This is a genomic window from Streptomyces actuosus (assembly GCF_016921115.1).
GTDB classification, from domain to species: domain Bacteria; phylum Actinomycetota; class Actinomycetes; order Streptomycetales; family Streptomycetaceae; genus Streptomyces; species Streptomyces actuosus_A.
This window is the reverse complement of the sequence record NZ_JAFFZS010000002.1, coordinates 397,423-454,256: the sequence shown is the minus strand read 5'-3', so window position 1 is coordinate 454,256 and position 56,834 is coordinate 397,423. Positions and strand designations below refer to the sequence as shown.

The following is a 56,834-nucleotide window of genomic DNA, read 5'->3' as shown; positions in this document are numbered from 1 at the left end:
AGACGACGTACTTCGGCATCGCCTTGTAGTCGGCGAACTCCGCCATGTCCGGCCAGACCGGGCTGAACGCCTGGTAGCTGACGCGGCCCAGCAGCATCGCGGTGGCCTCCTGCTGCTCCCGGCCCTTGATCTCGAAGGCCTCGGGGAGGAACTCGGTGTGCTTGAAGGTCCACCCCGAGTTGCGGTAGCCGGGCTCGCCGCCCGGTGCCTCCACGACACCGTCGAGGGAGACGAAGGCGGTGCTGATCAGAGTGCGCATCTCGGGTACCTCGGTATCTCGTTGGTGACTGCACGACGGGGTTCCGGTGGTGCGGGTGGCCCCTGCCCACGCGGCTGCCGTGCTCCGCTGACGTATCCGACTGCGGAGCACGGGGAAACTCATCGGTCGCGTGCGCCCGAGCGGGAAGCGATCATCGCAGACCCCCGGCCGCTCCCACCCCCGAGGCGGGGCGTGGTGCGCGGGGCACCGGGCCGGCTCCGGATCGGGCGGCGGCCACGAGCCCGCACGGCGCCCGGGCAGAACCCTCCGGGCGCCCCGCTCGCCGACAGGCCGATCCTGCGGTGGTTCCCCGTCGTTCGGCCGTCTGCGGTGCGCCGTCGGCGGATCCTTCGGCCGCTCCGCGCTGCGGGGGCACCCGCCCAGGGCCCGGGCCGCCGCGTTCGGCGCGGTGGGGCCGGCGGCCTTCCGGCCGCGGACCCGCGACCGGGCGCGCGGCGAACGGCACGGGCACCCGCCCGGGCCTCGGCGGCCGGTGAGCGGCATGACTCCGTGCGCCGGGGGACCGGTACGCCCTCGGGTCCGGGCGGGGTGCCGGTGCCCCGCCCGCGAGGTGCGGCGGGCAGCCGTCCCCGGCGTCCCGGCGGGTCCCGGCCGGGTCACTCCTGCGCGGCCGGTTCCCCGAGGTGTTCGGCCAGCTGGAACAGGGCGGGCAGCGCGTGCGTGATGGCCGCCCGCGAGCCCTCGTCGAGGGCGGCGAGCGCGGCGTCGATACGGTGCTCGTGGGCGACGGTCCAGGCGGCGAGCTTCTCCCGGCCGGCCTCGGTCAGGGTGACGACGGAGGCCCGGCGGTCGGCGGAGTCGACGTCCCGCGCCACCAGCCCGGCGTTGATCATCTGCCCGATCAGTCCGCTGACGGTGCTCGGGGCCAGGCGCCGGCGGGCGGCCAGATCGCTGACCCGGGCGGGCGAGTACTCGCCCAGCACCTGCAGCAGTTCCACCTGCGCCATGGGAAGGGTCTCCCACGGGTAGTCGGTGCGGATCGAGGAACGCAGCGCACGACGCAGCCGGGTCACCGCCTCGGTGAGCAGACGGGCCTCCGGCTGGTCCGCGGCGGGACCGGCGGGAACCTCGGTGCGGGACTGCGCAGACATGGACTCAGCGTAGTGCGGCCCTCCCCCGCACGGTCCGACCGTCCGCAGCCCGGACACGGCCCTCCCGGCAGGGTCGCGAACTCCCGGCGCCCCGGCCGGCGGGACCACGTCAGCCGCCCACCCGGCACTCGCCCCATCACCTTCCGGGCCCGCAGCACCGCGGCGCTTCCGGCACCCCGCGCCCCCGGCACCCGGTCCTGCGGGCCTACGCGGCGGACCGCTCCCCGTTCGTGCTCAGCCATGCCGAGGCGACCGCCACCGCCGACGCCGCGACGAGCACGGCCGCCGCCCACCGGGCCCCGGCCTGCGCCCCGCCGCCCACCAGGTGCAGCGCCAACGTGACCAGAGCGACGCCGAGCGCCGTGCCGAGGCCGCGGCTCATGTTCACCAGCCCGCCCCCGGTACCGGAGGAGCGCGCCGGGATCGCCCCCATGATCATGGCGTTGTTGGCCGGGGTGAAGGTGCCCAGCCCGAGCCCCGTCAGGACCAGCACCGGGACCAGCCCGCCGGCCGTCAGGGGCACGACCAGCAGCGCGGTCGTGGCCAGCGTGAACACGCCGGCCCCCACCAGGCAGCGCCCGCGGTCCGGGAGCCCGCGCGGCAGCAGCCGGTCGCCGCCGGTCGCCGCCAGCGCGAACCCGGCGGGCAGCGCAGTGAGGACGAGTCCGGCGGTCAGCTCCCCGGATCCCCGCGCCGTGAGGACGACCGGCACCAGCACCAGCGGCCCGAACAGCACGAGGTATCCGCTCAGCGCCCCCAGGAGCCCGAACGCCACCGCCCGGCGCCGCAACAGGGCCAGGTCCAGCAGCGGGGCGGCGGCCCGCCGCTGGCGCCGGACGAAGGCCCGTCCCGTCCCGGCCGCCACCGCGAACAGCAGGACCGCGCCCCAGCCGGGCACGGCCAGCCCGGAGGCGGCCGACACACCCATCAGGGCACTCGTCGTCGCCGTCGCGAGGAGCACCGGACCGGCCCGGTCGAAGCGTGCCACCGCCGTGCGCGCCCGGGTGCGCGGCAGCAGATAGTGCCCGGAGACCAGCGCGACCAGACCGACGGGCACGTTCACCCAGAACACCCAGCGCCAGCCCAGAGTCGACACCAGGGCCCCGCCCACGGTCGGCCCCAGCGCCAGACCGAGTGCCTGGGCAGCGGCCTGGACGCCCAGCGCGCTGCGCATCCGCTCGCGCGGGGCACTGGTGGTCACCAGCGCCACGCTGTTGGCCTGCATCATGGCCGCCCCGGCCGCCTGGACCACCCGGAACACGACGAGTGCGAGCAGGGACGGGGCGAGACCGCAGGCCGCGGAGGCCAGGGTGAACACGGCGAACCCGTACAGGTACAGCAGCTTGCGGCCGTACGCGTCGGCCAGCCGTCCCGCGGGCACCAACAGGGCGACCAGCGCGAGCAGGTACGCCAGCGACACCCACTCCACCGCCGCCGGCGAGGTGTGGAACTCGGCGCCCAGGCTGCCGTAGGTCAGCGTCACGATGCTGGCGTCCAGCTGACCCATGAAGGCGCCGAAGCAGACCGTCCCCACGGCGAGCCACCAGCTGCCGGGCCGCGACCGTATCCCCTCGGGCCGGGGCCGTTCCGCGGTCAGCAGCCGGGTCCAGCGCCTGCGGGACGCGGGGGGAGTCACAGGGGTGGCCATGCCTCCACGTTATATCGGTCACCGAAATATTTTGCCAGCGTCCTATCTCGGGGCCCCGCTGCCCCACCCGCGCGGCGAGGCTGCACTTCCCGCCCCGCTGGGCGAGGCTGCGTTGTCCGCCTCACGCGACGGCGGTGGGCCGGCCGGCCGCAGGCGGGGAGTGCCGGAGCGGTAGGAGTGGCCGAGCTCCGGGCCGAGGCCGAAGTAGTGGCGGAAGTTGTAGACGAGCGGGCTCCAGGCCGCCGGCTCGATGTGGTCGGTCCCGGGGACGACGATGCGCGGGTCGGCGTGCACCGTGCGCACCTGCGCCTCGACGATCACGAACGCGCCGCAGGCGTCGGGCCGGATCCGTTCGGCCCGCGCCTCCAGTTGCAGGGGGCAGCCGTCGACCCGCGGCGGACGGACCGTGTGGGAGGGGCGGCTGCTCAGGCCCGCCGCGCCGAACTTGTCCGGCTCGAAACGGCAGCCCGCGTGCTTGGTCGCGGGGACGGGGTGGCGGCCGGTGAGCGGGGCGAGACGCTCGACCGCCCGCCACTGGCTCGGGGCGGCGACGTTGACCACCAACTCCGGGCGGGCCGCGAGGTTCTGCGCCGTCCGCCCGTCCGGGCCCAGGCCGAGCACGACCGTACGTCCCAGGGCCCACGCGGAGGAGATCGGCGCCAGGTTGGGCGAGCCGTCCGGGTTCTCGGTGGACAGGAGGACCACCGGGGTGCCGAAGTACAGCACGCTCGGCGCCACGGTGACCCACGGGTCGGTGCCGGATCCCGTCCGGACGTCGGGCTCGTCGAGGGGGTCGGTGCCGGAACCGGTCCGGTCGAGGGGCTCATCGGTCTGCATGCCGGAACGGTAGGAGCGGGGCGTTTCGGCGGAGACCGAAACGTCCCGCGACGCGGCCGCCGGGGGCGGAGCGCCCGGTGCGCACCGACGGGGGCTCGACATCGTCGGACGGCCGTCGGGCCGCGCGCGTTCCCGCGGACCGCGGTTCCCTCCCGCCGGCGAGGCTCCGCGCCGCGGTCGGATCGACCTGCGCAAGGCGGCAGACCGCGGGTGAGAACGGGTTCCGCCGCGGGCGCGATGCGCGGCGGAACCGGTCGGGCACCCGGGTGCGGAGCTCTCGCGTGAGCCGGCTCACACCCTGGGGAAAGTTGCGCGACCTTTAAACTGTCCGGGTGACGACGACCGACGTGACGGGCTGGGAGACCGCGGTTCTCGACGGCGGACCGGCGAGCGGACTGCACATGAAGGTCTCCGGCCGCCCCCGGGTGATCCAGGTGACGTACCCGTGCCGGATCGAGGGGGCACCGCCCGGGGTGCGTGCGGACGGGGTCCACGTCTACCGCCGCGACTACGGCGTGACGGACGAGCCGCTCCGGTACGGCTTCGACATAGCAAGCCCGTGAGGTCCGGGCCGCGTCCCGGCACACGCGATGCCCGTCGGGCCCGTGCCGCCTCGTGCGACGACTACAACCTTTGGGTGCGCTCAGCCGTCCCCTCCACAAGTGCAGGACGGACGAGAGCGCCTCGATGACCACGACCAGCGAACAACCCACAGCTTCCCGGCACCGGCGGCGGGCCGACCCGCCCCGCCGCGGCGGATCCCGCGGCGGCGGGGCGGGCGGCGAACGCAAGCGCCGCCCGCTGCGGACGGCGCTGCTCGTCGCGCTCGCGCTGGTCGTGCTCGGCACGGCCGGGCTGGGCTGGATCTACCTGAAGCTGAACGGGGACATCACCACCTTCGACGGCGACGGGCTGTCCAAGAACCGCCCCGAGGCCGGCTCGTCCAAGGGCGAGAACGTCCTCGTCATCGGGTCGGACGCGCGCAACGACGGCAACAGCGCCCTCGGCGGCGGCGACAAGACCGACATCGGGCGCTCCGACACCGCGTTCCTGATGCATGTCTACGCGGATCACAAACACGCCGTGGCGGTCTCCTTCCCCCGCGACTCCCTGGTCGACGTTCCCCCGTGCAAGCTGCCCGACGGCACGTGGACCAAGGAGCAGCACCACGCCATGTTCAACTCGGCCTTCGCCGTGGGGGAGACCGAGAAGGGCAACCCGGCCTGCACCCAGAACACGGTCGAGGCGATCACCGGCATGCGGGTGGACCACACGATCGTCGTGGACTTCAAGGGCTTCGCGGCGCTGACCGACGTCGTCGGCGGGGTGGACGTGTGCCTGCCGAACGACGTGTACCAGCGGGACCTCAACCCCAAGCGCGCCACGCGGGGCGACATCATCTTCCACAAGGGCGAGCAGAACGTCTCCGGGCAGAAGGCCCTGGACTACGTCCGCCTGCGGCACGGCATCGGCGACGGTTCCGACATAGGGCGGATCAAGCGCCAGCAGGCCTTCGTCGGCAGTCTGATCAAGCAGATCAAGAGCGAGGGCCTGACCACCACCAAGCTGCTGCCCCTCGCCGAGGCCGCGACCGGTTCGATGACCGTCGACCCGGGGCTGGGCACGGCGGACAAGCTGATCTCCTTCGCGCTGTCGCTGAAGGACGTCGACCTGCACAACACCAAGTTCGTCACCATCCCGTGGCGGTACGAGGGCGAGCGCGTCGCCGTCGTCGAACCGGACGCCTCCGAGCTGTGGGCGGCCCTGAGGGCCGACCGCACCGTCGACGGCACCGACGCCAGCGGCGCCGCGGGGAAGGCCTCGCCCTCCCCCGCCGCCTCGCCGGCCCCCGGCGCCACGGTCTCCGGCGACGGCATCGCGGTCGCCGTCTACAACGGCACCGCCGAGGGCGGCCTGGCGTCGGACGCGGCCTCGCTGCTCACCTCCCACGGCTTCACGGTCACCGGCACCGGGAACGCGCGCAGCCAGGACCACGCCACGACCGTGATCCAGTACGGGCCGGGCAAGGAGTCCGAGGCCCGGACCGTCGCCGGGCTCTTCCCCGGAGCCGAGCTCCAGTCGATCGGCGCCGCGCGGGTCAACGTGGTGGTGGGGCAGTCGTACACCGCGTCCTCCGGTGCCTCACCGGTGCCCACCGCCGTGCCGTCGTCGGTCGCGGACCACGCCCGTTCCGCCGACGACGACGTGTGCTCCAACCTCTCGTACGGCTGACGGGGACCGGTCGGGGCCGGCACCGGGTCGGGTCCGGGGCCGGTCCCGGAGCGAGGCGGGTACGGGCTCGGCGCGCGTCACGGGCGTACGCGAGGTCGGGCCGGAACACACGGCTGCGGGGTGGGGCCGATCGGGACGGCAGCGGCTCGCCCGGCGCCCCGCCCCGAGCGGTCCGGTCAGCCACCGGCCGCGCGCAGCGGTTTCGCCGGGTCCTCGGGCACGCGGGCGGTCAGTTGCCCGACCATCACCCGCACCACGGTCACCATGTCGGGGTCGTGGACGAAGTAGATCTGCCGCCTGCCCTCCCGCCGGGAACCGACCAGACCGGCCAGCTTCAGTTTCGCCAGGTGCTGGCTGACCGCCGGCAGCGCGCCGCCGACCCGGTCGGCGAGCCTGCTGACGTCGCTCTCGCCCTGGGCCAGCGCCCACATGATGTGCAGCCGGGCCGGGGAGGCGAGCAGTCCGAACGCGGCGGCTGCCTGGGCCAGGACCTCCGCGGACGGGTCCCGGTCGCCACCGACGTGCTCCGCCACAGTGCTCTCCCGATCCACCCGGATCCCAGCCGACGCCCCCGCGGCCACCCAGTGTAGGTGCCGGCCGGTCGCACGGCACCGGGCCGTTCGGCCCCTCGACCCGGCCGGAACGGCGCCCGGCACCCGGTGGCGACTGCGCCGCGCGACCGCCGCAGGGCGGTCTCAGAGGTCGAACTCGTGCGGCGGCAGTTCCAGCGCGAAGCAGGCATCCCGCACCACGGCCCGCTCGGTGGCGTCGAAGTCGCCGTCCGCGCCGCCGATGACGATGCCGATCTGGATGACGGCGCGGGCCTCCGCGGGCTTCTTCTTCGCCTTGGCGACCTCCTGGAGCACGCTGACCCGGCCGAAGTCGAAGTCGGCGGTCAGCTTGTTCAGGTTGTCCTCGAAGCGGCGCTGGAGGTCGTCGGCGGGGAAGTTCTGCAGCACCTCGTTGCTGAAGATGAGCTGTGCGACCCGCTGCCGCTCGGACGGGTCGATCTTCCCGTCGGCGGCCGCGACGAGCGCGCACATGGCCATGCTGGCGTCGCGGAACGCGCCGCTCTTCAAGTCGTTCTTCTTCGCCACCAGCTGCGTCTGCATCTGCGACGCCGAATCCTTGATGCGGTCCCACAGGGCCATGCCGACTCCCATCGCTTCGGGGCAGCCAGGTCGCGCACACGGGCGGGCCGGGCGGCCGGTTCACTTCCACCCTGCTGCGCCGGGCAACAGGATCACCGGGTCCACCTCGGGTGGACCCACCACGATCAACGTCCCACGGAACCGCACCGTTCCCGCGGACCGGCGCACCCACCCGCAGCCGGAGCGGGGCATCACCCCCGGCCGGACCAGCGCACCCACCCCCGCCGGACCGGCCCGTCGTCCCCGGTGCAAGCGAACGCATCGTCCCCGGCCCGAGCGGCGCATCGTCCCCGGCCCGAGCGGCCGGGAAGTCGCCGGTCGCGCCCCGGCCGGCCGGGGCCGCGGGGCACTGCGACGTCCGGCGCAGCCACCGGTCCTCAGGACCGGTGAAGCGGGTGAAGCCGTGAGGCACCCCTCGCCGTGCGGGGCATGGATGGAGATCCCCGGCCGGACACCGCCGAGCCGGTGAACGCGACGCCTGGAGGCGAGTGATGAACGAACGTCCCGAACCGGCCGAACCGGCCGACGCCACACCGCACAGAGTTCCGGTCCTCATCGTCGGCGGTTCCCTGGTCGGCCTGTCGACCTCGCTGTTCCTCGGCCGGCTGGGCGTACCGCACCTGCTGGTCGAACGCCACGCGGGAACCTCCCACCACCCCCGCGGACGCGGCAACAACGTCCGCACGATGGAGCTGTTCAGGGTGGCCGGGACCGAGCCGGCGATCCACCGGGCCGCCGCCACCCTCGCCGACAACCACGGCATTCTCCAGGCACCCACCCTCGTCGGCGACGCGGGCGAGTGGCTGTTCCGGGAGATCGACCCGGGCGGCGGCCTGGCCCGCTTCAGCCCGAGCTCCTGGTGCCTGTGCAGCCAGAACGACCTGGAGCCGGTCCTGCTCGACCGGGCCGTCGCCCTCGGCGGCGATCTGCGCTACTCCACCGAGCTGCTCTCCTTCGAGACGCACCCGTCCGGTGTCACCGCGGTGGTCAAGAGCCGGAAGACCGGCGAGCACACCACCGTCCACGCCGACTACCTGGTGGCCGCCGACGGCCCGCGCAGCCCCGTCCGGGAGCAGCTCGGCATCGGCCAGAGCGGCCCGGGCGAGCTGTTCCACAACGTCAGCGTCACCTTCCGGTCCCGAGGGCTCGCCGACGTCGTGGGCGACCGCCGGTTCATCGTCTGCTACCTGACCGGCCCCGGCGCCGACGGCGCGCTGCTGCCCGTGGACAACCGGGAGAACTGGGTCTTCCACGCCCCCTGGCACCCCGAACAGGGCGAGACCCTGGAGGAGTTCACCGACGAGCGGTGCGCGGAGCACATCCGCCGCGCGGTGGGCGTCGCGGACCTCGACGTGCAGATCACGGGCAGGGCCCCCTGGCACGCCGCCCAGCGCGTGGCACGCAGCTACGGCTCCGGCCGGGTGTTCCTGGCCGGCGACTCCGCGCACGAGATGTCTCCCACCGGCGCCTTCGGCTCCAACACCGGCATCCAGGACGCCCACAACCTCGCCTGGAAGCTGGCCGCGGTGCTCGGCGGCTGGGCCGGCAAGGGGCTGCTGGAGACGTACGACGCCGAACGCAGACCGGTGGCCGAGGCGACCAGCGCCCGCGCCGCCGCCCGGTCGGCCGAGCACAGCCACCCCGGGTTCGCCCCGCCGCCCGGCGCCGGCAGCGGTCCACAGCGCGGCATCCTCAACGTGGCCCTCGGCTACCGCTATCCGCGCGGCGCCGTCGTCGGCGCCGATCCCGCGGCGCCGGTGGTGCCCGAGCGCCTCGACCTCACCGGTGAACCCGGCAGCCGGGCACCCCACCTGTGGGTGCGTCACCAGGGCGGCCGACTGTCCACGCTCGACCTGTACGAGCGCTCCCTGGTACTGCTCAGCGACGCCGACGAGGGACGGGGATGGCACCGGGCCGCCCTGCGCCTGGCCGAGGAACTGTCGGTGCCGCTCGCCTCGCACCGCTTCGGTGCCGGCGCCGACGGCGGGCTGGTGCCCGAGGACGGCATGGACTGGGCCGAGTGCCACGGGACGACCCGGACGGGTGCCGTGCTCGTCCGCCCGGACGGGTTCGTCGCCTGGCGGTCGCCGGCCGCGGATCCGGAACGTCACCGGGACCGGGCCCCCGACCACGGGCGGGACCGGGACCGGGCCCCGGACCGGGCCGGGCAGCGGATCTCGGACGCGGACGCGGATTCGACGCTGCGTCAGGTCCTGACCACCCTTCTGGACCTGTCCTGAACGGCATGGCGCGAGGCGGGCCGTCACCCGCCTGAGCGCCCCGAGTGGTGGCGCGCGCGAGGCTGCCTGACGGTGGTTCACATCAGGGCCGGGTCATCTCAGCTGACGAAGAACCAGCTGCCCGGCCTTGGTGGAAGGAACCTCAGATGCGCTCTGCTCGCATGATCCTGGCCACGGCGGCGGCTTCTGCCGTCCTCACCCTCGGCGCCCCCGGCGCCTGGGCGGCAGGAGGCGACTGGAACCACGACGACTCCTCCTCCAGCAGCGACTCGTCGCAGGGCAAGGAGCACGGCAAGGAACACAAGAAGGACGGCGACCACCCGCACGGCGGCATGCACACCGGCGGCGGCGCCCTGACCTCCATCACCGCCGACAACTGGGGCAAGGAACACAAGAAGGACGGCGACCACCCGCACGGCGGCATGCACACCGGCGGCGGCGCCCTGACCTCCATCACCGCCGACGACCGGGGCAAGGAACACAAGAAGGACGGCGACCACCCGCACGGCGGCATGCACACCGGCGGCGGCGCCCTGACCTCCATCACCGCCGACGACCGGGGCACGGCCCGCGACCCGAAGCACGACCCGGAGACCTACAAGGACAAGGGCGACTCGGGCCGCGACGACAGCTCCTGGGGCAAGGAGGAGCACGACAACCCGCACGGCGGGATGCACACCGGCGGCGGCGCGCTGGCCTCACCGTCGGTGACCGCGGGCGGGCTGGCCGTCCTGGGCGTCGCCGGCGCCGGCCTGTTCGTCGCCCGCCGCAAGAGGACCGCAGCGGGCGTGGCCTGACCATGTCCTCCGACATAGCCGCCGGGGCCGCCACGAGCGCCGCGTGGCGGCCCGGCCGGTATCCGCAGTCCCCCTCCCCCGGCCTCTCCGGGCCTCTCCGAGTGCCCGCCCCTCCCCGGGCCCCTCGTACTTCCCCCGGGCGCCCTCCCCGGGCGCCTCCTCCGCTGCCGCGTCCGAATGAGGTGGTTCTCGATGGCAGCCCCCGCTTCCTCCGATGCCGGCGGTGATCAGGTGCCGTCCGAGCGTCGTTCCCGCATGAGCCTGACCATGGTGTGTGCGGCGGGCCTGCTGGTCCTGACGGCCGTCCGGCTCGGCGGCCACGAGCCCTCGCCCGCCGTCACCGACAGCGCGCCCCGGCCTCCGGCCGCCGGGCAGAACGCGGTCCCCTACGCCGGCACCGTCAGCCGGATGCCCCGTTCGACGCCCGTGCGCCTGATCATCCCGAAGATCTCGGTGGACGCCCCCTTCACCACCCTCGCCCTCGGCGCCGACGGTCACCTCCAGCCGCCACCGGCCCACGACACGAACCTGGTCGGCTGGTACGGCGCGGGCGCGTCCCCCGGCGAGCGGGGCACGGCGATCATCGCGGGGCACGTCGACACCACCACGTCGGCCGCCGTGTTCGCCAACCTCAACGAGCTCCGCAAGGGCGACGTCTTCCGCATCGAGCGGGCGGACGGCCGCACGGCGTCCTTCGTCGTCGACGACGCGGAGACCTTCGCCAAGAACGACTTCCCCGACGAGCGGGTGTACGCCGACAGCGACCAGGCTCAGGTCCGCCTCATCACCTGTGCGGGCGCATACGACCACACAGCCAAGGACTACACGGAGAACCTGGTGGTCTTCGCCCACCTCCTGTGACACGCCGTCTCCGCAGTCACCCGCGCAGTTCCCACGAGTCGCGCGCTTCCGGGGACGGGCACAGGATCGAGCCACGCAGCCGTCCGCAGCCGACCGCAGTCGACTGGGCATCGCGACCGTCGTGGCGCGCGCCCGTCGCTGCCGCCGCCCGCTCCGCGGCCGGCGTCCCTCCCCCGCGAAGGAGATGTCCGCAGGATGACCACCACGTCCTCAGCCCCCGCAGACCTGCTGACCCGCCAGGTGTCGCAGCGCGTCTCGCAGTCCGTCTTCGACGGCTCCCGCCTCCGTGTCGTCCTCCTCGTGGACGTCTACGACGGGGCACAGCAGCAGTTCCTGGAGGCCTACGAACAGCTGTGCAACCAGGTCGCGTCGGTCCCCGGGCACGTCAGCGACCAGCTGTGCCAGTCGATCGAGAACCCCTCCCAATGGCTCATCACCAGCGAGTGGGAGAGCGCCCCGCCGTTCCTCGCCTGGGTGAACAGCGAGGAGCACGTGCAGATGGTGGAGCCGCTGCACAGCTGTGTCAGGGACACCAGGTCGCTGCGGTTCAACGTCGTCCGGGAGACCGGCGGCCCGGCCGCGGACGCCGCCGCCGGCGACCGCCGGCTCCAGGCGGCGCCGCGGATCGGCGACGGCGTGATCCGCCACGCCCTCACCTTCACCGTGAAGCCCGGCAGCGAGAAGACCGTCGCCAAGATCCTCGCCGACTACGCCTCCCCCGAGCCGAAGGTCGACGACACCACCCGGCTGTGCCGCACCTCCCTGTTCATGCACGGCAACCGGGTGGTCCGCGCCATCGAGGTCCGCGGCGACCTGCTGGCAGCGCTGCGCCACGTCGCCCGGCAGCCCGAGGTGCGGGCCGTGGAGGAGGCCATCAACCCCTACCTGGAGCACGACCGGGACCTCGACGACCCGGAGTCCGCGCGGGTGTTCTTCACCCGGGCCGCGCTGCCCGCCGTCCACCACGTCACGGCGGAGCAGGACGACCCGCGGGCCGAGCGGCACGCCCTGTACTACCCGGCCCGGCCCGAACAGGGCATGCGGCTGGCCGAGCTGCTGGCCCAGCACGACGCGGCGGCAGCGGAGGACACGCACAGCCCCGTCCTGCGCAGCACGATCTTCCAGCGCGACGACGTCGTGGTGCGGCTGATCGACGTGCGCGGCGGCCTGAACGCCGCCGGCCCCGCGCCGGCCCTCGGCCCTCTCGACCCCGCGCAGGCGGCGGAGCTGACGACCCTCCTGGACGACGCCGGCCCGTCGGCGGCGCAGGACGGCGACATCACCCGGCGGCTGCTCGACCTCGCCCGCATGACCCCCGTCACCGACCGCCGCTCTCCCGACGCCTGACCGGGCGCCGGGACTCCACCCCCACGGGCGGGGGCGGCCAAGGACCCACGTCGACACAGCACACGATCGGAGCAACGTCGTGATCACATCCCGTCCCAGAATCGTGGATCTCAGCGAGGTCGAGCCCAACACGCGGCGCGGCGGCGACCTGCGCGCCCTGCTCACTCCCGCCACGGTCGGCTCCACCAGCGGCTTCATGGGGGTGGCCATCATCCAGCCGGGCGACCGCATCGGTGAGCACTACCACCCGCACTCCGAGGAGTTCGTGTACGTCGTCTGCGGGCAGCTGGAGGTGGACCTCGACGGCGAGCCGCACCCGCTGCAGCCCGAGCAGGGGCTGATGATCCCCGCCCACATGCGGCACCGCTTCCGCAATACCGGCAAGGTGGAGTCGCGCATCGTCTTCCACCTCGGCCCGCTGGCCCCGACGCCGCCCGAGGGCCACGTCGACACGGAGGAGACCGGTCCCCTGCCGGTGACCGGCTCATGACCCGGCGTGTGGCGGTCACCGGCATAGGCGTGGTCGCGCCCGGCGGCATCGGTGTGCCCGCGTTCTGGGACCTGCTGGCGAACGGGCGCACCGCGACCCGCGGGATCACCTTCTTCGACCCGGCCGGGCTCCGGTCGCGGATCGCCGCCGAGTGCGACTTCGATCCTGCCGCCCACGGGCTGGACGAGCAGGACACCGCCCGATGCGACCGCTACATCCAGTTCGCCCTGGCCGCGGGCGAGGAGGCGGTCCGGGACTCCGGCCTCGACCTCGCCCGCGAGGACCCCTGGCGCGTCGGGGTGAGCCTGGGCACCGCGGTCGGCGGCACCACCCGGCTGGAGCACGACTACGTGCTGGTCAGCCACGGCGGACAGCGCTGGGACGTGGACCACGCCCGGGCCGACCCGCACCTGCACCGCGCGTTCGCCCCGAGCACGCTCGCCTCCGCGGTGGCGGAGCGCTTCGGGGCGGGCGGCCCGGTGCAGACCGTCTCCACGGGCTGCACCTCGGGTCTGGACGCGGTCGGCTACGCCTTCCACACCGTCGCCGAGGGCCGCGCCGACATCTGCGTGGCCGGTGCCTCCGACTCCCCGATCTCCCCGATCACCATGGCCTGCTTCGACGCGATCAAGGCCACCTCACCGAACAACGACGACCCCGCGCACGCCTCGCGCCCCTTCGACGCGGGCCGCGACGGGTTCGTCATGGGAGAGGGCGGCGCGGTCCTGGTCCTGGAGGAACTGGAGCACGCCCGTGCCCGCGGCGCGCACGTGTACTGCGAGCTCGGCGGCTACGCCACCTTCGGCAACGCGTACCACATGACCGGTCTGACCCGGGAGGGCGTGGAGATGGCCCGCGCCATCGAGACCGCCCTCGACGGCGCCCGGCTCGACCCCACGGCCGTCGACTACGTCAACGCGCACGGGTCGGGCACCCAGCAGAACGACCGGCACGAGACCGCCGCCGTCAAACGGGCCCTGGGCCCGCACGCCTACGACACGCCCATGAGCTCCATCAAGTCGATGGTGGGGCACTCCCTCGGCGCGATCGGCGCGATCGAGGTCGTCGCCTGCGTGCTGGCCCTCACCCACCAGGTGGTCCCGCCCACCGCGAACTACGAGACACCGGACCCCGAGTGCGACCTGGACTACGTGCCGCGCACCGCACGTGAGCGGAAGCTGGACACCGTGCTCTCCGTGGGGAGCGGGTTCGGCGGGTTCCAGTCCGCGGTGGTCCTGACCCGGCCCAGGGAGAGGACACGATGAGCGAACCGCATCCGCGGCGCGCCGCCGTCACCGGCATCGGTGTGGTGGCGCCCAACGGAACCAGCACCGAGTCCTTCTGGAAGTCCACCCAGGAAGGCGTCAGCGTCCTCGACCGGATCACCCGCGAGGGCTGCACCGACATGCCGCTCAGGGTGGCCGGCGAGGTCCGCCGGTTCGATGCGCCGGAGGCGGTCGAGGAACGCATCCTCGTCCAGACCGACCGGTTCACGCACTTCGCGCTGGCCACCGCCGACAGCGCGCTGGAGGACGCCCGGCTGGGCCGGGCGGACACGGGTGAGGACCCGTTCTCCGTGGGCGTGGTCACGGCGGCCGGCTCCGGCGGCGGCGAGTTCGGGCAGCGGGAGCTGGAGCAGCTGTGGGGCAAGGGCAGCCGCTACGTGGGCCCCTATCAGTCCATCGCCTGGTTCTACGCCGCCAGCACCGGCCAGATCTCCATCCGCCGCGGCTTCAAGGGCCCCTGCTCGGTGGTCGCCGCCGACGAGGCCGGCGGTCTGGACGCCCTCGCGCACGCGGCGCGGGCGGTGCGGCGCGGCACCGACGTGCTCGTCGCCGGGGCGACCGAGGCACCGCTCGCGCCGTACTCGATGGCCTGCCAGCTCGGCTACGACGAACTCAGCACCGAACCCGACCCGAACCGCGCCTACCGCCCCTTCACCGGCGCGGCGTGCGGATTCGTGCCGGCGGAGGGCGGCGCCGTACTCGTCGTGGAGGAGGAGACCGCGGCGCGGGAGCGGGGGGCGCGTGTGCGGGCGGTCCTCGCCGGGCACGCGGCCACCTTCACCGGAGCCTCCCGCTGGAAGGAGTCCCGTCAGGGGCTGGCCCGGGCCATCGCAGCCGCCCTCCAGGAAGCCGGCTGCGCCCCGGGGGAGGTCGACGCGGTCTTCGCCGACGCCCTCGGTGTGCCGGAGGCGGACCGGGCCGAGGCGCTGGCGATCGCCGACGCCCTCGGCGCCCACGGCGGGAAGGTGCCGGTCACCGCCCCCAAGACCGGCATCGGCCGCGGCTACTGCGCGGCGTCCGTGCTGGACACCGCGGCGGCGGTGCTGGCGATGGAGCACGGGCTGATCCCGCCCACCCCGAACGTCTTCGACGTCTGCCACGACCTCGACCTCGTGACCGGCCGGGCCCGGCCCGCGGATCTGCGCACGGTGCTGGTCCTCAGCCGGGGGCTCATGGGGTCGAACGCCGCACTCGTGCTGCGGCGCGGCGCCGACGCGTCGTGAGGCGGCGCCGCACGGCCCGACGCCCCGTCAGGGGCGTCGCCCTCACCGATCCATCCGACCCACCCGATCCACCCCACCCCCACAGGAGGGAAACCGCATGAGTGACCGCATCACCGTCGAGGAGCTGTCCGAGCTCATGAAGAAGGCCGCCGGGGTCACCGTCGCGCCCGAGGAGCTCCAGCAGCACTACGACACCGGCTTCGACGTCCTCGGCATCGACTCGCTGGGGCTGCTCGGCGTCGTCGGCGAACTGGAGAAGCGGTACGGCACCCCGCTGCCGCCGGACGCGGAGCGCTGCCGGACGCCGCGGCAGTTCCTCGACCTGGTCAACGGCTCGGCCGTGGCGGGGGCGTGACATGACCGGACACACGCAGAACGAGATCACCATCGGCGCCCCGCTGGACCTGGTCTGGGACATGACCAACGACGTGGCCAACTGGCCTCAGCTGTTCAGCGAGTACGCCTCGGTCGACATCCTGTCCGAGGAGGGGGGCAAAACCACCTTCCGGCTGACGATGCACCCCGACGACAACGGCACCGTGTGGAGCTGGGTCTCGGAGCGGGAGGCCGACCGGGACACGCTGACCGTGCGGGCGCGCCGCGTCGAGACCGGGCCCTTCGCGTACATGAACATCCGGTGGCAGTACGGCGAGGTGCCCGGGGGCACCCGGATGGTGTGGACGCAGGACTTCTCGATGAAGCCGGACGCACCGGTCGACGACTCCTGGATGACCGACAACATCAACCGGAACTCCAAGGTGCAGATGGCCCTGATCCGGGACCGGATCGAGAAGGCGGCGGCCGAGCAGGGCCTCACGCCGGGCCTGGCCGACTGAGCCGCGCGAAGGGACAGCCCATGCACCACACCCTGATCGTCGCCCGCATGGCTCCGGGGTCGGCCCCCGACATCGCGAAGGTCTTCGAGGACTCCGACCGGGGGGAACTGCCCCACCTCGTCGGGGTCTCCCGGCGCAGCCTCTTCCAGTTCGATGACGTGTACCTGCATCTCATCGAGTCCGTGGAGGACCCCGCGCCGGCCATCGCCCGCGCGGCCGGACACCCGGAGTTCCGGGACGTCAGCGAGCGGCTGGCGGCCTACGTCAGCGCGTACGACCCCGCGACCTGGCGGTCCCCGAAGGACGCGATGGCGCACTGCTTCTACCGCTGGGAAAGCGGTCCGACCGCCTGACCGGGGCGTCCGGCCCACCGGCCGCCGGACCCGCCACCACGGCGGGTGCGGCGGCCGGTGGCGTGCGACAGCCGGTGGGTGCGTGGCTCATCCGGGGACCGTGCAGTCGAACGCGTGCAGGTAGGGGTTGACCGGGCCGACGGCGTCGATGACCAGGCCCGCGCCGGTCAGCCGGCCGGACATGCTCTCGGTGGTGTGCTTGGCCCCACCGACGTTGAGCAGGAGCAGCAGGTCCATGGCGGTGCTGAACCGCATCGACGGTGTGTCGTCGACGAGGTTCTCGATGACGACGACGCGCGTGCCGGGTCCGCCTGCCTCGATGACGTTGCGCAGGGTGCGGGCGGTGCTGTCGTCGTCCCACTCCAGGATGTTCTTGATGACGTAGACGTCGGCCCGCACCGGGACGGCCTCCCGGCAGTCGCCGGGCAGGATGCGCACCCGGTCGGCCAGGGCGCCGCCCGGCCGCAGCCGCGGGTCGGCGTTGTCCACCACGCGCGGCAGGTCCAGCAGGGCGCCCTGCATCGACGGGTACTTCTCCAGCAGGCTGGCCAGCACATGGCCCTGCCCGCCGCCGATGTCGGCGACCGAGGTGCTGCCGGTCAGGTCGAGGAACGCGGCGACGTCACGCGCGGACTGCACGCTGGACGTGGTCATGGCGCGGTTGAAGACGTCGGCCGATTCGGGGGCGTCCTCGTTGAGCCAGGGGAAGAACTCCTTGCCGTACAGGTCCTCGATGACGTTCCGGCCGGTGCGCACGGCTTCGTCCAGGCGGGGCCAGGCGTCCCAGGTCCACGGCTCGGTGCACCACAGGCAGATGTCGCGCAGGCTGTGCGGGTCGTCCGCGCGCAGCAGCCGGGACATGTCGGTGTGCGCGAACGTCCCGTCCGGTCGCTCGGCGAAGACGCCGTGGCTGGACAGGGCCCGCAGCAGGCGGCGCAGCGGCCGGGGTTCGGTCCGCACCGCGGCGGCGAGGTCCTCCACCGTCATGGGGGTGTCGCCGAGGGCGTCGGCGACGCCGAGCCTGGCGGCGGCGCGCAGGGCGGCGGCGCAGGCCGCCGCGAACACGAGCTCCCGCATCCGCATGGCCGGCGGCGGGGTGGCGGCCTGCCCCGCGGGCGCGGCCGTCCTCTCGGGGGTGGTGGTCATGTCCCGTCCTTCCTCAGCACAGTCCTGCGGGCAGGGAGGCCTTGCAGGTGTTGTCCTCGAAGGTGTTGCTCCGGCCGGGGTCGGTGTCGACCAGGTCGGCAGGCACGTTGCCGGCGAGCCTGTTGCCGATGACGCGGTTGTCGTCGTTGGTGGCACCCACGAAGCTCTTGAACAGGACGATGCCGCCGGACAGCGGGGAGGTGCCGGCGTTGTCGCGGATCTCGTTGCGGGTGATCAGGGTCTGCTCGGCACCGGTGAGGACGACGCCGGTGCCCTGGAGGGCGGGCAGCCGGTCGGTTCTGGGGCAGGACTTGTTGTTCCGCACGATGTGGTTGCCGCGGACGGTGATGTCGCCGGCTTTGGGGGTGTTCTCGTCGCCGACGACGAACATCCCGGCGCAGTTGGCGGTGATGTGGTTGCCCGCGACGGTGACGTTCCGCAACCGCCGGACGGTGACGCCGATGCGGTTGCCCTCCAGACGGTTGCGCTCGACCACCGTGCCGCGGGTGTCCTCGGCGCCTTCCTCGGACTTGACGGTGTTCGCCAGGAACAGGCCGGCGTCGCCGTTGTCCCGGGCGGTGTTGTCGCGGAGGGTGGCGCGGACGGAGTGCTCCAGGGCGATGCCCCAGACGCCGTTCCTCGCGGCGGTCGTGTTCCGCACGGTCAGGCGGTCGGTCGCCATGGCGAACACCCCGCTCCCGGGGAAGCCGGTGACCGTCAGGTCGGCGACGGTGACGCCCCGGACGTCGCGGTCCTTGGCGCCCATCACGCAGATCCCGTTGCCGCGCGCGGCGCAGCTGCCGGGGGCCTTCGCCGTGCCCGGCGTGATCACGGTGCGGCGGCCGATGCCCCGCAGGGTGAGACCGGGGGTGGTCACCTTGACGCTCTCCCGGTAGGTGCCGGGGAGCAGCAGGACGGTGTCGCCCTCCGCTGCGGCGTCCACGGCGTCCTGGATGGACTGCCCCGGGCGGACCAGGTGGATCGAGGGGACCTGATGGCCGGGGCGGACCGGGGGCCGGGCGCTCGCGGGGGCGGCGGCACCGAGACCGGCGACGAGCAGCGCCGCGAGGCAGGCAAGGTAGGCGATTAGTCGCTTCGTCATATTCTGCACGGTATGTGCGGTTCGGCCCGAGCTCACTGCACCACGCCGTCACGTGCCCCCGGCGCTCACCGTCCGGTGGTCCCGCACCCCCGGAGCGCGCCGGCACCCCCACGGACCCCCGCGGGGGTGTCCGCGGACCCGCCGGCGCGACGGGAGACCCCGCCCGGCACCGGAGCCGCAGGCCAGGGGGCTCTCCTTGCCGCACACCCCCGAGGACCCCGAGCCCCGGCCGCGCCGACCCGTACCGCCGCGTGCGGCGCGCTGCACACGCGGCACGTCCACGGCACCCGAGGGGGGCCGTTCGGGTGCACCTCGGACGCCGGGGGTGCCGTTCGGGTGCGCATCGGCCATCGGGGAGAGCCCTCCGAGTGAGCCTCGGACGTCCGGCAGAGCCGCTCGGGCCCGGGGGCACCCACACCCGTCCGGGTTTCCTGTGACGCGCCTGTGGCAGTCGGAGGACGCCGTCATGAAGCGGGGCGCCGAGGCTGTTCATACGAGAGCAAAGCACTCGAAACGGTCAGCTCCCGCCGCCTCGCCCCCCGCCGGAGGCCCTCATGCGCCCCCTCCTCACCCCCGCTCCGCGGACCACCGGCCCCGTGGCCGCGCTCGCGCCCCGCGAACGGGAGACGCTGCGGCACATCGCCGCCGGGCGCACCTACGTCCAGACCGCCCGCCACATGGGGCTCTCCCAGCACACCGTCGACACCTACCTGCGCCGCATCCGGGCCAAGCTCGACATCACCAGCACCGCCGAGCTGACGCGCGTCGCCGTCGCCCTGGGCCTCTGAGCCCCGGCCGGAACAGCCCGCCCGGCATCTGCACCACGGCGCTCACCCCCGGCCCGAGGAGATCTGGACGGCGGCGATCCGGCGGTGCCCGCCGGCCAGCCGGCGGCGGACGTCACTCCCGGTGCGCAGGGCGACCTTCCCCCGGGTCCGGGCCACCGCCTCGGCCCGGCCCGCCCGCTCGCGTGCCGTCGCGGCACGGTGCCGGGCCAGGGCCGCGATGCCCGCAGGGTCGCCCCCCGGGCTCATGCACGCGCCCTGCGTCCGCCGCCCCGGCCGCACCCCGGACGCCCGCCGCTCCCCGCCGAGGGCACGCCCCCGCGCTCCCGCCGATCCGGTGGGCGGTCCGCGATGCCGGCGGGCCCGGCACCGGCCCGCCCGCCCCCGCCCCGAGCCGCCGTCGGTGGCGGGGCCGGGGCCGCCCGCACCCGGGCGACGAACCGGCGGCGGCTCTGGAACCACCGCGCCCTCCCGTGTGACCGCAGCGGCAAGTCGCCCCACTTGATGGCCTTTTGCCTGATTAGTATGCGTGGCCGCTCCCCGCTGATCGAGAGGACGTCAGATGGCGCGCACGGGCCACCACACCGCACCGACCGAGCCGCGACACCCCTCCCCGCACGACGCGGTGCTGCGTGCCGCCGCCCCGCACGTCGGCCGCCGTAGATTCCTGACCCTCACCGCGGCGGCCGCGGCCCTCGCCTTCGCCACCAACCTGCCCGCGCAGGGCGCCATGGCCGCACCCGTGTCGCGGACGCGCCGGATCACCGAGGACCCGTTCACCCTCGGCGTGGCGTCCGGCGACCCGCTTCCGGACTCGGTCCTGCTGTGGACGCGGCTGGCCCCCGCCCCCTTCGAGGCGGACGGCGGCCTCGGCGAGAAACGCGTTCCGGTGCGGTGGGAACTCTCGCTGGACGAGCGCTTCCTCTCCGTCGTGCGGTCCGGCACCGCCACCGCCTTCCCGGAGTACGGGCACAGCGTGCACGTCGACGTCCGGGGCCTCCCCCCGGCGACCGTCTTCCACTACCGCTTCCGCGTCGGTTCCTGGATCAGCGAGACGGGCCGCACCCGCACCGCGCCCGCCGCGGGCGCCGCCACCCCCGGGCTCAGCCTCGCCTCAGTCGCCTGCCAGCGCTACAGCGACGGCTACTACACCGCCCACCGGCATCTCGCCCAGGAGGACGTGGACATGGTCCTCCACCTGGGCGACTACCTGTACGAATACGCCGTCGACGCGACCGGCGGGGCCCGCGGCTACACCGACCGGCGGCTACCGGCGGTGTTCGACCGCGAGGCCACCACGCTGGCCGACTACCGCATGCGCTACGCCCTGTACAAGAGCGACGCGGACCTGCGGGCGGTCCACGCCGCGCACCCGTTCGTCGTCGCCTGGGACGACCATGAGACGGAGAACAACTACGCCGGCACCGTCGACGAGAACGGCGACCCGCCCGAGCAGTTCCTCGTGCGGCGCGCCGCGGCCTACCGTGCCTTCTGGGAGAACCAGCCCCTGCGCGCCTCCCAGTTGCCGAGCAGCCCGGACGCCCGGCTCTACCGGCGCCTGAGCTGGGGATCCCTCGCCCAGTTCGACATCCTCGACACCCGGCAGTACCGCTCCGACCAGGCCTACGGCGACCGGCCGCACGTGCCCGGCGCCGAGAGCACCGACCCCTCCCGCACGATGACCGGCGACGCCCAGGAGCGGTGGCTGATCGACGGATGGCGGTCGTCGAAGGCCCTGTGGAACGTGATGCCGCAACAGGTCTGCTTCGCCCAGCGCCGGTTCAACCTCGACGCCGTCTCCACGGTCTCCATGGACGCCTGGGACGGCTACCCCGCCTCCCGCCGCCGGGTGATGGACGCGGCGCGGTCCGCGGGCCTCGCCAACTGGCTGGTGCTGTCCGGGGACGTGCACGTCGGCTACGCCTTCGACCTCAAGGAGAACTTCGACGACCCCCGTTCCAGGACCGTCGGCACAGAGCTGACCTGCACGTCCATCGCCAGCGGCCGGGACGGCAGCGTGCGGCCCGACAACTGGGACACGCTCATGACCGCCAACCCCCACATGAAGTTCTACAACGGCAAGCGCGGCTACGTACGCGTCGACCTGGGGCACGACGCGGCCCGGGCCGCCTTCCGCACCGTCTCCGCCGTCACGCGGCCCGGCGCACCGCTCGCCACGGCCGCGTCCTTCGTGACCGAGGTGGGCGAGCCGGGCCTGAAGCCCGCCTGACGAGTGGGCCCCCTCGTCGGGGCCGCATTCCGTGCCGCCGCGGCCGGGTCGGCGGACCGCACGGGCCGGGCCGGGCCGGGACACGGGGCGGCCCGGACACCGAGGCGCGCGGGCGCGCCGGCGGAACGGGCGGGCCGGCGGGCGGCATCCGCAGGGCCGAGGCCCCGGCCCGGGTCACGCCATCCAGAAGAAGACCGCGGTCATCCTCTTCTCCGCCAGCGTGCGGCCGGTGTAACCGGTCGCGCTGTGCACGAGGTTGGCGTGGTAGAGCAGGAGGCGGTTGTACCGGTGGGGGACGTTCACGTCCTCCTCGAAGGCGTCGGGCGCGACGAACCGCGTCCCGAGGGCCTCGACGAGGTTGGTGTGGGGGGCCTGTACGACGTTGCCGCCGAGTCGGCCGCCCGGCAGGGACTGCCGGTAGAAGCTGGTGCCGCAGCCCTTCGGGACGTCGGGGTTGAGGTAGAGCACGGCCGCGTACCGGCACAGGGCGCGCGAGTCGGTGTGCGGGCGGGGCTCGCTCTCGCCCTCGCCGACGACCTGGATGCAGTTGTGGTTGAGGGTGCCGCCGCCGGGCGCCTGCTGCACCCACAGCTCCTTCGCCCCGGTCGCCTTCCTCACCAGCCGCTCCACGCGCGCGAGTTCGCCGGACTCCAGGCCCGGCATGGTGCGCAGCCCCGGCCAGGTCTCCGCGGTGTGGGGATACCCCTTGACCCAGTCGTCCTCGTCCTTGGCCAGGCAGCGCTGCCGTACGGCGTCCACGTCGGGCAGGACGTCGTCCAGCACCCAGTAGTCGCGGCCCCTGGTCGGCTTGCGGTACGGCAGGACGGGCAGGTCCGAGGCCGGGACATGCGGGGAGCGGGGGGACCGCCGGGACGGTGGGGGCTGCGGGAACATGCGGCCGAATGTAGGGCGGGGGCTCGTATCGACTCTCCCGGGAAACGGTCCGGATTCGGCCGGGGAACGGTCAATGTTTCGCCAACCTCGCCGGGGCGCCGCCGGGTTGTCCGCCATCCAGTGGATGTGTCCCCCGCGTCACCGTGGTGCGGGTCTGCCCGCCCGTCCCTCACTTGTGGGGTTTCCTGCCCGTGTCCGGTGCCGCTGGGCTCGGCACGACGGGACTGGTCGGAGTTCCGCACGACGGGCAGGACCCTGCGCGACGCCGTCACGGAGTGGATCGCCGGCTTCTCCCGGACGGCGCCGGCCACCTCGTCGTCGGCCCGTCCGTGGAGGTGCGGGCCGCCGCCGTCACGTACCGGCACGTGGCGAGGGCGGAGCGGCAGTGGGTCGTCCGCTCCGCCGGGCCGCACCCGGCACCGGGGCCGACATCCGGGGCCCGGGCTGGGGGCCCGGGGGCCTACCGCCCGACCGTCGACAGGTACAGCTTGACGAAACGGCTCACGTCCACGTCGAGCGCCACGTCCACCAGCGCGGTCTCGCGGTCCTCGCCGTGGATCTCGGACTCGCCCGGACGGGCCCGGCGGTCGACGATCGTCTGCCCCCGCGTGGGGCCCGGGGCCAGGGCGACCTCGACGGGAAGGAGGCGGGTGGTGAGGCCGGCCGGGTCGGCGACCGTGCAGATCGCGCCCGCGTCGCCGAGTCCGCCGGCCTCCGAGTCGCCGGGATCGCCGTCCGGGGCCGACGGCCGGTGGGCGAGGAGCTCGCCGGCCAGGCGGGTGCCCGCGTCGGGGTCGGCACGCAGCCGCCGCACGAGCGGGCCGGGCACCACGACCCGGCGGAACACGTCCAGGCCGTACATCGTGATCGGAACGCCGGCCGTGAGCAGGATCGCCGCGGCCTCCGGGTCGTGCCAGACGTTGAACTCGGCGACCGGGGTGGCGTTCCCGATCTCCACCGCGCCACCCATGAACACGATCCGCTCGATGTTGCCGGTGACCTCCGGGTGCGTGCGCAGCAGCAGGGCGATGTTGGTGAGCGGGGCCGTGGGGACCAGCGTCACCGGGCGCGGCGAGGCGAGGATCTCGCGGCGCAGCAGCGTCACCGCGTCGACGTCGGCGGGGGTGCGGGTGGGCGCGGGCAGGCCGAGGTCGCCCATGCCGTCGCCGCCGTGCACGTGCCGGGCCGAGCGGGCGGGCTCGACCAGCGGGCGCTCGGCGCCCCGGGCCACGGGGATGTCGGGCGCCCCCGCCTGCTCCAGCACGGTGAGGGTGTTGCGGACCACCCCGTCGACGTCCGTGTTCCCGGCCACGCAGGTGATCGCGCGCAGATCGATGCCGGGGTGACGTACGGCGAACAGCAGGGCGAGAGCGTCGTCGACGCCCGTGTCGCAGTCGATGATCACGGGCACGGGCGGCTGCGGATGACCGTTCACGGCGGACTCCTTCCGTCGTCCCGACCCTATGCGCCGGGCCCCGGTCCGGTACCGCGCGCCGCGGCCCGCGTTCCGATCGGTCGTCCGTGCCCGCCGCGGCCCTCACCGGCCGAGGGACCCGGCGGCCCTCGCCCCGCGCGTCCTCTCCCCCGCTCGTCCCGTTCCCGCCTCCCCCCGCGGTGGCCGGGCGGCCCGCGCGGGCACCGCTGCGGTGACGCGGCGCCGCGCGGCTCGGGGAGGGGCAGCCGGGTGTCACTCACCCGACAGGACCACCCCACTGGCATCCCGACGATCAAGCTGCTGACCTGGTGAAACGCACCCCTCCTCCGGCAAGGAGCCCCGATGCACCGCCCCCGCGCCCACGTCCTCCTCGCCTCGGCCGCTCTCGGTACCGGCCTCCTCCTGGCCACCACCGGCTGCTCGGGCACCTACCTGAAGATGGGGAAGCCCGCGGCCGGGACCTCGAAGTCCGGCGCGGCGGCGGCCTCACCGGCGTCCACCGCCCCGCCGTCCCCCGCCGTCTCCGCGCTGACCGCGGCCCAGGCGCAGTCCGCCCTCGTCACCGCCGCCGACCTGGGCGAGCCGTGGGGGCCCACGCAGGGCGCGGCGACCTGGCGGGACACGCTGCTGAAGGCGCGGACGACGAACCCCGAGTGCCAGCACCTGCTCGACGTCCTGTACGCCGACGAACTCCTCGGCGGGGGGAACCGCGCGGTGATCGGCCTGGACGACTTCGACACCGGGGCCCAGCTGCACTACCAGGTCGCCACCCGGCCCCGTGCGGACATCGACCGCACCGTGGCCTGGTTGCGCACCCTGCCGCAGAAGTGCGCGCGGTTCACGGCCACCACCACCAGCGCCGGCGACCAGTACGTCCAGGTCCTGGACCACCGCCTGCCGGACGCCGGCGACGACCGCCAGGGCCTGCGGGTCACTGTCACCGGCCCGGTCGCCGAGGACACCGGCGAGGCCCCGGTCCTCACCCTGGACGTGGCCGTCGTCCGCGTCGGCGGCGACGCCCTCGCCGTCACCGACGGCGCCCTGGGCGAGGTTCCCGACGACGCCACCGCGGCGGCGGCGCAGCTCGGCGCGCAGCGCCTGGCGGAGGTCCGCAAGCAGGGGCGCGTACTCGTCTGAGCAGGTCGGGCGAAGTCCGCCGGGCCCGCAGCGCCCCGAAGGGCGCGGGGAACTGCACGACCGACCACGACGGGAGCCCCCGTCGGCAGACGTCGCACCACGGCACGCCCAGCGGTGCGCCCGGTGCTGTCCGGCGGGCCTGCCTCCGGCCGGTACAGCACCGGGTGAAGGACCGGGTGGCGGGGCCTACCGCCGGAAGGACCAGGGGTCCGGGCGCCGCGGTGCGGTGCCCGGGCCGTCACAGCGGCGGCTGGGCCGGGGCCGGGCCGAGGGTCGTGGTGCCGGGGGCGGTGCGGTGGCCGAGGCCGGTGCGGTATGCGTCCAGGGCCGCCTCCACCCGGCCGGAGCGGCGCAGCAGATCGCCCAGCAGGCGGCACAGGTCGGCGAGATCGCCGGCCGCGCCGGCCCGCTCCAGCAGGCTGAGCGCGCGCACGTAGTGCTCCTCGGCGGCCTCCGAGTCGCGGCCGTCCTCGGCGATGATGCCGAGCAGGCGGTGCGCGGCGGCGGCGTGGACGGCGCCGCGTTCGGAGGAGAGGTCGCCGAGGACGTCGTGGAGCAGCGCGGACGCCTCCTCGGACCTGTCGCGCCGGTGCAGGACGTCGGCCAGTTCGACGGCGACCTGGCTGCTGTAGAGGCCGGCCCGCTTGGCAGTGAGCATGGTGAGCGCCTCCCGCAGCTCCTGCTCCGCCCGCTCCAGCCGGCCGCCCTGCGCGTACACGTAGCCGCGCATCCAGTGGCAGTTGGCCAGCTCGGTGCGGATCTGGAGCTGGCGGTACAGCTCGGCCGCCTTGGCGAGGGAGGCGTCGGCCTCGGTGAGGCGGCCCTCGGCGAGGAGGGTGCGGGCGACGGAGCGGTGCATGCGGGCGACGAGCGCGGGGTCGTCGACGCGGGGCGCGAGGGCGAGCGCGAACTCGGCGGCCTGTGCCGCGCGGGCGTGGGCGCCCATGTCCATGTAGGGGCCGATGACAGAGGCGTAGAGCAGCAGGAGGGCGTCGGGGTCGTGCAGGCCGCCGCGATTGAGTTCGTCGAGGGTGGACTCCAGGAGGTAGACCGCGTACCGCAGCTCCCCGGCGAGGTAGTGGGAGACGGCCCGGCCGCGCAGCGCGGGGACCCGGACGGGCAGCGGCAGACCGGCGAGAGCCTCCTCGGCCCGCTCGAAGCAGCGGCGGGCGTCGCTGATGTCCCCGGTGTCCAGGGCGCACTCGCCCAGTCCGAGCAGTGCGGTGGCCAGGACCTCGTCGAGCCCGTACCCCTCCGCCTCGGCCAGGAGCGCCGCGTACTGCTCCCGGGCGTGCTCGGCCTCGCCGGTGGCGAGGGTGCGCTGCGCCTCGGTCAGCCGCAGCCGCAGGTCGGTCACCAGCCGGGCCGGCCGACCGGTCGCCAGCTCCTCGAAGGCGACGCCGAGCCGCTCGGCGATGTGCCGCAGCGCCGCGTCGGAGGGCCGGACCCGGCCCGCCTCCAGCGTGGAGATGTAGGCGGGCGTGTACGTCGGTTCCGCCAGCTGCCGCTGCGTCAGTCCGCGTGCGCTGCGCAGACGTTGCACCCGTCGCCCGATGACCTCGGGCTCGTCCCGCTCACCCACTGGTCCCTGTCCCCCCGACTCCGCTGGGCCCTCTTGCCGTTGCCCGCTGTGAGCCCCTAGGTTAAACGGCGGATTAAGCCCGCTTAACCGCTTCGGCGAGGGGTGGTCGTACCGCTCCGGACCGTCGCTGTCCGTCGTAGCCCGTGTCTGCCGGTCGTTGCCCGTCGTTGCCCGTCGTCGCCATGCGAGGTTGCCGTGCTCGGACGCCCCTCCGCACGCCACGGACGCCCCTCCTACCTCAGGGCGCTCGCCGCCGCCGTACTCACCGTCGCCGCGCTGGTCGCGGCCGCCAACGCGGGGCCGGCGAGAGCCGCCGAGGACCGTCCGGCGGCCCCGGTGGCCCAGGCCCGCTGAGCCCCGGTCCGTCCGCGGAGCCTGCCCTCGCACGTCCGCAGAGGGCTCGGCCCCCTCGCGTGACCGATGCCTCCGGCGCGTCCGCTCAGCGGGACAGCGCCTTGCGCAGCGCCTTGTCCAGCCGGCCGGCCAGCTCCGCGTCGGTCTGCGACCCGTCGTCGAAGAGGGGTTGCAGTGTGGCGGTGAGGATCTGGGTGAAGGGGCCGTAGAGGGGTGTGCGGGGGCGTTGCACCGCGCGCCGGAGGGCGGGCAGCAGGACGTCCTGCGCGTAGCGGGGGCGTCCGGCCGCGTCGCGGGGCATGCGGTCGGTGGTCTCCCCGCTCGCGGAAGCCGACGGGGAGGCGGCGGACGCGGCGGCCGGCGCGTTGCCGTGCGTGCAGGACAGGTCGTCGTCGGTGTAGGCCGAGGTGCGGGTCGCCGCGAAGCCGGCGTCCAGGAGGCAGCGTTCGCTGCCGGGGTCGGTGAGGAACCTGATCAGTGCCGCCGCGTCGCGGGCGTGCGGCGAGGACTCGGTCACCGCCAGGTTCTGGCCGCCGAGCACCGCCTTGCCGGGCAACGCGGCCACACCCAGTCGGCGTTCGGAGAACCTCTGGTACAGGGGGCCGTACGCGGACGGCCAGTGGCGCAGGAACGCGGTCCGGCCGGCCTGGAAGTCGTTGAGGGTGTCCTGCTCCGCGGAGTCGTACGCGTGGTCGAGGGTGTAGGCCGGGCTCGTGCGCTGCCGCAGCTCGCCCACCCCGGTCGCCAGGTCCTGCACGGATCCGGTGTAGCGGCCGTCGGAGTCGGTGAGCGCGAAGTCCTTCACGACCGACGCGAACGCCTCGACGGCGTTGACGGTGCGGCCCTCGTGGCTGTCGAGCTGGCTGGTCCAGCCGGCCTCGTACCCCTGGGGCGGGTGCCGGTCGAGGTAGTTCATCAGCTTCCGCAGCTGCGGCCAGGTGATGCCCTTGGACAGGTCGGTGTTCTGCACGTGGGCATCGGCGAGGAAGTCACGCCGGTAGTACAGCAGCCCGACGTCGCTGTTGAAGGGGACCGCGTAGCGCTTGCCCCGCCAGTCCGCGGTGGCGGCCACCGAGGGGATCAGGTCGCCGGGGTCCACCACGGCGGCGTCGTCCAGCTGCCGGATCAGCCCGGCCTCGGCGAACTCCGGTATCCAGGTCACATCCAGGTTCACCACGTCGTACCGGGAGCTGCCCGACTGCAGCGCTCCGAGCATCTGGCTGCGCTGCTGGTCGGCGGAACCGGGCAGCTCCACGAGGCGCGCCCTCCGGGTGGAGCCGTCCCGACTGTCGTTCCAGGCGTCGATGAGCCGCTGGCGGATGCCGTTCTTGCCGGTGACGTCCCGCCCGCTGGCCACCACGATCTCGTCCCCGGCCCCGGGCGCCGGCGACCGCGGCCCTCCACTCGGCCCGCCGGTGCATGCGGTGAGGACCAGCAGTGTGATCGACGCCAGCACCGCCCCGGTCCGCCGGTGCGTCCTCGTGCGTCCCCCGATCCGCATGTGTGTCCCCTCCTCGCCGCGGGCTCGTGTCCGCTTGCTCACTCGGCCCCCGTTCCGGTGCGGGCGACCTCGTCGTGCAGCGCGGGGCCGAGGTCGTCGCCCGTGTCCAGGCACCGCCCGCCGGCGGCCGCGGCGATCTGCGCGTCCACGCGGTCCGGGCCGCAGCCTCCGCCGTCCAGCGACACCACCGCCACCGGAACCCCCGACTCGGCGGCCAGGTCCAGGACGGCGGTGCGGTTGCCGCCGGTGAGCCGGTTGTTGTCCTCGTCGTCGGTGATCAGGACGATCAGCTGGGGCCGGTCGTCGTCGCCACCGCGGCGCGCCATGTCGCCGAGCGCTGCCAGGAGGGCTCGGTGCGGGTCGGCCTCGACCTCGTGGACCGCCGTACGGGAGGCGTCGAGCAGGATCCGCTCGGCGTCGGCCCTCTTGTGCCGTCCGAACGACAGCAGCGGGGCGTACCCGTCGCCGGAGGTGCCGTACATCGCCCACACCCCGTACTCGTCCTGGTCACCGAGGCCGCCGAGGGACTGCCGGATCAGGCCGGGGCCGCCGGTCGCCCCCTGCCACCACGTGCCCATGGACCCGGAGCTGTCCAGCAGGAACAGGACCCGGCCCGGCCCGTTGGCGCTGCGGTACTGCTGCAGCGCCGCGGTCATCGCGAGCCGCTCCGCCGACGGCTGGGAGCGCCCCGGGTCGTCGAGCACCCCCTCGGCGGACTCCCGGGCGAGCAGGGGGTGTCCGGCGTCCGCGGAACGGAAGCCCGCCGCGCCGAGGACCTGCCGCCCGCCGTCGCCGTACAGCCAGTCCCGGAACGCCTGCACCGCCGTGTTCCGGCGGGCCTCGTCGCGGTCGGCGTCCTTCCAGCGCACGCGGACGAACGCCGGCTGGAGGGCCGGAACGTCGCGCGGGTACTCGGCGACCCGCGGCACCCGGTTCGTGGCCTTGCAGGCCACGCCGCTCTTCAGCAGGAACTCGGGGACGAGGGCCGCCGTCCGCCGGTCCACCGCGGCGTCCTCGGGCAGGTCGCACAGCAGCTTCGCGGCCGTCGGCGCGGGCACCCCGGGCTGTGCGAGTTCCTGCTCGGCGGTGCGCGCCCTGCCGCCGTCGGCGTACAGACCCATCGTCGCCAGCAGCGCGGAGTCGGTGTGCTCCGGGTCGGGGCGGCGCGTCTCGGCCGGCGGCTGCAGCTGCTTCAGGGCGTCCAGCAGTTCCGCCAGCGGGCGGCCGGTGCGTTCGGGGCGGTCGGCGGCGAGGTTCTCGGGCACGGCCAGCACGGTGGGCGAGTAGGCCAGCGGTTTCTGTTCCGGCTCCAGATCGGCGTACGAGCGCACGGGCCGGTCGACGACGACGCGGGTGACGTCGGCGACGGTCGCGGGGATCCACACGTCCGGCTGCGGGCCGATGTCCCGCTGGGGATCGTCGTCGTCCTTCAGGGGCTCCTGCCAGGCGTCCGTGCGCTCGCGCAGCGCGGTCACCGTGTCGGCGGCGTCCGCGCTGTAGACGGTGATGCCGGCGCGGCGGCAGCCGTGCTGGGTGTTCGCGTCCGAGTCGAGGAAGGTGTCGGCGGCCTTGTCGACCGTCGGTTCCAGTTCGGGGTCGGTGAGGACGCGCAGCTCCAGCGGTGGGGCGCAGAGGCCGTCGTGCCCGATCAGGCGGGCGATGCCCCAGCCGCCGCAGCCCGCGGCGAGGAGGACCAGCGCGAGCAGCAGGCGGAAGCGCAGCCGCAGGCCCCGCATCCGGGCGGCAGCGGACCGGACGGCTGCGCGGAGGCGGACCGGCCCCGTGGAGGACGACTCCGTTTCCGGATTTGCCGGTTCCGGAATATCGGGTTCCAGATCCTCTGGTCCGGAGACCCCACCGCTCCGGAGGAGCACCTCCTCCCCCGGTTCCCACACCCCCTGCGGGTCCTGTGCGTCGTCGAGCGCGGTCCGGTGACCGGCGGCGGCCATGCGCTCCTTGAGCCGCGCATACAGCCCACCGACCGACAACTCGCCCTCCTCCGAGAGGACGTGCACCAGTTCTTCGGTGAACGGCGTGGCGCCGCCGCCGTCACCGGCGTCGATGAGCCGGTTGGACTGCACGCTCATCAGGAGCAGCGCCTTGCGCCGCATGCGGTGGTCGAACCGGTGCCAGGCCGCCACCGCGTTGCCCGCGTAGCAGCAGTCGAGGACGACGACGACCCGCTCGGCGCGGCTGCCGACCAGCTGGGCCAGGACCTCGGTGAGGGGAACCGCGTTGGGGAAGGCGTCGTGCCCTCCGGCGACCACGCGCGCGTTGCTCATCTGGAGGAACAGCTCGTCGCCCGCCTTGGTGACGATGGCGTGCCCGGCGAAGTAGAGCAGGAGCAGCCCCTCGGTCTCCCGGGCGACGTGGCGCAGCGCCTCGTTGAAGACGTCGTGGGACGGCGACGCGCAGTCGGTCGTCCGGCCCGTCTCGAACAGGCCGGTCCGGTGCAGTGCGTCGCGGAGCCGGAGGCGGTTGTGCCGGACGCCGGGGAGCTGGCCGGGCACGCCCTCCCGGTCGTCCGGCCGGACATGGTCGTACTCGGACACACCGACGAGCAGCGCCCCGTTCACCTTGCCCCGCGGGTCGTAGCGGTTCACAGGTCTAGCTCTCGTCGGAGTCCAGCTCGCTGATGGTGGGCCGGGGCGGCTCGCCGCTCTCCACCTGCCGGCGGTTGGCCAGCCAGGCCTTCACGGCCCGTTCGACGTGCTCGATCAGGGACGTGGCCGTCACCGTGGCCGTGGATCCGACGATCACCAGCAGGATCTCCGTGCCGAGGCCCATGTGCCGGCCGTCGGGCTCGTCGGTGCGGTGCCGTTCCTCGACCGTCACCCGGTGCGCGCGTATCAGCTCCGCCAGCGGCTGCTCCTGCTCCAGCCACGTCTTCAGAGCACTGACGTCGCTGCCGCCGACGCCCCCGTCCAACCGGACCCGTACGCCTGAACCGGCCACTGCATCCCCCTCAGCCATGGGCCACATCATGGCACCGCCCGGGTACGGTGCGGGAGGGCTCGTACGCGCTCCGTACCGGCGTGGGCACCGGCCGTCCCACACCTCACTGCGCCTCGCGTGCGCCTCTCAGTGCTGCGTCTGCAACTCCCTGAGCTGGCGCCGCACATGGTCCAGCGCGCCGCGGCGCCGGCCCGGTACCCGGCCGCGCAGTTCGGCGAGCGCGAGGCCCAGTTCGCGAGCCCGGGCGGGGTCCCGGACCGCGCTCCACTGGTGGTGGGCGCGGTCCGCGGCAGCCTCGACCTGCGGTGCGTCCGCGGCCTGCCCGGCGGCCAGCCGCGCCCCGGCCACCGCGAGCCAGGTCCGGCAGCTGCGGGCCGCGTCCCCCGCGAGCATGGCGAGGTCGGCCCGCACCTCGGCCCAGTGCAGCGCCTGGTCCGAGCCGGGCCCGTGTGCCCGTGCGGCCTCCTCCTCCAGCCGTGCCGCGAGCGCGTCGGCGTCGGCGTGCCGCCCCGCCTGCACGGCGGCGGTGAGGGAGGCGTGCGGGTCGGGTGCCGCGGAGGCGGGGCGCGGGCCGGGAACCTCGGGGAAGGCGGGCACGGTCGGGGCAGCGGGCACGCCGGGCGTGCCGACCGAACCGGGCGTGCCGTTCGGGTCCGTCGCGCCGGGGGCGGCGGCTGGGCCGGGTACGCCGGACGGTCCGCCGGGGTGGGCCAGCACCAGGTCGCCGGCCGTCTCGCCGCCGAGCCGGTCGAGCACCTGCTGGTGCAGTGCGGCGGTCGCGGGCCGCCGCCCGCTCCGGAGCACCGTCGCGGCCGTCCGCATGTACGCCGGCGTCCCCAGCGTCCACCTGCCGGGCGGCGGCGCGATCCGCCCGTGGACGGCGTGGCCCGCGCCGCAGTCGAGGACCGCGCCGCCCCGCAGCCACTGCCAGCTCTCCGCGTCGGCGTGCAGGTCGAGGAGCAGGCAGGTCGATCCCGCGGGCCGCAGCCGGAGCTCGTCGCGGAACCAGTGCCAGGGGAAGCCGGTGTAGCGCACGGTCGCCGGGGTCGTCCGCGCCAGCGCCAGGTGGGGCAGGCGCTGGCGCCGGTCCAGGTGCAGTTGCCCGGTGACGTACACGGTGAGCGGGCCGGTGGCCGCCGCGGCGGCCCGCAACCGGGTCAGCACGGCCTGCGGTTCCAGCGGGTCGGCGAGTTCGACGACGTTGGCGGTGTCGGTGCCGGCGAGCACCGCCGGCGGCACGGCGGCGAGCACGGGGAGCACGGACGCCGCGTCCACGAGCCGCCCCTTGCCCGCCGGCGCGGCGGCGAGCAGCAGCACGGTTCCGGGCATCGGCCGCTCCCCCTGGTGGTCCGCTCGGTCCTGCGGCCCGCTCGGTCCTGCGGCCCGCTCGATCACGTACGGCAGCACCGTAGCCGCTGCGGGTGCGCACCGGGCACGTGCCCCGGGTCCGCGGCCCCCGTCCGCAGGAGGCGTGCCCCGGGTTCGCGGTCCCGTCGGGTCAGCCGGGACGGTTCAGCGCCGGCGCAGCGCGAACACCGTCGTGTCGTCCGCCAGGTGCCCGCCGCTGTGCCGCAGTGTGCCGTCCCGGACGAAGGCCACCAGCCGGTGCGGGTCGGCGAGCCCGGGGTCGGTGGCGAGCGCGCGGGCGAGGTCGTCGTCGAGGGGGTAGAACGCGCCGGAGGCGTCCCGGGACTCGGTCACGCCGTCGGTCACCAGCAGCACCGTCTCGTCGGGCGCCAGCGCCTCCCGCCGCATCTCGGGCAGCCCGTCGCCGAGGTCGGTCAGGCCGAGCGGGAGCCCCCCGCCCGTGGTGAGGGACCGCAGGCCGGCCGCGCTGACCACCAGCGGGGGTTCGTGGCCGAAGACGACCACCTCGACGACGCCGGCCTCGTCCACGGGGAAGCCCAGCAGGACGGCGGTGGCGAAGCGGTCGCCGCCCTCGCGGCCCAGGGCGACGAAGTGGCCGCGGTGCCGCACCATCCGTGTCTCCAGGCGTTCGGCGACGGTCGCCAGGTCGGGCTCGTGGTAGCCGGCCTCGCGGAACGTGCCGAGCAGGGCCGCCGCCGTCTCCACCGCGGCCAGCCCCTTGCCCTGTACGTCACCCATGAGGACGCGGGCGCCGTGCGGGCTGGGCTGGATGTCGTAGAAGTCGCCGCCGACGCGGGCGTCGGTGTCCGCGGCGAGGTACACCTCGGCGTGGTCGACGCCCCCGAATCCGGGCGGCAGGGAGCGCAGCACGGTGCGGCGGGTCGTCTCCGCGATGTGCATCATGTGCAGCATCCGCTCCTCGCCGCGCACCCGCACCACGCAGGCCAGGGTCGCCAGGCCGCCGCCGACGGCGACGAGGACGAAGTCGCTCAGCCCGGCCAGGTGCCGATCGGGACCGAAGTCGTCGACGACGACGTACGTGGCCAGGGCGAGCACCGCGAAGACGGCCGTGCCGCGCAGACCGCAGATCGCGGCGGCGATGCCCGGAACCAGCACGATCCAGGAGACGATCCGGAACGACGCCGGGGTGTTCACGTCGGCCGCCGCGATGGCGGCGAGCAGCAGCAGCGGCGGCAGCCAGGCCACGCTGCGCCCGCGGACGCGCAACAGCTGGTTGCGCTGCACGCCGTGGCGCCGCACGGGGCCGGGATCCCCGTCGAGCAGGCGCGGGCTCCCGTCCCACCCCGTCTCGCGTCCGGCACCGCTCACCGGCCCAGCGAATCACGGGGCCGCACGGCCCGCATCAGCTGCCGTCGTCGGCCTACGCCGACTTGCCCACGGCCTCCGCCAGGTGTGCTCTGGAAGGCGGGGCGAGGAGAGAGGAGTCCCCTCATGGCTCACGCGGCGCCCGTGCCCACTGCCGGCACCCTTCACGGACCACTCAGCATCCGGCCCAGGCCCCGTCGGAGGCCCACCACCCGGCTGCCCGACGTCTTCAGTCCGCGGGTCCACACGACGGCCCGGTTCGGCATCCCGGTCGCCCTCGGGCTCGTCTACGGCTACTGGGCCGCGGCCAACCGGCGCAACGGCGGGCCCATCACCGGCTGGAACGTGCTGTTCGGGTTCGTGACGACGATCGTGTTCATCGTGCTGTGCATCGCCGTGATCCTCTTCGCCCCGAAGCTGAAGCGCGAACTGCACTCGGCGGTGAAGTCCGCGTTCGCCGGTGCCGCGGTCGGCTTTCTCATCAGCCAGAGCGGGGTGTCCGTGCTCACCTGCGCGGGCATCGGCCTGGCGTTGAGCGCGGGAATCTTCATCGTGTTCTTCTACCGCTACTACACCCACGAGGACGCCGCGGGACACCGGATCCGCTGAGCCGCCCGGCACCGCGCACCGTCGAGGCACACACGTGAACCCCGGTGTGGTGCACCGGGGACCGACCCGCACGGGCCCCGGCGCAGCGCACCGTCAAGCACACACGTGAGCCCCCGTGCACTGCACCGGGGACCGACCCACACGGGCCCCGGCGCAGCGCACCGTCAAGCACACACGTGAGCCCCCGTGCACTGCACCGGGGACCGACCCACACGGGCCCCGGCGCAGCGCACCGTCAAGCACACACGTGGGCCCCGGTGTGGTGCACCGGGGCCCACGTTTCCCTCATCCCTCCACTCACCGGACGACCGGGGGGACCAGTCAGCCCCGGCCGCCCGACGAGGTTCCTGGAGCCTCCGCTGCCACCGTCGCCCTTCGGCGTGGGCCGGCGGGGCCGCCGCCACCGCGGTACCGGCCGCCGTGACGGCGAGGGTGCCACCGGTGGGCAGGGCCGCGGCCGTGGTCCGCAGGGCCGGGGTGGTGCGCATGATCGGCCTCCTTCTCCCCAGCACCAGGAAACACCCGTTCAGGTGAACCCTCCACCGGAGAGCGGAAGTACCTCTTCCGGTACCGCACTCCCCACTCCTGCATATGCCCGAGGCATGCGCGTCACTCGCGCGGGCCGACGCCCCGCACCCCGCCCCAGCGCGCCTGCCCGTACCGCCGCGCCCGCGGCCCCCGCCCGCCGTTCACCGGGCGCTCACCACCACCCGTACGGCGTCCGCCCGCTCGCGTGCCCGCCGACCAGCGGGGTTGCCTGGAAGGGTGTCCCGACGTCTCAGGACCGCCGCGTCGGCCGTCCTCATCGCCCTGGCGTGCCTGCTCGTGCCGTTCGGCACGCTGGCGGCCTGGGCGGCGTACGGCCTCGCGGACACCGGACGGTACGTCACCACGATGGCGCCGCTCGCCGCCGACCCGGACGTGCAGGGGCAGATCGCGGACACCGTCGGCAGCGGGATCCTGCGCCGGGTGGACGGCGGTGCGGCACGCAGCGCGATGGGCCCCTTCGTGCACGACGCGGTCCGTTCCTTCACCCGCACCGAGGCCTTCCGCACCGCCTGGGACACCGCCAACCGGGCCGCCCACGACGCCGTCCTGAGCGCCCTGAGGGAGAAGGCCGACCGCCCGGTCACCGTCGACCTGGCCCCCGTGACCGCCCAGGTGAAGCGCCGACTGGCCGCCGACCACGTGCCGTTGGCCAACCGGATCCCGGTACGGCACACCGAGGTCGCGCTCCTGCGCCCCGACGAACTGGGCCGCCTGCGGAAGGGGTACGAGGTGCTCGAAGTCGCCGGATTCTGGCTGCCGGTGTCGACCGTCGCCCTGGCGGTCGCCGGTATCGCGCTGGCCGCCTGCCGGCGGCGTGCGGTCACCGCGACCGCCCTCGGCACGGCACTCGGCGGCACACTGCTCGGCCTGGCGGTCGCCGTCGGCCGCCGCCTCACCCTGCGCGACCTGCCCGACGAGGTCTCCCACCCGGCCGTCGGCGCCGTCTACGACGCCCTCACCGCCACCCTGCGCACGGCGGCCTGGCTGCTGCTCGCCCTCGGTCTCGCCGTCGCTCTGGGCATCTGGCTCTCCGGCTGCTGCACCCGCGCGCTGCGACGGCGGCGGGCCCGCGCGGCACCCGCGGGGGAGCCCGCTCCGCGGCCGTCACGCGCACGACTCTGACCGCGTCGGCGCACATCGGCTCGACCCGCGCCCCACGCCTCGCACCCACCGGCCGACGCACCGCACCCGCCACTCGGCGCGAGGAGGAATCGCGAGGAAGAATGCGGGGCGGGGCGCCGCCGAGCGGAAGGCCGGGACGTGGACCGGGACATGGACACCGCGACCGCGGGGACGACGACCGCCGAGTCGGGCGGACCCCGCCGGAGCGGAACGGAACGGCGCGGCGCGGCCTGGACGGCGGGACTGCTGCTGGCCGGGGTCGGCACGGTCGTCGGCTGCCGGGCCGCGGACACCGACGGCATCACGCCCGTGCCTCAACTGCTCGCCTTCCTGCCGTGGCTGCTCCTGCCCACGGGCGCCGCGCTGCTGCTGGCGCTGCTCGCCCGCCGGCGGACCGGTGCGGTGGCGGCGGTGGTCGTCCTCGGGCTGCTGGCCTGGTACACCGAGCCGTACGGGAAGGCCCGGGGCCCCGTCGGTGCCCCCGTCGCGTCCTTCCGGGTCCTGACGTCGAACGTCGAGTTCGGCCGCGCCACCGGCGCACTGGCCGACGCCGTGCGCCGGGAGGAGCCGGACGTCGTGTTCGTCGAGGAGTGCGACGTACGGCGGTGCGAGGCCGTGCTGCGGCGGGAGTTCGCCGGAACCCACCCCTACCTGCAGGCCGTCACCGCCTCCGGCTCCGCGGGGTCCCTCGTCCTCAGCCGCTTCCCGCTCACCGGCACCGCGGGCGTACCCGGCACGATGGGCATGCCCGGTGCCGTCGCCGACGTCCACGGCCACCGCGTACGGCTGCAGCTCGCGCACCCCATGCCCCCGCTGCCCTCCCAGCTCGGGCTGTGGCGCCACGATCTCGGCTCCCTGCACGACTTCGCCGCCGCCGACCCCGCCGCGCCCACCGTCCTGGCCGGCGACTTCAACGCCTCGCAGGACCACGCCGCGTTCCGCCGCATCCTCGACACCGGCCTCCAGGACGCCGCCCTCCTCGCCGGGCACCCGCGCACGCCCAGCTGGCCGACCCGCACCACCCCGCTGATCGGCGCCCAGATCGACCACGTGCTGCTGTCGAGGGACTTCTCGGTCGCCCGGGCCCGGTTCCTGGACCTGCCGGACACCGACCACCGCGCCCTGCTGGTCGACGTCGTCCTCCACCGGCGGCGGTGATCCGGACGGAGCCGCAGGCCACCCGCCCATAATGGGCGCATGTCCCGCGAGTTTCCCATCGGCCTGAACCCTCCCGACTGGCTGATGCGGAACCTCCGCCCCGAGCAGAGCCCCGTCAACCGGCCCGCCGCCGCCCGCGCCGCCGTCGCCATGGCCCTCCCCCTGGCGCTCGGCCTCGCCACCGGCCGCACCGACTACGGCGCCCTCGCCTCCATGGGTGCCCTGTTCGGCGTCATCGGCGACACCGCCGACGCCTACCGCATGCGCCTGCTGAACATCGCCGTGCCGCAGCTGTTCGGCGCCGTCGGCATCACCCTCGGCTCGCTCGTCCACGGCCACGGCTGGACGGCGGTAGCGGTCGTCACCGCCGTGGCCCTGCTCTCCGGGATGATCTCCACGATCGGCGCCGTGGCCTCCGTGTCGGGGCTGTTGCTGCTGCTCAACACCGTGCTCGGGGCCGGGCTGCCGATGCCCGATCCCTGGTGGCTGCCGGCACTGCTGGTCACCGGAGGCGGTCTGCTCGTCCTGGTGCTGGCACTGCTGGCCTGGCCCCTCAGGGCCGGGGTGCCCGAGCGGACAGCCGTCGCACGGACCTACCGCACGGTCGCCGACCTGCTCGCCGCGTGCGGCGACGACACGGCGTACACCACCGCCCGGTACACCGTCACGCAGTCGCTGAACCAGTCCTACGACCTCGTCCTGGCCCGGCGCACCCGCCACCACGGCCGCAGTGGGGAACTGACCCGGCTGCTGGCCCAGTTGAACGCCGTCATCCCGGTCGTGGAGGCCGCCCCCGCCGTCCACCTCGCCGGCCGGCCGCTGCCGGACCGGGTCCCCGCAGCCGTGCGCCGACTCGCCGCCGCCGTCGAGTCCGGGCCCACCGGCCCCCTGGAGCTCGACCTGCCCGCCCCGACCGACGAGACCGCCCGCGCCACCGACCACGCCCTCCGGCACGCCGCCGAGGTCGTGACCGCTCCCGACGTGGACGCCCACGGCATCGACGACCGTCTGGGCCGCCCGGCGACCCTCCGCATCCGCACGGCCAGGGCGGCACGGAACGTGATGCTGTCCGCCGCCTCCTGGCGCTACGGCCTGCGGCTGGCCCTGTGCATCGGCATCGCCCAGGTCCTGGTGTCGATCGTCCCGGTGGCACGCTCGTACTGGGTCGCCCTGACCATCACCTTCGTCCTCAAGCCCGACTTCGGCTCGGTCTTCTCCCGCGCACTGCTGCGTGCCCTCGGCACGGTGGCGGGCCTGGTCGTCGCGGCGGCGGTGCTGGCGGAGGTACCGCGCGGCTGGTGGGACGTCGCGGTGATGCTCGTGCTGGCCCCGCTGATCCCGGCGCTCACACCGCGCGGGTACGGCTATCAGACGGCCGCCATCACCCCGGTGATCCTGCTCCTGTCCGACGTCCTCAACCACCAGGGCACGGCGCTGCTGCTGCCCCGCCTGGTCGACTCCCTCCTCGGCTGCTGCATCGCCCTCGTCGCCGGCTACCTGCTGTGGCCGGAGAGCTGGCACACCCGGGTCGGCGACCGTCTCGCGGACGCGGTGGCGGACACGGCACGCTATGTCGACCGCGCGTTCGGCGAGGGCGTGGACCCCGCGGCCCGGGCCCGTATGCGCCGCCGCCTGTACCGCGACCTGTCCGTCATCCGGACGGAGTTCCAGCGGGCCCTGACCGAGCCGCCGCCGACCGGGCGGCGGGCCGCGGCCTGGTGGCCGCTGGTCGTCGCGGTCGAACGCATCGTCGACGCGACGACGGCGGCCCGGATCCGCGTGAAGCAGGGCGCCGTACCGCCCTCACGTGCGGAGATCGCCCGGCTGACGCTGCAACTGACGGAACTGGCGGAGGGCCTGCGCACCACGAAGACCCTCTACCCTGTCCGCACCGACCTGGCCGGCCCGGCGGACAGCGTCCTGGAGCCGGTGCGGCAGGAGGTGGCCGCGGCGAGAGCCATCGCCTCGCCGGCGAGTCCCGAGGGGCCGTGAGGGACCCTGGGGGCACGGGCCGGGGGGCGTGAGGGACCCTGGGGGGCACGGGCCGGGGGGCGACTTTCCGCCGGCACATCCCTCCCCAAGATCGTCGGCGGGGACCGCTAACCTTACGTGTCCGTCCTGGCCAGGGATTGACGGGTTACAACTCACGCGAAGGGTTGCGCACATGGGCATTCTCACTCTCCTGCGGAACGCGTTCGGCCGGTCCCGCAAGGGGCGGACCGCCGAGGCGGAGAGTGCCGCACCCACTCTTACGCAGGACCAGCAGGCGACGGTCCCGCCCCAGAAGCCGGCCCACGACACGGCCTCGGTCCCGACTCCACACGACGCGGAACACGAGCTGGTGTCGGCCGCCTTCGACAAGATCGGGGTGCCGAAGCAGCCGTCTGCGACGGGGGAGCCGGCCGCACCCACGGCGGAGAAGCCGCAGGCCGAGGCCCCGTCGGAGACGGAGAAGTCTGCGGCCGAAGCGGAGACCGAGCAGCCGCCGGCCGAAGCGGACCACCGGTCGGAGGAACAGCAGACCGAGGCCGCCCCGGAAGCCACGGCCGAACCGGAACCCCAGGCCGAGACCACCCCCGCGGCCGGGACCGACCAGACACCGGACACCCAGCCGCAGGCCGAGACCGACCCCGAGCCGCAGGCCACCGGACCCGAGCCCGAGGCCGCCCCGGAAGCCGCGGCCGAGCCCACCCCGGAGCCCCGGCCCGAGGCCACCCCCGCACCGGAAGCGGAAGCCACCCCGGAGCCGGAGACCGAGCCCGCCCCCGAGGCCGCACAGGAGCCCGAGACCGCTCCCCGGGCCGAGACCGTCCCCGAGCCCCGGACCGAGGCAGCGGCGGAAACCGCAGCCGAGCCGGAGGCCGCTGAGCCCGAGGCCGAGGCGGCACCCGCGCCGGAGGCCGCGGCCACCCCGGAGCCGGAGGCCGCCGCACCCCGGGCCGACGCGGATGACGAGACCCCGGAGGCGGACGCCGGCCCGGAGGTCGAGCCGGAGACGCAGGCCGACGCCGAGGTGCCTGCCGACACCGAGGTGCCTGCCGACGCCGAGCAGGCAACGACCGCTGCACCCCCGGCGGCCCACGGGCAGAGCGACGAGCAGACAGCCGGCCCCGAGCCCGAACCGGTGACCGCTCCGGAGCCGGAACCGACACCGGCCGGGTCGACCGAGGCCACCCCCGTGCCCGAGGCGGTCGACGAGACCGCAAAGTCTCCTGCCGCCCCGGCGACCGCGGAGCCCGCCACCGAGGCGACCCCGGAAGCCGCCGAGGCGGCCGACGGCGAGCCCGCCCCGCAGGCGTCACCCGCGCCCGACCTCGAAACCCGCACGAGTGGCGCGGGTGGGAACGACGCGGCCGAAGGCGAAGCCGAGCTCGCCCCGGCGGTGCCCGCAGAGACGAACGTCGAGCCCGAGCCCGTCCCGGCGGTGCCCGCAGAGACGGATGTCGAGCCCGAGCCCGTCCCGGCGGTGCCCGCAGAGACGGATGTCGAGCCCGAGCCCGAGCCCGTCCCGGCGGTGCCCGCAGAGACGAACGTCGAGCCCGAGCCCGTCCCCGCGGTCCCCCTCGCGGAGCTGACGTCCCGCGCCCCCGGCCTGGCCACCGCCTACCGGGCCGCGGGCGCCGTCCTCGGGGAGCAGGGTCTGACCGGCGCCCGCGCCAAGGTCTACCTGGTGCTCGACCGGTCCGCGTCGATGCGCCCGTACTACAAGGACGGCTCCGCCCAGGCCCTCGCCGAGCAGACGCTCGCCCTCGCCGCCCAGCTCGACCCGGAGGCGACGGTCCACGTCACGTTCTTCTCCACGGAGCTGGACGGCACCGGCGAGCTGACCCTCGCCGAGCACGAGAACCGGATCGACGAGTTGCACGCGGGCCTGGGCCGGATGGGCCGCACCAGCTACCACGCGGCCGTCGCCGACGTGATCGCCCAGCACGAGAAGGCGGCCGACCCCGCGGCCCCGGCCCTGGTGATCTTCCAGACGGACGGCGCTCCGGACGCGAAGACCCCGGCGACCCGGTCCCTCGCGGACGCGGCGAATAACCATCCCGAACTGCACTTCGCCTTCGTCGCCTTCGGTGAGCAGGACAACAAGGCCTTCGACTACCTCCGGAAGCTGAAGACGGGCAACACGTCCTTCTTCCACGCGGGCCCGGCTCCGCGTGAGCTCACCGACAAGGAGCTGTACGAGGGCGCCCTGGCGACCTGGCGCCCGTAGGAGGCGTCCGCCCGCTGCGCCGCCCGCTGCCCACCACACGAAACGGCCAGCGGGCGGCGCAGCCGTGTCGGCTACGATTTCAAGGTTCGAAGACGACCGAGAACCAGAGATCGTCACCCCGCGTAGCGACTTGGGAGCAGCCCGCGATGGCTCGACACCTCATCACCAGCGCCCTTCCGTACATCAACGGGATCAAGCACCTGGGCAACATGGTGGGGTCCATGCTCCCGGCGGACGTGTACTCCCGATACCTCCGCCGGCGCGGCCACGACGTCCTGTACATCTGCGCGACCGACGAGCACGGCACCCCCGCCGAGCTGGCCGCGAAGGAGGCGGGCCTGTCCGTCGCCGAGTTCTGCGCGCAGGCCCACGACGCGCAGAAGGCGGTCTACGACGGCTTCGCGCTCGCGTTCGACTACTTCGGTCGCAGTTCCAGCCCGCAGAACGTGGAGATCACGCAGCACTTCGCCCGCAGGCTGAACGAGAACGGCTTCATCGAGGAGCGCGCGATCCGGCAGGTGTACTCGCCCGCCGACGGCCGCTTCCTGCCGGACCGCTACGTCGAGGGCACCTGCCCCCACTGCGGTTACGACAGGGCCCGCGGCGACCAGTGCGAGAACTGCACCCGGGTCCTCGACCCGACCGACCTGATCAACCCGCGGTCGGCGATCTCCGGTTCCACGGACCTGGAGGTCCGCGAGACCAAGCACCTCTTCCTCCTCCAGTCCAAGCTGCAGCACGAGGTCGAGGAGTGGGTGGCCCGCCACGAGAACGACTGGCCGCACCTGGCCGCGTCGATCGCCCGCAAGTGGCTGACCGAGGGCCTGCACGACCGTGCGATCACCCGTGACCTGGACTGGGGCGTCCCGGTCCCGGCCGACACCTGGCCGGAGCTCGCGGCCGAGGGCAAGGTGTTCTACGTATGGTTCGACGCGCCGATCGAGTACATCGGCGCGACGAAGGAGTGGGCGGACGCGGCGCCCGACGGTGAGACCCGGGACTGGAAGTCCTGGTGGTACGAGGCGGACCTGGGCGACGACCCGGTGCGCTACACCGAGTTCATGGCGAAGGACAACGTCCCCTTCCACACGGTGATGTTCCCGGCCACCGAGCTGGGTGTGCGCGAGCCGTGGAAGAAGGTCGACTACGTCAAGGCGTTCAACTGGCTGACGTACTACGGCGGCAAGTTCTCCACCTCGCAGAAGCGCGGCGTCTTCACCGACCAGGCGTTGGACATCCTCCCGGCGGACTACTGGCGCTACTTCCTCATCGCCAACGCGCCGGAGTCCGACGACTCCTCCTTCACCTGGGAGCACTTCACGGCGACGGTCAACAAGGACCTCGCCGACACCCTCGGCAACTTCGTCAACCGCGTCCTGTCCTTCTCCCGCAAGCGCTTCGGCGACGAGGTCCCGGCCGGCGGCGAGCCGGGCGAGGCGGAGGCGCGGCTGGGCGAGGAGATCGCGGGTCTCCTGTCCGAGTACGAGTCGCACATGGAGTCCCTGCAGTTCCGCAAGGCGGCTGCCGCCCTGCGTGCCCTGTGGTCGGCGGGCAACTCCTACCTGGAGGAGAAGGCCCCCTGGCTGGAGATCAAGACCGACAAGGACGGCGCGGCGCTGACGCTGCGCACGGCGATGAACCTGATCCACCTGTACGCGGTGGTGTCCGAGCCGTTCATCCCGGCGACGGCGAGGACGATGCGGGAGGCGTTCGCCCTGGCGGACGACACGGCCGCCTGGGTCGGCGCCGACGAGGCCCGCGCGCTGACGGCGGTCCCGGCCGGCACGCCCTTCACCGTCCCGCCGGTGCTGTTCGCCAAGCTCACGGACGACGACCTGGACGCCTACAAGGCGCGCTTCGGCGGCGAGCCGGCGGAGTAGCCGGAGCGGCGGGCGGACCGGCTGGGGGGCCTGCGGGCCCCGCAACCGGTCCGGAGGCGGCGGGCCGGGTCGGCGCGATCGGTCGTGCCGACCCTCCCGTTCAGTTGACCTGCCCCGTCGGCCGGATCGTGACCGTGTTGACGTCGACGCCGGCCGGCTGGCCCAGCACCCACAGGATGCCTTCGGCGATGTTCTCGGCGCTGAGCGCCGGGCCGGGCGGGGTGCCGCCGCGGCTGTCCCAGAAGGGGGTGTCGACCTTGCCGGGGGCGATCAGGCTGACCCGGACACCGGCCTCGGCGACGAGCATGCGGGTGTTCTCGGCCAGGGCGTGCACGGCCCACTTGGTCACGGAGTAGAAGTTGCCGGGGGTGTTCTTCAGCCCGGCGACCGAACCCAGCAGCACGATACGGCCGCGGGTCCTCTTCAGCTCCTCCAGCGCCGCCCGCACCAGCAGCGTCGGACCGAGGACGTTGGTCAGCAGCATCGCCCGCATCCGTGCGGGGTCGCCGTCCGCGACCGACTCGTGGGTGGAGAATCCGGCGTTGGCGATGACGTGGTCGATCCTCCCGAAGTGCTCCAGCGTGCTGCGCACGCACGCGTCGACCGCGTCCGGTTCGGCGGCGTCGCCGGGCAGCGGCAGCAGTTCGGGCGGGTTGCCGAGCGACTCGGCGAGGGCGGTGAGCCGGTCCGGGTTCCTTCCGGTGGCGGCGACCCGGTGACCGGCCTTCAGCAGCCGCCGTACGGTCTGGGCCCCGATGCCGGTGGATCCTCCCGTGATCAGGGTGACGGGTGTCCGCGCGGCGGCCGCGTCCTCGGTGGGCCGGTCGGTGGGGCTGGGGGTGCTCACTGTTCCTCCCGTGGTCGTTCGTGCAGGGCGGGCATCGGCCCGCCGCCGGGGTGCCAGGTGGCCAGAAAGTCCGGCTGGAAGCCCGCGGCGACGAGCTCGACACTCGCCCCGATGCTGTGCACATGGTGGTACGCGTACGGGCGGCCGAACGGGCACCCGCTGAACTCGGCCGGAAACCCTCCCTCGGACAGCCGCCGTGATCCGGTCTCCAGGTCGTCGGTCCAGTACCCCAGGTGGTGGAACCGCGGCCCCCGCGAGGCGTCCCACGGGCTGCCGGGTCCGCCCTCGACAAGCTCGATGAACGGCGGCCCGGGACGGCTGAAGACCAGGTGGAAGTCCCAGTCGCCGACCCGCCCGGGCCGGGGCGGGGCCCACTCCACGCCGACGGCGTCACGCAGCTCGCGCATGGCCGCCGCCAGGTCGGGGACGGCGAACCCGACATGGTAGAAGGCGGCCGTTCCGGGCCGTTGCTGCCGGGGCACTAGCGGCCCGAGAGCCCCGGGTAGCGGCCCGTGTTCACCCACTCGTCCATGGCCGGACGGTCGGCCACGTCGACGTACTCGATGCGAACGCCCTGCAGGTCGGGGGCGGTGATGAGGGCGAACGGCGTCTCGCCGGGGCCGGGCCGGAAGTAGGCGTCGACGCCGATGTCGGCGGCCTCCAGCTTCTTCAGCCGTCCGGCCATGTCGTTCTCCCAGACCCCGTAGTACAGGACCTTGCCGGCATGCTCCAGCGAGGTGATGCCGTCGCCGTCGGCCTGGATGAGTTCGTACTGCGGGTACGCGGTCCGGGAGAACACGGCGGTCATCCGGCCCGGCCCGCCCTGGCCGCCCTGTTCCAGGTACGGGATCTCGAAGGTGGCCGGCTCGGCGAACTCGATGCCGAACCAGGCGGAGTACAGCTCCATGGCCTCCTCCAGGTCGGGGACGACGACTCCGACGTGGAAACACGATTCGGGCAGCGGGTGCCTGTCCACGGCCGGCCGGAACGTCTCCAGGGCCGGCGGTTCGAGCAGGCACTCCAGCAGCTGGGGGATGAACTCCGCCAGATAGGCGGTGTGCCGGTGCGCCTCCAGGGCGGCCTCGTCCGCGTACTCCTCGATGACCAGCCGCTCTCCGGGCCGGTCCGTGGAGTGGACGTAGTCGAAGCGCAGGCAGCCGGGTTCGTGGCGGCGGATGTTCTGTTCGAGCTCCGCCATCAGGGTGTCGAGCCGGGTTTCGGTGCCCGGCCTGACCAGTTGCCGGGCGGTCGCGATGATCGTCACAACGTGACTCCTGTCCATGAGACTTCGAAGGTCCGTGAGGCTTCGGAAGAAGGGGATGAGAAGCGGCGGTGGGGTGGGGAGAGCGGTAAGCCGGGTTCGGGCACGCGGGCCAACCGGGTCACTCGGGGCGTGCCGTCGCCACCAGCAGCAGGGCGAGCAGCCCGCCGGCGGCCAGCACCATGCCCGAGGACGACAGCGTGGCCAGCGGCGCCAGTGCGGCCACGCCGAGTGCGCTGCCGGCCTGTCGTCCGGCGTTGAAGGCGCCCTGCCCGGTCGCCGCCAGTTCCTTCGGCGCGGCCATGGCCATGTCGGCGGTGGCCGCCGGAATGGCGAGCGTGGAGCCGAACGAGAGCGTGACCTGGGCCAGGATGATCAGGCCCAGGGGCGTGTCGTCGGAGGCGAACGCGAGGACGGCGCCCGCCGCCGTGTCCAGGGCGAGTCCGGTGAGGATGACCCCGCGCGCCCCGAACCGGGCGACGAGGCGTCCGGTGATCAGCGGCATGAAGCACATCGGCAGCGTCATGGGGAGGAACGCCGTACCGGTCTGCAGGGCCGACAGGCCCCGTTCCTCCACCATCCACTGGGTGAGCGCGAACAGCACCCCGTAGAAGATGAACGAGGCCACCGCACCGGCCGCGATGTCCGCCCGGACCCGGGCCAGCCCGACCAGTGCGGGCGGCAGGATCGGCGCCTCGGCCCCGCGTTCCACCGCGATCAGCGCGCCGAAAGCGACGGCCGCGATCCCGAGTGCCGTCAGCGGCAGCGGTCGCGACCAGCCGTCGGTTCCGGCGTCGATCAGGCCGAAGGTCAGCGCGGCCAGCGCGACGACGGACAGGAGGATGCCGGACGGGTCGGCGGCCCGGACGGTGTCCGGGCGGCCGCCCTGCAGCCCGCGGGAGGCGATCAGGGCGACGGCCACGAAGACCGGGTTGACGAGGAACACCAGCCGCCAGCCGCCCAGTTCGACGAGGGCGCCGCCGAGGACGGGGCCCGCGATGAGTCCCGTGGAGGTGACGGCCGCCCAGGTGCCGACGGCCTTGGCGCGCGCGGCCGGGTCGGGGTACATGGCGGCGAGCAGCGCCAGCGAGGCCGGGACCATGCCGGCGGCGGCCACACCGAGCAGGGCCCGCCCGCCGATGAGGAACCCGGCGTCGGGCGCGGCGGCGCAGGCGAGGGACAGCGCGCCGAAGGCCAGCAGTGCTCCGCGGTACACACTGCGGGCGCCGAGGCGGTCGGCGACCGCGCCGGCGGCCAGCAGCAGGCCGGCGAAGACGATCGTGTAGGCGTCCACGGCCCAGGGCAGGGCGGCTTCGGGGGCGTGCAGGTCCGTCCGGACGTCGGGGAGTGCGACGTTGAGGATGGAGGTGTCGAGCAGGACGAGGAAGTTGCCCGCGGCGATCCCCGCGAACAGTACCCGCCGCCGGGGCGGAGCCTGGCGCGGCGGCGCGATCGCCCGGTCGCTGGCGTATGTCATGAGGAATTCCCGTTCGGAGGACGGCGTCCGCGGGGGGACGGCGTCGGTGAGGACACCGCCGGCGGAAACCGCGGGGGCGGAAACGGCTGGGGCGGAAAGGCGTCGGGCCGGAACGGCATCGCTGTGGGCGGCATCCGTGGTGACTGCGCCGGCGGTGGCGGACCGGGCGGAAGAAGGGCGGGCGGGGACAGCGCGGGCGAAAGGAGGACGGGGGGCTGCGCCCTCATACCGCGTTGTTGAGGAATCGCGGCCCGTAGAAGACGGGCCGGTCCAGGTCGGTGTGGCGCTCCAGGGCCCGGATTTCCGTGGGATAGAGCTCGGGGAGGCGGCCGACGAGCGCCGGGGGGATCTCGTTGCGCATGATCGTGAAGCAGGAGCGCACCCGCATCTGATCCATCTGGGTGACCGCCGCGCCCAGCGAGGGCCACCAGGTCTCGACCGGCCCGTTCCAGGTGGTGTCCAGCGCGAGCATCATCTGCGTGTAGGCGTCGTCGAACGCGTCGAGTTCCTTGCGTACGTCGGGCCCCCGCGGGTCGAGGGCCAGCACGGCCTCGTAGCCGTCCGCCGGCACGGCGAGGGTGTTGACCACCACCGGCCAGGCGATCTCCTCACCGGTGAAGAAGTCCCGCTCCGTCTCCCGGGAGATGAGCACGCCGTCGCGGGGCAGGTACCGGCGCCCGTATCGCAGTTCGGCGAACCGGGCGTAGTGCGAGCCCTCCTTCTGGAACGCCACGGCCGCCGTCTCCACGGTGCCCTCGCCCCGGCCCTCGCCCTGCTCGGTGATGACGTCGAGCGCCCGCAGGAACGTGCCGACCGGGTCGGTGTCGTCCCGATCGAAGGTGACGTAGCCGAGGTTGCCGCCGACCTGGTTGGACGGGCCCCCGCGGCGTACGGCGCGCTCGACCGCGCCGGCGTTGCGGACGATCGCGTCCCGGATCGCCGCGTAGAAGGCGCCGATGGTGGGGTAGGCGGCGCCGCGCTGCCGCGCGTTCAGCAGGAAACCCGGTGCCTCCAGGCGCATGAACCCTTCCAGGGCCGGCCCGGACAGCTTGGCCAGTCGCGGCCTCAGGTCGGGGGCGACTCCGCCGGGCAGTCCGCCGCGTCCCGGGTAGGACGGCCGGAGGCCCTTGATCGCCGGACTCGCGCCGAGGGCGGCGACCATGTTGGCGGCGATGGCCATGTGCACCATCTCCTCCATGAGGACGCTGCGAATGGTGTTGTAGGACGGGTAGTTCTGCACCTCCAGCGAGTACATCGCGGCGCAGTACAGCGGCATGGTGGCGTGTTCCAGCGCGATCGCCGTCTGCAGCGCTCCGCGGATCCAGCTGAGGTCCCTGAGCTCGACGGGTGTGGGCATGCGAAGGCTCCCCGGGTGGGCCGGCGCTCAGGCGGCGTCGGCGTCGAGCGGCGGGAAGAGCATCGGCTGGAAGAAGTCCTGGAAGGACTCCTCCAGTTCGGGGTGCTGGTAGAACTCCGGCCCCGTCTCCTCGAAGATCACGTCACCGATGCCGCCGATGGTGTCGAACATCATCGACACGATGGTGCCGACCTCGCGGCCGAAGTAGTGCGCCACCAGGGCGACCGCGCCGCCGTTGACGCCGTAGGAGCCGGTGAACGTCCAGATGCGGGAAGCCGTGTTGGCGATCCACATCCTGCGCCCGAGGGGCACGTTGAAGCCCTCGCCGCGCAGTCCGCGGGCCACGGCCGCGACACAGGTCAGGGGCTCGTCGTTGACGATGCCGGAGCGGGCGAGCACACCGACGCCCGAGCAGTTGGCAGCGATGATCTTGCCGGCCTCGTGGTGGCGGCGGATCAGCTTGTGCACGCGGTCGTTGGTCAGCAGCGCGCCGGAGCCGACGCCACCGGGTATGTAGAGGATGTCGAACAGGTCGTCGTCGTTCAGCACGGAGTCGGCGACGACGTTGGTGCCCATCTGCATCCTGATGACCCCCGGTTGCAGGGAGACCAGGCGTACGTCCAGCTCGCGGCCTGCGGCCTCGCGCTCCCAGGGGGCGATCTGGCCGCTGGTGACCATCGCCGCTCCCTTGAAGATCTCCAGCGGTGTGATGGTGTCCTGTTCGGAGCAGGACTCGTAGCCGAGGACGGCGATGGAGTCGATCTGGGTACTGGTGCTCGCGGTACTCACGATGGTGGTCCCCCTTCGAGTCGATCCCTGCGGATAGACCCTGCCCAATGCCCGCCGTGCCTTCAAATAAGCAATCGGGGGAGGGGCATTACTTCAGCGGGGGACCCCCGGGTTTCTTATCGGGGGCTGCGCCACCCGCTATTTGGCTGAGACCCGACGTTCCTCTAGCGTCACTTCCGGACCGGGGGCATACAGCCCGACTGCTCGATTGGGGGATCGACATGGCTGAGATGACGCAGATCATGCATACCTTGGGAAGCGTGGTGAGAATCGACCCTGGCCCGAGGGATTTCGCCGCACTCAACGAAGTCGTCCGAAAAGGCTCGCGCATCGCGAATGAGAGTCTCGACGACGACGACCATCTCAATGAGATAATTCCCAAGCCGTGGGGGCTCGAATACCGTATATACGTCGACGATTTCATCGACGTCTGGAATCTGAGGATCGACGAGGGCGAGTCCACGTCGATGCACGTGCATCCGCGCAAGCTCACCTATCTGCTCTGCCTCGCCGGGCAGGGGGTGACCAGCACCCTGACCGGCGACGTCCCGGTGGGGGCGGGCTCGCTGCTGCGGATCGGCGGCGGTGCCTTCCACGCGTCCCGGAGCATCGGCCCCGGACCGCTGTGGCTGGTCGAGGTCGAGGCACCGCGCAACAAGTTCGACCTGATCCGGCTGCGCGACAACTACGACCGGCAGGGCACCGCGTACGAGCAGGACCACGCCGCGGCGCCCGAACTGCCGGCGCGACCGGTGTCGTACCTGCCGCAGGCACGGCTGCGGGACGGCTCTCCGTGCGGCAGCTACTCCTTCTCCATCCGGGCCGGCGCCGACGTCTTCTACCGGCGCCTCGAACAGGACCTGTTCCACGTCCCGCTGGGTCTGACCGGAGTGGTCACGGGCGACGTCGACATCCTCGCGCCCGCTCAGGGCGACACCCGCCGCCCGGCGCTGGACCAGTACTACCTCTCTCTCGCACGCGCCTGACTCAGCGCGTTCCACCACGAGCAAGAAGGAGCACTCCCATGCCCAGTGCCGTCATCATCACCGGCCCCGGCTTCCAGGACCACGACGTCGTCTACACCTACTACCGCCTCCTGGAAGAGGGCTGGAACGTGGACGTGGCGACGAAGAACGGCGCCGACGTGACGGGCAAGTACGGGGTCCCGCTGCCCATGGACAAGACCGCCAAGCCGCTGATCGCCTTCGAGCAGCTGGACCCGGACACCTACGACGCGGTCATCCTCACCGGTGGGCACGAGGCCCCCGACCGGGTGCGCCAGGACGCTCTCGTCCTGGACTTCCTGCGCGCCATGGACGCGCGCGAGAAGGTCGTGGCGGGTCTGTGCCACGGTCCGTGGATCATGGTCTCGGCCGGTGTCCTCAAGGGTCGGCGCGCCTGCGCCTACATCGGCCTGCGCGACGACGTGATCAACGCGGGCGCCGACGTCGTCGACTCCGACGTCATCGTCGACGGCCACATCATCACCTGCTCCTACTACGCCTACGTCGGCCGTTTCATGCAGCAGGTCTTCGAGACCGTCGCCGAGCAGCAGGCGTCCGCGGCGGCCTGACCCCCGGTACTCGCCGCGCGGGGCGGGCCCCATCCCCCGTACGGGGCCCGCCCCGCGCACCGGACGAGGAGACACCTTGCTGATACTCGACTTCGACGGCGTCGTCGCCGACGCGTTCACCGAGTGTGCCGTCGTCACCTACTACGCCGACCACGACCCGGCCACGATCGCGGACAAGCCGATCGCCGAGCTCGCGGCGGCCATGCCCGCGGGCTTCGTGTCCCGGTTCCGCACGGTGCGCACCTACGCGCGTCTGCTGGACGACTTCATGGTGGCGCGCGACCCGGCCGCGGACGCCATCCGGGAGCTCGCGGACTTCGAGGCCCTCGCGGCGCGCCTTCCCGGCCCTCGGCTCGCCGCACTGGTGCGCGGCGCGGGCGCCGTACGGTCGGCCCTGCGGGAGCAGCGCCGCACGGAGTGGCTCGACCTGCACCGTCTGTACCCCGGGATCGCCGGTCTGCTGCGCCGTCACCAGGGGCGGGGCACCTCCATCGTCACCGCGAAGGACGAGCGGAGCGTGTGGGAGATCCTCGCCCACCACCGGCTCGACACCGCCGTGGCACAGGTCGTCGGCGAGTGCGCGGACAAGCGCACGGCCGTGCGGCGGATCGCCGAGGCCGACGGGCTGCCGGCGGACGCCGTGACGTTCATCGACGATCACATCACCAACGCGCTCGCGGTACGGGACACCGGCGCCACGACCCTGTGGGCGTGGTGGGGGTACCACACGCCCGAGCACGTCGAGCGGGCCGTCGCCCGCAAGCAGCGACGGGTCTACCTGCCTGAGCTGGCGACCCTGACCGCCTGACCGCCCCGCCCGGCCGCACACCGCTCCCGCATCCCGCATCCCGCATCCCGCATCCCGCCGCACCACTGTTCCGAATCCAGGAGGATTGCCATGCCGAAGGTTCTCTTCGCCCTCACCTCGCACGACCGGCTCGGTGACACCGGCCGCTCCACCGGCTTCTACGTTCCCGAGGTCGCCCACCCCGCCGAGGTCTTCCGGGCGGCGGGCTGGGACATCGCGTTCGTGTCCGTCGCGGGCGGTACGCCGCCGCGCGACGGGATCAAGCCCGACGACACGGTGACCGCCCGCTTCCTCGCCGCGCACGAGGCCGAGTTGTCGGCCACCCCCACCGCCGACCGGCTCGACCCGGGCGACTACGACGTCGTCTTCTTCGCGGGCGGGCACGGCACCATGTGGGACTTCCCCAAGGCCGAGGCGCTGGCCCGGCTCGCAGCCGGGGTCTACGAGCGCGGGGGCGTCGTCGCCGCGGTCTGCCACGGCCCGGCCGCCCTGGTGAACCTCACGCTGGACGACGGCACCCATCTGGTCGCGGGCAAGCGGGTGTCGGCCTTCACCAACGAGGAGGAGGCCGCCGTCGGTCTGGCCGACGTGGTGCCGTTCGCATTGGAGACGGCGCTGATCGAGCGGGGGGCCGACTTCACCAAGGCCGGCAACTTCGCCGAGCACGCCGTCGCGGACGGCCGGCTCGTGACCGGCCAGAACCCCGCGTCCGCGGCCCGGGTCGCCGAACTGGCGATCGGCGAACTCAAGAACTGACACCACCGCTCACGTACCCCCTTTTCCTCACAGAACACGGCAGAACCGGTGGCCGTTACACCGGTTCTGCCGCCTTCACCATGGCCGTCTTTGCAAAGTCTTGGGCAGAGGTTCTGAAACGCTTCGGGGCCGAAACGGTAGGTTCGGGACAGAGGGTCGGGTGAAGCACGAGACCGGATCATCCGACCTCCGACCGGTTTGGGGGGCCGGCTCGAATATGCAGTTGGGATGGTTGCAAACCTTCATCGCCGTGGTCCATACGGGGTCTTTCACCAAGGCGGCCCGACAACTGGGGCTCACGCAGCCCGCCGTGACGCAGCAGATCCGCTCCCTGGAGCGGGAACTGGGCAAGCCGCTGTTCCACCGCACACCGCAGGGCGCGACACCCACCTCGGCGGGCAAGGCCCTGGCGCACGAGATCGAGTCCTCGATGGCGGAGATCAACGCCGCCGTCTCCCGGCACTTCGCCGACACCACGGAGAGCAGACCGGTCCGCCTGGGAGGCCCGGCGGAACTGGTCACGGCCAAGATCATGGCGTCGATCAGCCAGCTCATCGCGGAGGGGCTGGACATCCGCATCAGCCTCGGCGAGGCGGCGAGCCTGCTGGAGGACCTGAAGAACGGGCATCTGGACATCGTGATCTCCACGATCCAGCCGCAGAACCGCGGAGTGGAGTTCAGGGCCCTGACGGACGAGGAGTTCGCCCTGCTGGCCTCGCCCCAGGTCTCCGCCTCCCTGCCCGCCGGCGCACTGGCCGCTGACAGCCCCGAGGTGCTGGCCAAGCTGCCGCTGATCGCCTACGCGGAGACGCTGCCGATCATCCGCCGCTACTGGAGGATGATCTTCGACGCCCCACCGCCGAGCCCGCCCGCGGTGGTGGTCCCGGACCTGCGGGCGGTGATCGCGGCGGTGATCTCGTCGGCGGGCATCTCGGTCCTGCCGACCTACCTGTGCCGCGCGGAACTCGCCTCGGGCGCCCTGGTTCCGCTGCTGGAACCGGAGATCCCGCCGATCAACACCTTCTACCTGGTCACGCGCTCCGGCTCGCTCTCGGAGCCCCGGCTGGCCCGGCTCCACGAGCATCTGGTCCGCGACTCCCGCGACTGGACCTGAGACCGAAGGCCGCCCGGTCGGTGACCGAGCGGCGGACGATACGGAGCGTGCCGAGGAACGTGATCCGGTCCGGATCGATCCCGGCAGAGGTGGTGGCACACCGCCGTCTGCAAGAGTAAGTACTGCTGGCTCCTGATCGAGAGTGTCTTGGTCCAACCGTTCTCGGCCCGGTCAGTCACGTCACAGGCCAGACCGTGCTTTCATCGGTCCGGACGGCGGTGAGATCTGCTCCGTCAAGGCGTGCCTGGTCGAGGTTCGTGCCCCTCAGGTCCGCCCCGTGCAGCCTTGCACTGCGGAGATCCGCATGCTGTAAGTGAGCGTTGCGCAGGTCCGCGTATGTCAGTCGGGCATCGCGCATGTTGGTCTGCCGCAGATCGGCGTTGAAGAGACGAGCGTTTCGCAGGTCGACCTCCGGCATCCAAGTTCTGGCCAGATTGGCATGACGCAGATTCGAGCCCGCAAGACGCGCTCTGGTGAGCCGGCAGTGCCGCAGATCCACACGTGACAGGTACAAGGCCGCCTCTTCAGCATGCGGCGGACGTCTGCCGAGTATGTGGGCAGCGATCTGGACGTCCGGCGCACGGTTGGTCAGCCACGGTGTTCGGGGGTCCACGTCCAGTGAAGGGTGCCGTGGCCCGTCGGCTGCGCCCACGAGCCACGGCGCGTGCTGACGAATGAACCCAGCCAGGACGTAGGTGACTGTCGGACGGTCGGACGGAGAGTTTCGGGCGACACGCTCCAAGGCGTAGAGGCCTCCTATCCGGACATCCAAACTGTTACTGCCCAGCTGGTCTATTGCCCGGGTGAAGCGCTCAGTCACCTGTCCCTCATGGGCAAGCCGAAGTTGCCGCCAGCCGGCCACCGCGCCAGCCAGTACAACCAGCCCGCCCAGAAACTGGAGCAGTTGTCCGCGCAGATCCTTCTGTAGCTGCGATTGCACTTGCTGTAATTCAATGCGCTTCTCGCCATCGGAGACCTGGATCAGCTCATGATCGGTAAGTGGCGGGTACACCATTTGGGGCGCCCATAGGACTGCGGCCAAAGAAAGAAGCACTGCAGCAACGACCAGAAGCCCGACCCCCAGCGGGGAGAGCCGACGGGCCATCCCCTCCTCCCCCCTGATCTGTCAGGTGGCGCGCACCTTCACCTTCCAGTCTTTCCTCTGGCTGCGACCCGTATGCAGCGAGACGTTCCGCTGCCTCGCTCGGCTTGCGCCTCCCCAAGGACCGGAACGGCGGCACCTGCCGAACACCGGGTCGGGAAGCCTGGTCTCGTGCTGCCGCCGATCTTCGCCTCGCACCGATCTGACTTGAGCCGTCGTGTCCGCGAACAGCCCACAACAGAGTCTCCGTTCCAGGGCTGCTCAGCGCTGCAGTACGCCGCACAAACGCGAAGACCCCGGCGTCAGCGTCTCCGCTGGTGACGGGGTCTTTGGGCACCTCATGCCGGGTGCCCCCGGCGGGGGATCCAGAACATGGGAACAAGGAACGACGCCGGTCGGGAACAGCCGGCTCGTGATCCAGACCGTTGTCCGGCCGAACCGGTGGAGGGTTGGCAGCGGTTTCAGGTTCGAGTTTCCGGCAGCGGACACCGAACATGCGAACGCGGTGAGGTGCCGGCCGGTGATCCGAACGCTGTTCCGGTTGAACCGGCTTGGCCAGTCGGCCGGGCGCTCCGCACAACGCCGTGGAGTTCATGGGCCGTGGCGACGGAACGCTGCCCCGCTTGTACAAGCGAAGATGTAACACGTCCGGCGTGGTCCACGACAACGTCCGCCACGCCGAGAACCAACAGCGCCGACGAGCAGACCTGATCGGGAGCGACCGTGGCCGGTGGCCGTCGGCGGGAGCGCAGGCACGCGCTTCCTGAGGACGACCCTGTCGCGGAGTGCGTCCGGACGCGAACCCCGGGGCGCGCATCCGTGCCGGACCGCCCGCCCGCGACAGCCTCCGCCCGCGGGCCGTCACCTGCGCGGAGTTCTACCCGCCGCGCACGAACCGGCCGACGGCGTGCAGGATCCGGTCCAGCAGTTCCCGCAGGAGGACCAGGCCGGCCCCCGCCAGGCACACGCGCGCCGCGCCCCAACTCCCGGCCGCCGCCGCGCGCGTGTAGGACGCGACCCACGGACCGCCGTCCCCGAGGTCCCAGACCGGCCGGTCCGGCCAGTCGGCGCCGACGGCGCTGCTCACCGTCCAGCAGACCGCCGCGACCGCGGCGAGCCAGAACGCCGCGACGACCAGGCCCCGCAGCAGCACGTACCGCCGCTCGCCCCCGTATCTCATGTCGTCCCCCCTCCTCGGACGAACTACTGTACGCATCCACCCCTACCCGATATACATGTCGCTGATCGTTCCCGGTGATCCACTGGGACGTGAGCGCACTTCCGCGCCCATCGAGTGGGGGGTTTCATCTCATGGCACTGTTCGGCAACGCGCATCCCATCGACCCGGCGGAGGCCCAGAAGGACTACGCCCGTCTGATGGGTCAGGGTGAGCAGGTGCAGGCGGCGTTCCTGCTGGTGCGCGACACCATCATCTTCACCGACCGGCGCCTGCTGCTGGTCGACAAGCAGGGCATCACCGGCAAGAAGGTGGAGTACCACTCCATCCCGTACCGCAGCATCACCCACTTCGCGGTGGAGACCGCCGGCACCTTCGACCTCGACGCCGAGCTGAAGATCTGGGTGTCGGGCAACTCGGTCCCGATCGAGAAGACCTTCACCAAGGGCGTCGACATCTACGAGGTGCAGGCGATCCTCACCCAGTTCGTGGCGAAGTAGCCCCGGGGCGGGCCCGGTAGGGACCCGGGGCGTGGGCACCGGGTCCTCCCGCCGG

The 56,834-nt window shown here is 73.4% G+C and carries 53 protein-coding genes (1 of these 53 running past the window's edge); 28 read left to right on the top strand and 25 right to left on the bottom strand.

Going from position 1 to position 56,834, the window contains the following annotated elements; translation table 11 throughout:
• The 4 genes from JS756_RS04960 to JS756_RS04945 all read right to left on the bottom strand — a co-directional run.
• A protein-coding gene (locus JS756_RS04960; RefSeq protein ID WP_205381669.1) for a dihydrofolate reductase family protein crosses the window boundary here: on the bottom strand, positions 1-259 show its 5' portion. The gene continues 314 nt to the left of window position 1, outside the view; 259 of the gene's 573 nt are visible here — the first part of the coding sequence; the start codon lies at positions 257-259; its stop codon lies off the left edge, out of view.
• Between the two features lie 617 nt (positions 260-876).
• Positions 877-1,371: a MarR family winged helix-turn-helix transcriptional regulator gene (locus tag JS756_RS04955; protein ID WP_205381668.1), complete on the bottom strand. Its 495-nt coding sequence runs from the start codon at positions 1,369-1,371 to the stop codon at positions 877-879.
• 205 nt (positions 1,372-1,576) lie between these two features.
• Positions 1,577-3,019, bottom strand: coding sequence for an MFS transporter (locus JS756_RS04950; protein ID WP_205381667.1), 1,443 nt, complete (start codon positions 3,017-3,019; stop codon positions 1,577-1,579).
• 42 nt (positions 3,020-3,061) lie between these two features.
• The gene (locus JS756_RS04945) at positions 3,062-3,856 is read right to left on the bottom strand and encodes a flavin reductase family protein (RefSeq protein WP_205381666.1); all 795 of its coding nucleotides are present in this window, start codon (positions 3,854-3,856) and stop codon (positions 3,062-3,064) included.
• Positions 3,857-4,188: 332 nt separating this feature from the next.
• Here JS756_RS04945 and JS756_RS04940 point away from each other — a divergent pair, with 332 nt between their 5' ends.
• Complete coding sequence (locus JS756_RS04940) at positions 4,189-4,419, top strand: hypothetical protein (protein ID WP_240203314.1); 231 nt, start codon at positions 4,189-4,191, stop codon at positions 4,417-4,419.
• Positions 4,420-4,543: 124 nt separating this feature from the next.
• Positions 4,544-6,088, top strand: coding sequence for an LCP family protein (locus JS756_RS04935; protein ID WP_205381665.1), 1,545 nt, complete (start codon positions 4,544-4,546; stop codon positions 6,086-6,088).
• A 176-nt stretch (positions 6,089-6,264) separates the two neighbouring features.
• On the opposite strand, the gene JS756_RS04930 is transcribed toward JS756_RS04935, so the two are convergent.
• Complete coding sequence (locus JS756_RS04930; protein ID WP_205381664.1) at positions 6,265-6,621, bottom strand: ArsR/SmtB family transcription factor; 357 nt, start codon at positions 6,619-6,621, stop codon at positions 6,265-6,267.
• A gap of 162 nt (positions 6,622-6,783) precedes the next feature.
• On the bottom strand, positions 6,784-7,239 hold the full coding sequence (locus JS756_RS04925; RefSeq protein WP_205381663.1) for a tellurite resistance TerB family protein: 456 nt from the start codon (positions 7,237-7,239) through the stop codon (positions 6,784-6,786).
• 491 nt (positions 7,240-7,730) lie between these two features.
• Here JS756_RS04925 and JS756_RS04920 point away from each other — a divergent pair, with 491 nt between their 5' ends.
• The 10 genes from JS756_RS04920 (at position 7,731) to JS756_RS04875 (ending at position 16,672) form a co-directional block, all read left to right on the top strand.
• A complete protein-coding gene (locus tag JS756_RS04920) occupies positions 7,731-9,479 on the top strand; it encodes an FAD-dependent oxidoreductase (RefSeq protein WP_205381662.1) in 1,749 nt (582 codons plus the stop codon).
• A 146-nt stretch (positions 9,480-9,625) separates the two neighbouring features.
• Positions 9,626-10,276: a hypothetical protein gene (locus tag JS756_RS04915; protein ID WP_205381661.1), complete on the top strand. Its 651-nt coding sequence runs from the start codon at positions 9,626-9,628 to the stop codon at positions 10,274-10,276.
• Positions 10,277-10,468: 192 nt separating this feature from the next.
• A complete protein-coding gene (locus JS756_RS04910; RefSeq protein ID WP_205381660.1) occupies positions 10,469-11,137 on the top strand; it encodes a class F sortase in 669 nt (222 codons plus the stop codon).
• Positions 11,138-11,332: 195 nt separating this feature from the next.
• Entirely contained in the window at positions 11,333-12,484 is a 1,152-nt protein-coding gene (locus tag JS756_RS04905; RefSeq protein WP_205381659.1) for a SchA/CurD-like domain-containing protein, read from the top strand.
• 79 nt (positions 12,485-12,563) lie between these two features.
• Positions 12,564-12,974, top strand: a complete 411-nt coding sequence (locus tag JS756_RS04900; RefSeq protein ID WP_205381658.1) for a cupin domain-containing protein — start codon at positions 12,564-12,566, stop codon at positions 12,972-12,974.
• Positions 12,971-14,239 carry a beta-ketoacyl-[acyl-carrier-protein] synthase family protein gene (locus tag JS756_RS04895; protein ID WP_205381657.1) on the top strand — a complete coding sequence of 423 codons (1,269 nt, stop codon included), beginning with the start codon at positions 12,971-12,973 and terminating at the stop codon, positions 14,237-14,239. Before JS756_RS04900 ends, JS756_RS04895 begins: the two co-directional genes overlap by 4 nt.
• Positions 14,236-15,483, top strand: coding sequence for a ketosynthase chain-length factor (locus JS756_RS04890; protein ID WP_205381656.1), 1,248 nt, complete (start codon positions 14,236-14,238; stop codon positions 15,481-15,483). Before JS756_RS04895 ends, JS756_RS04890 begins: the two co-directional genes overlap by 4 nt.
• A gap of 97 nt (positions 15,484-15,580) precedes the next feature.
• Positions 15,581-15,838 carry an acyl carrier protein gene (locus tag JS756_RS04885; protein ID WP_205381655.1) on the top strand — a complete coding sequence of 86 codons (258 nt, stop codon included), beginning with the start codon at positions 15,581-15,583 and terminating at the stop codon, positions 15,836-15,838.
• Between the two features lies 1 nt (position 15,839).
• Positions 15,840-16,319 carry an SRPBCC family protein gene (locus JS756_RS04880; RefSeq protein ID WP_205381654.1) on the top strand — a complete coding sequence of 160 codons (480 nt, stop codon included), beginning with the start codon at positions 15,840-15,842 and terminating at the stop codon, positions 16,317-16,319.
• Positions 16,320-16,339: 20 nt separating this feature from the next.
• Positions 16,340-16,672: a TcmI family type II polyketide cyclase gene (locus JS756_RS04875; RefSeq protein WP_205381653.1), complete on the top strand. Its 333-nt coding sequence runs from the start codon at positions 16,340-16,342 to the stop codon at positions 16,670-16,672.
• Between the two features lie 87 nt (positions 16,673-16,759).
• Here JS756_RS04875 and JS756_RS04870 read toward each other — a convergent pair whose 3' ends face one another.
• Positions 16,760-17,818, bottom strand: a complete 1,059-nt coding sequence (locus tag JS756_RS04870) for a methyltransferase (RefSeq protein ID WP_240203224.1) — start codon at positions 17,816-17,818, stop codon at positions 16,760-16,762.
• A gap of 13 nt (positions 17,819-17,831) precedes the next feature.
• Entirely contained in the window at positions 17,832-18,920 is a 1,089-nt protein-coding gene (locus JS756_RS04865; RefSeq protein WP_205381652.1) for a right-handed parallel beta-helix repeat-containing protein, read from the bottom strand.
• A 554-nt stretch (positions 18,921-19,474) separates the two neighbouring features.
• On the opposite strand from JS756_RS04865, the gene JS756_RS04860 reads away from it, so the two are divergent.
• Entirely contained in the window at positions 19,475-19,708 is a 234-nt protein-coding gene (locus JS756_RS04860) for a response regulator transcription factor (protein ID WP_205381651.1), read from the top strand.
• A 42-nt stretch (positions 19,709-19,750) separates the two neighbouring features.
• On the opposite strand, the gene JS756_RS04855 is transcribed toward JS756_RS04860, so the two are convergent.
• Positions 19,751-19,954, bottom strand: a complete 204-nt coding sequence (locus JS756_RS04855) for a hypothetical protein (protein ID WP_205381650.1) — start codon at positions 19,952-19,954, stop codon at positions 19,751-19,753.
• A 313-nt stretch (positions 19,955-20,267) separates the two neighbouring features.
• On the opposite strand from JS756_RS04855, the gene JS756_RS04850 reads away from it, so the two are divergent.
• On the top strand, positions 20,268-21,935 hold the full coding sequence (locus JS756_RS04850; protein WP_205381649.1) for an alkaline phosphatase D family protein: 1,668 nt from the start codon (positions 20,268-20,270) through the stop codon (positions 21,933-21,935).
• 174 nt (positions 21,936-22,109) lie between these two features.
• On the opposite strand, the gene JS756_RS04845 is transcribed toward JS756_RS04850, so the two are convergent.
• Both JS756_RS04845 and JS756_RS04840 read right to left on the bottom strand, forming a co-directional pair.
• Positions 22,110-22,829 carry a DUF6445 family protein gene (locus JS756_RS04845; protein WP_240203223.1) on the bottom strand — a complete coding sequence of 240 codons (720 nt, stop codon included), beginning with the start codon at positions 22,827-22,829 and terminating at the stop codon, positions 22,110-22,112.
• A 460-nt stretch (positions 22,830-23,289) separates the two neighbouring features.
• Entirely contained in the window at positions 23,290-24,264 is a 975-nt protein-coding gene (locus JS756_RS04840; protein WP_205381648.1) for a nucleoside hydrolase, read from the bottom strand.
• 342 nt (positions 24,265-24,606) lie between these two features.
• Here JS756_RS04840 and JS756_RS04835 point away from each other — a divergent pair, with 342 nt between their 5' ends.
• Complete coding sequence (locus tag JS756_RS04835; RefSeq protein WP_205381647.1) at positions 24,607-25,401, top strand: hypothetical protein; 795 nt, start codon at positions 24,607-24,609, stop codon at positions 25,399-25,401.
• A 238-nt stretch (positions 25,402-25,639) separates the two neighbouring features.
• Here JS756_RS04835 and JS756_RS04830 read toward each other — a convergent pair whose 3' ends face one another.
• Positions 25,640-26,983, bottom strand: a complete 1,344-nt coding sequence (locus JS756_RS04830; protein WP_205381646.1) for a helix-turn-helix domain-containing protein — start codon at positions 26,981-26,983, stop codon at positions 25,640-25,642.
• Positions 26,984-27,178: 195 nt separating this feature from the next.
• Here JS756_RS04830 and JS756_RS04825 point away from each other — a divergent pair, with 195 nt between their 5' ends.
• A complete protein-coding gene (locus JS756_RS04825) occupies positions 27,179-27,337 on the top strand; it encodes a hypothetical protein (protein WP_205381645.1) in 159 nt (52 codons plus the stop codon).
• Positions 27,338-27,422: 85 nt separating this feature from the next.
• Here the strand turns inward: JS756_RS04825 and JS756_RS04820 are convergent, their stop codons facing one another.
• From JS756_RS04820 to JS756_RS04800, 5 genes are all read right to left on the bottom strand, one after another.
• Positions 27,423-28,838: an extracellular solute-binding protein gene (locus JS756_RS04820; RefSeq protein ID WP_205381644.1), complete on the bottom strand. Its 1,416-nt coding sequence runs from the start codon at positions 28,836-28,838 to the stop codon at positions 27,423-27,425.
• A gap of 38 nt (positions 28,839-28,876) precedes the next feature.
• Entirely contained in the window at positions 28,877-31,441 is a 2,565-nt protein-coding gene (locus JS756_RS04815) for a substrate-binding domain-containing protein (protein WP_205381643.1), read from the bottom strand.
• 4 nt (positions 31,442-31,445) lie between these two features.
• Positions 31,446-31,811 (bottom strand): effector-associated constant component EACC1, encoded by a 366-nt coding sequence (locus JS756_RS04810; RefSeq protein ID WP_205381642.1) that lies wholly within the window; start codon positions 31,809-31,811, stop codon positions 31,446-31,448.
• A 108-nt stretch (positions 31,812-31,919) separates the two neighbouring features.
• Positions 31,920-33,122 carry a hypothetical protein gene (locus JS756_RS04805; protein WP_205381641.1) on the bottom strand — a complete coding sequence of 401 codons (1,203 nt, stop codon included), beginning with the start codon at positions 33,120-33,122 and terminating at the stop codon, positions 31,920-31,922.
• Between the two features lie 183 nt (positions 33,123-33,305).
• Positions 33,306-34,490 (bottom strand): PP2C family protein-serine/threonine phosphatase, encoded by a 1,185-nt coding sequence (locus tag JS756_RS04800; RefSeq protein WP_438817285.1) that lies wholly within the window; start codon positions 34,488-34,490, stop codon positions 33,306-33,308.
• 123 nt (positions 34,491-34,613) lie between these two features.
• On the opposite strand from JS756_RS04800, the gene JS756_RS04795 reads away from it, so the two are divergent.
• From JS756_RS04795 to metG, 6 genes are all read left to right on the top strand, one after another.
• On the top strand, positions 34,614-35,096 hold the full coding sequence (locus JS756_RS04795; protein WP_240203222.1) for a hypothetical protein: 483 nt from the start codon (positions 34,614-34,616) through the stop codon (positions 35,094-35,096).
• A 765-nt stretch (positions 35,097-35,861) separates the two neighbouring features.
• Positions 35,862-36,767 (top strand): hypothetical protein, encoded by a 906-nt coding sequence (locus JS756_RS04790; protein WP_205381640.1) that lies wholly within the window; start codon positions 35,862-35,864, stop codon positions 36,765-36,767.
• A gap of 150 nt (positions 36,768-36,917) precedes the next feature.
• Positions 36,918-37,925 (top strand): endonuclease/exonuclease/phosphatase family protein, encoded by a 1,008-nt coding sequence (locus JS756_RS04785; RefSeq protein ID WP_205381639.1) that lies wholly within the window; start codon positions 36,918-36,920, stop codon positions 37,923-37,925.
• Between the two features lie 39 nt (positions 37,926-37,964).
• Positions 37,965-39,917 carry an FUSC family protein gene (locus JS756_RS04780; RefSeq protein ID WP_205381638.1) on the top strand — a complete coding sequence of 651 codons (1,953 nt, stop codon included), beginning with the start codon at positions 37,965-37,967 and terminating at the stop codon, positions 39,915-39,917.
• A gap of 172 nt (positions 39,918-40,089) precedes the next feature.
• Complete coding sequence (locus JS756_RS04775; RefSeq protein ID WP_205381637.1) at positions 40,090-42,138, top strand: VWA domain-containing protein; 2,049 nt, start codon at positions 40,090-40,092, stop codon at positions 42,136-42,138.
• A 146-nt stretch (positions 42,139-42,284) separates the two neighbouring features.
• A complete protein-coding gene (gene metG / locus JS756_RS04770) occupies positions 42,285-44,018 on the top strand; it encodes a methionine--tRNA ligase (RefSeq protein WP_205381636.1) in 1,734 nt (577 codons plus the stop codon).
• Positions 44,019-44,118: 100 nt separating this feature from the next.
• On the opposite strand, the gene JS756_RS04765 is transcribed toward metG, so the two are convergent.
• The 6 genes from JS756_RS04765 to JS756_RS04740 form a co-directional block, all read right to left on the bottom strand.
• The gene (locus JS756_RS04765) at positions 44,119-44,865 is read right to left on the bottom strand and encodes an SDR family oxidoreductase (RefSeq protein WP_205381635.1); all 747 of its coding nucleotides are present in this window, start codon (positions 44,863-44,865) and stop codon (positions 44,119-44,121) included.
• On the bottom strand, positions 44,862-45,347 hold the full coding sequence (locus JS756_RS37520) for a VOC family protein (RefSeq protein ID WP_307790320.1): 486 nt from the start codon (positions 45,345-45,347) through the stop codon (positions 44,862-44,864). The genes JS756_RS04765 and JS756_RS37520 overlap by 4 nt, the downstream gene beginning before the upstream one ends.
• Positions 45,347-46,129 carry an antibiotic biosynthesis monooxygenase gene (locus tag JS756_RS04755; protein ID WP_205381634.1) on the bottom strand — a complete coding sequence of 261 codons (783 nt, stop codon included), beginning with the start codon at positions 46,127-46,129 and terminating at the stop codon, positions 45,347-45,349. The genes JS756_RS37520 and JS756_RS04755 overlap by 1 nt, the downstream gene beginning before the upstream one ends.
• Positions 46,130-46,247: 118 nt before the next feature.
• Complete coding sequence (locus JS756_RS04750) at positions 46,248-47,603, bottom strand: MFS transporter (protein ID WP_205381633.1); 1,356 nt, start codon at positions 47,601-47,603, stop codon at positions 46,248-46,250.
• Positions 47,604-47,826: 223 nt separating this feature from the next.
• On the bottom strand, positions 47,827-48,960 hold the full coding sequence (locus JS756_RS04745; protein WP_205381632.1) for a ferritin-like domain-containing protein: 1,134 nt from the start codon (positions 48,958-48,960) through the stop codon (positions 47,827-47,829).
• A 27-nt stretch (positions 48,961-48,987) separates the two neighbouring features.
• Positions 48,988-49,749 carry a DJ-1/PfpI family protein gene (locus JS756_RS04740; RefSeq protein WP_205381631.1) on the bottom strand — a complete coding sequence of 254 codons (762 nt, stop codon included), beginning with the start codon at positions 49,747-49,749 and terminating at the stop codon, positions 48,988-48,990.
• A 260-nt stretch (positions 49,750-50,009) separates the two neighbouring features.
• On the opposite strand from JS756_RS04740, the gene JS756_RS04735 reads away from it, so the two are divergent.
• The 5 genes from JS756_RS04735 (at position 50,010) to JS756_RS04715 (ending at position 54,000) form a co-directional block, all read left to right on the top strand.
• A complete protein-coding gene (locus JS756_RS04735; RefSeq protein WP_205381630.1) occupies positions 50,010-50,735 on the top strand; it encodes a cupin domain-containing protein in 726 nt (241 codons plus the stop codon).
• Positions 50,736-50,773: 38 nt separating this feature from the next.
• Complete coding sequence (locus JS756_RS04730; RefSeq protein ID WP_205381629.1) at positions 50,774-51,322, top strand: DJ-1/PfpI family protein; 549 nt, start codon at positions 50,774-50,776, stop codon at positions 51,320-51,322.
• A gap of 76 nt (positions 51,323-51,398) precedes the next feature.
• Positions 51,399-52,130 carry an HAD family hydrolase gene (locus JS756_RS04725; RefSeq protein WP_205381628.1) on the top strand — a complete coding sequence of 244 codons (732 nt, stop codon included), beginning with the start codon at positions 51,399-51,401 and terminating at the stop codon, positions 52,128-52,130.
• A 90-nt stretch (positions 52,131-52,220) separates the two neighbouring features.
• Entirely contained in the window at positions 52,221-52,886 is a 666-nt protein-coding gene (locus JS756_RS04720; protein WP_205381627.1) for a type 1 glutamine amidotransferase domain-containing protein, read from the top strand.
• Between the two features lie 217 nt (positions 52,887-53,103).
• On the top strand, positions 53,104-54,000 hold the full coding sequence (locus JS756_RS04715) for a LysR family transcriptional regulator (RefSeq protein ID WP_205381626.1): 897 nt from the start codon (positions 53,104-53,106) through the stop codon (positions 53,998-54,000).
• A gap of 175 nt (positions 54,001-54,175) precedes the next feature.
• Here the strand turns inward: JS756_RS04715 and JS756_RS04710 are convergent, their stop codons facing one another.
• Together JS756_RS04710 and JS756_RS04705 are read right to left on the bottom strand one after the other, a co-directional pair.
• Positions 54,176-55,105: a pentapeptide repeat-containing protein gene (locus tag JS756_RS04710; protein WP_205381625.1), complete on the bottom strand. Its 930-nt coding sequence runs from the start codon at positions 55,103-55,105 to the stop codon at positions 54,176-54,178.
• An 874-nt stretch (positions 55,106-55,979) separates the two neighbouring features.
• A complete protein-coding gene (locus JS756_RS04705; RefSeq protein ID WP_205381624.1) occupies positions 55,980-56,282 on the bottom strand; it encodes a hypothetical protein in 303 nt (100 codons plus the stop codon).
• A gap of 131 nt (positions 56,283-56,413) precedes the next feature.
• Between JS756_RS04705 and JS756_RS04700 the strand changes: the two genes are divergently transcribed.
• Positions 56,414-56,779: a PH domain-containing protein gene (locus tag JS756_RS04700; RefSeq protein WP_205381623.1), complete on the top strand. Its 366-nt coding sequence runs from the start codon at positions 56,414-56,416 to the stop codon at positions 56,777-56,779.
• Positions 56,780-56,834: the final 55 nt, after the last annotated feature.

Excerpts from the sequence above, each read along its gene's own strand:
- JS756_RS04700 (WP_205381623.1), top strand. The coding sequence starts at position 56,414 with ATGGCACTGTTCGGCAACGCGCATCCCATCGACCCGGCGGAGGCCCAG.
- JS756_RS04795 (WP_240203222.1), top strand. The coding sequence starts at position 34,614 with ATGGCTCACGCGGCGCCCGTGCCCACTGCCGGCACCCTTCACGGACCA.
- JS756_RS04715 (WP_205381626.1), top strand. The coding sequence starts at position 53,104 with ATGCAGTTGGGATGGTTGCAAACCTTCATCGCCGTGGTCCATACGGGG.
- JS756_RS04730 (WP_205381629.1), top strand. The coding sequence starts at position 50,774 with ATGCCCAGTGCCGTCATCATCACCGGCCCCGGCTTCCAGGACCACGAC.
- JS756_RS04820 (WP_205381644.1), bottom strand. The coding sequence starts at position 28,838 with ATGCGGATCGGGGGACGCACGAGGACGCACCGGCGGACCGGGGCGGTG.
- JS756_RS04850 (WP_205381649.1), top strand. The coding sequence starts at position 20,268 with ATGGCGCGCACGGGCCACCACACCGCACCGACCGAGCCGCGACACCCC.
- JS756_RS04785 (WP_205381639.1), top strand. The coding sequence starts at position 36,918 with ATGGACACCGCGACCGCGGGGACGACGACCGCCGAGTCGGGCGGACCC.
- metG (WP_205381636.1), top strand. The coding sequence starts at position 42,285 with ATGGCTCGACACCTCATCACCAGCGCCCTTCCGTACATCAACGGGATC.
- JS756_RS04810 (WP_205381642.1), bottom strand. The coding sequence starts at position 31,811 with ATGGCTGAGGGGGATGCAGTGGCCGGTTCAGGCGTACGGGTCCGGTTG.
- JS756_RS04745 (WP_205381632.1), bottom strand. The coding sequence starts at position 48,960 with ATGCCCACACCCGTCGAGCTCAGGGACCTCAGCTGGATCCGCGGAGCG.
- JS756_RS04780 (WP_205381638.1), top strand. The coding sequence starts at position 37,965 with ATGTCCCGCGAGTTTCCCATCGGCCTGAACCCTCCCGACTGGCTGATG.
- JS756_RS04910 (WP_205381660.1), top strand. The coding sequence starts at position 10,469 with ATGGCAGCCCCCGCTTCCTCCGATGCCGGCGGTGATCAGGTGCCGTCC.
- JS756_RS04865 (WP_205381652.1), bottom strand. The coding sequence starts at position 18,920 with ATGACGAAGCGACTAATCGCCTACCTTGCCTGCCTCGCGGCGCTGCTC.
- JS756_RS04935 (WP_205381665.1), top strand. The coding sequence starts at position 4,544 with ATGACCACGACCAGCGAACAACCCACAGCTTCCCGGCACCGGCGGCGG.
- JS756_RS04950 (WP_205381667.1), bottom strand. The coding sequence starts at position 3,019 with ATGGCCACCCCTGTGACTCCCCCCGCGTCCCGCAGGCGCTGGACCCGG.
- JS756_RS04845 (WP_240203223.1), bottom strand. The coding sequence starts at position 22,829 with ATGTTCCCGCAGCCCCCACCGTCCCGGCGGTCCCCCCGCTCCCCGCAT.
- JS756_RS04775 (WP_205381637.1), top strand. The coding sequence starts at position 40,090 with ATGGGCATTCTCACTCTCCTGCGGAACGCGTTCGGCCGGTCCCGCAAG.
- JS756_RS04875 (WP_205381653.1), top strand. The coding sequence starts at position 16,340 with ATGCACCACACCCTGATCGTCGCCCGCATGGCTCCGGGGTCGGCCCCC.
- JS756_RS04710 (WP_205381625.1), bottom strand. The coding sequence starts at position 55,105 with ATGGCCCGTCGGCTCTCCCCGCTGGGGGTCGGGCTTCTGGTCGTTGCT.
- JS756_RS04955 (WP_205381668.1), bottom strand. The coding sequence starts at position 1,371 with ATGTCTGCGCAGTCCCGCACCGAGGTTCCCGCCGGTCCCGCCGCGGAC.
- JS756_RS04915 (WP_205381661.1), top strand. The coding sequence starts at position 9,626 with ATGCGCTCTGCTCGCATGATCCTGGCCACGGCGGCGGCTTCTGCCGTC.
- JS756_RS04855 (WP_205381650.1), bottom strand. The coding sequence starts at position 19,954 with ATGAGCCCGGGGGGCGACCCTGCGGGCATCGCGGCCCTGGCCCGGCAC.
- JS756_RS04805 (WP_205381641.1), bottom strand. The coding sequence starts at position 33,122 with ATGCCCGGAACCGTGCTGCTGCTCGCCGCCGCGCCGGCGGGCAAGGGG.
- JS756_RS04890 (WP_205381656.1), top strand. The coding sequence starts at position 14,236 with ATGAGCGAACCGCATCCGCGGCGCGCCGCCGTCACCGGCATCGGTGTG.
- JS756_RS04920 (WP_205381662.1), top strand. The coding sequence starts at position 7,731 with ATGAACGAACGTCCCGAACCGGCCGAACCGGCCGACGCCACACCGCAC.
- JS756_RS04895 (WP_205381657.1), top strand. The coding sequence starts at position 12,971 with ATGACCCGGCGTGTGGCGGTCACCGGCATAGGCGTGGTCGCGCCCGGC.
- JS756_RS04945 (WP_205381666.1), bottom strand. The coding sequence starts at position 3,856 with ATGCAGACCGATGAGCCCCTCGACCGGACCGGTTCCGGCACCGACCCC.
- JS756_RS04750 (WP_205381633.1), bottom strand. The coding sequence starts at position 47,603 with ATGACATACGCCAGCGACCGGGCGATCGCGCCGCCGCGCCAGGCTCCG.
- JS756_RS04860 (WP_205381651.1), top strand. The coding sequence starts at position 19,475 with ATGCGCCCCCTCCTCACCCCCGCTCCGCGGACCACCGGCCCCGTGGCC.
- JS756_RS04720 (WP_205381627.1), top strand. The coding sequence starts at position 52,221 with ATGCCGAAGGTTCTCTTCGCCCTCACCTCGCACGACCGGCTCGGTGAC.
- JS756_RS04885 (WP_205381655.1), top strand. The coding sequence starts at position 15,581 with ATGAGTGACCGCATCACCGTCGAGGAGCTGTCCGAGCTCATGAAGAAG.
- JS756_RS04925 (WP_205381663.1), bottom strand. The coding sequence starts at position 7,239 with ATGGCCCTGTGGGACCGCATCAAGGATTCGGCGTCGCAGATGCAGACG.
- JS756_RS04835 (WP_205381647.1), top strand. The coding sequence starts at position 24,607 with ATGCACCGCCCCCGCGCCCACGTCCTCCTCGCCTCGGCCGCTCTCGGT.
- JS756_RS04870 (WP_240203224.1), bottom strand. The coding sequence starts at position 17,818 with ATGACCACCACCCCCGAGAGGACGGCCGCGCCCGCGGGGCAGGCCGCC.
- JS756_RS04705 (WP_205381624.1), bottom strand. The coding sequence starts at position 56,282 with ATGAGATACGGGGGCGAGCGGCGGTACGTGCTGCTGCGGGGCCTGGTC.
- JS756_RS04905 (WP_205381659.1), top strand. The coding sequence starts at position 11,333 with ATGACCACCACGTCCTCAGCCCCCGCAGACCTGCTGACCCGCCAGGTG.
- JS756_RS04880 (WP_205381654.1), top strand. The coding sequence starts at position 15,840 with ATGACCGGACACACGCAGAACGAGATCACCATCGGCGCCCCGCTGGAC.